This is a genomic window from Paenibacillus sp. 7523-1, from assembly GCF_002276415.1.
Taxonomy (GTDB): Bacteria; Bacillota; Bacilli; order Paenibacillales; family Paenibacillaceae; genus Paenibacillus; species Paenibacillus illinoisensis_A.
The window spans coordinates 346,028-393,882 of record NZ_NPBR01000017.1; the positions used below are offsets into that span (position 1 = coordinate 346,028).

Annotated in this window: 41 protein-coding genes and 1 pseudogene (1 of these 42 cut by a window edge); 14 read left to right on the plus strand and 28 right to left on the minus strand. The window is 49.9% G+C overall.

Annotation, left to right across the window (positions count from 1 at the left end; genetic code table 11):
* Together rpoN and pruA are read right to left on the minus strand one after the other, a co-directional pair.
* Positions 1-333, minus strand: partial view of an RNA polymerase factor sigma-54 gene (gene rpoN, locus CHH60_RS20115; RefSeq protein WP_095360798.1) — the 5' end (the start) only. Its footprint begins 972 nt before the window's first position; the window shows 333 of its 1,305 coding nt (coding positions 1-333); the start codon lies at positions 331-333; its stop codon lies off the left edge, out of view.
* Positions 334-433: 100 nt separating this feature from the next.
* Complete coding sequence (gene pruA / locus CHH60_RS20120; protein WP_095360799.1) at positions 434-1,981, minus strand: L-glutamate gamma-semialdehyde dehydrogenase; 1,548 nt, start codon at positions 1,979-1,981, stop codon at positions 434-436.
* Between the two features lie 200 nt (positions 1,982-2,181).
* Here pruA and CHH60_RS20125 point away from each other — a divergent pair, with 200 nt between their 5' ends.
* A complete protein-coding gene (locus CHH60_RS20125) occupies positions 2,182-3,105 on the plus strand; it encodes a proline dehydrogenase family protein (RefSeq protein ID WP_236146699.1) in 924 nt (307 codons plus the stop codon).
* Positions 3,106-3,522: 417 nt separating this feature from the next.
* On the plus strand, positions 3,523-5,295 hold the full coding sequence (locus CHH60_RS20130; RefSeq protein ID WP_255248012.1) for a sigma-54 interaction domain-containing protein: 1,773 nt from the start codon (positions 3,523-3,525) through the stop codon (positions 5,293-5,295).
* A gap of 34 nt (positions 5,296-5,329) precedes the next feature.
* Here the strand turns inward: CHH60_RS20130 and CHH60_RS20135 are convergent, their stop codons facing one another.
* Entirely contained in the window at positions 5,330-7,405 is a 2,076-nt protein-coding gene (locus tag CHH60_RS20135) for an nSTAND1 domain-containing NTPase (RefSeq protein WP_095360802.1), read from the minus strand.
* A gap of 372 nt (positions 7,406-7,777) precedes the next feature.
* Between CHH60_RS20135 and CHH60_RS29635 the strand changes: the two genes are divergently transcribed.
* Positions 7,778-8,059, plus strand: a complete 282-nt coding sequence (locus CHH60_RS29635; RefSeq protein WP_141236977.1) for a hypothetical protein — start codon at positions 7,778-7,780, stop codon at positions 8,057-8,059.
* Positions 8,060-8,083: 24 nt separating this feature from the next.
* On the opposite strand, the gene CHH60_RS20145 is transcribed toward CHH60_RS29635, so the two are convergent.
* Entirely contained in the window at positions 8,084-9,754 is a 1,671-nt protein-coding gene (locus CHH60_RS20145; RefSeq protein ID WP_095360804.1) for a PucR family transcriptional regulator, read from the minus strand.
* Between the two features lie 189 nt (positions 9,755-9,943).
* On the opposite strand from CHH60_RS20145, the gene ald reads away from it, so the two are divergent.
* Positions 9,944-11,077, plus strand: a complete 1,134-nt coding sequence (gene ald, locus CHH60_RS20150; protein ID WP_095360805.1) for an alanine dehydrogenase — start codon at positions 9,944-9,946, stop codon at positions 11,075-11,077.
* Between the two features lie 165 nt (positions 11,078-11,242).
* On the opposite strand, the gene CHH60_RS20155 is transcribed toward ald, so the two are convergent.
* Positions 11,243-12,160, minus strand: coding sequence for a PD-(D/E)XK nuclease family protein (locus CHH60_RS20155; protein WP_095289115.1), 918 nt, complete (start codon positions 12,158-12,160; stop codon positions 11,243-11,245).
* A gap of 258 nt (positions 12,161-12,418) precedes the next feature.
* Between CHH60_RS20155 and CHH60_RS20160 the strand changes: the two genes are divergently transcribed.
* Positions 12,419-13,102, plus strand: a complete 684-nt coding sequence (locus tag CHH60_RS20160; RefSeq protein WP_095360806.1) for a serine/threonine protein kinase — start codon at positions 12,419-12,421, stop codon at positions 13,100-13,102.
* A gap of 131 nt (positions 13,103-13,233) precedes the next feature.
* Here the strand turns inward: CHH60_RS20160 and CHH60_RS20165 are convergent, their stop codons facing one another.
* The 3 genes from CHH60_RS20165 to CHH60_RS20175 form a co-directional block, all read right to left on the minus strand.
* Positions 13,234-14,145, minus strand: coding sequence for an RNA polymerase sigma-70 factor (locus tag CHH60_RS20165; RefSeq protein WP_095360807.1), 912 nt, complete (start codon positions 14,143-14,145; stop codon positions 13,234-13,236).
* A complete protein-coding gene (locus CHH60_RS20170) occupies positions 14,135-15,454 on the minus strand; it encodes a phytoene desaturase family protein (protein WP_095360808.1) in 1,320 nt (439 codons plus the stop codon). The genes CHH60_RS20165 and CHH60_RS20170 overlap by 11 nt, the downstream gene beginning before the upstream one ends.
* A gap of 73 nt (positions 15,455-15,527) precedes the next feature.
* On the minus strand, positions 15,528-16,424 hold the full coding sequence (locus CHH60_RS20175) for a helix-turn-helix transcriptional regulator (RefSeq protein WP_095360809.1): 897 nt from the start codon (positions 16,422-16,424) through the stop codon (positions 15,528-15,530).
* Positions 16,425-16,553: 129 nt separating this feature from the next.
* Between CHH60_RS20175 and CHH60_RS20180 the strand changes: the two genes are divergently transcribed.
* Entirely contained in the window at positions 16,554-17,441 is an 888-nt protein-coding gene (locus tag CHH60_RS20180) for a sugar phosphate isomerase/epimerase family protein (protein WP_095360810.1), read from the plus strand.
* 12 nt (positions 17,442-17,453) lie between these two features.
* The gene (locus CHH60_RS20185; protein ID WP_095360811.1) at positions 17,454-18,509 is read left to right on the plus strand and encodes a Gfo/Idh/MocA family protein; all 1,056 of its coding nucleotides are present in this window, start codon (positions 17,454-17,456) and stop codon (positions 18,507-18,509) included.
* Between the two features lie 135 nt (positions 18,510-18,644).
* On the opposite strand, the gene CHH60_RS20190 is transcribed toward CHH60_RS20185, so the two are convergent.
* Positions 18,645-19,964 (minus strand): glycoside hydrolase family 125 protein, encoded by a 1,320-nt coding sequence (locus tag CHH60_RS20190; protein WP_095360812.1) that lies wholly within the window; start codon positions 19,962-19,964, stop codon positions 18,645-18,647.
* Positions 19,965-20,211: 247 nt separating this feature from the next.
* Between CHH60_RS20190 and CHH60_RS20195 the strand changes: the two genes are divergently transcribed.
* A complete protein-coding gene (locus CHH60_RS20195; RefSeq protein ID WP_095360813.1) occupies positions 20,212-21,264 on the plus strand; it encodes a LacI family DNA-binding transcriptional regulator in 1,053 nt (350 codons plus the stop codon).
* A 129-nt stretch (positions 21,265-21,393) separates the two neighbouring features.
* Here the strand turns inward: CHH60_RS20195 and CHH60_RS20200 are convergent, their stop codons facing one another.
* From CHH60_RS20200 to CHH60_RS20210, 3 genes are all read right to left on the minus strand, one after another.
* Positions 21,394-23,019, minus strand: a complete 1,626-nt coding sequence (locus tag CHH60_RS20200; RefSeq protein WP_095360814.1) for a hypothetical protein — start codon at positions 23,017-23,019, stop codon at positions 21,394-21,396.
* Positions 23,000-23,572 (minus strand): RNA polymerase sigma factor, encoded by a 573-nt coding sequence (locus tag CHH60_RS20205; RefSeq protein ID WP_095360815.1) that lies wholly within the window; start codon positions 23,570-23,572, stop codon positions 23,000-23,002. The genes CHH60_RS20200 and CHH60_RS20205 overlap by 20 nt, the downstream gene beginning before the upstream one ends.
* 144 nt (positions 23,573-23,716) lie before the next feature.
* Complete coding sequence (locus tag CHH60_RS20210; RefSeq protein ID WP_095360816.1) at positions 23,717-24,223, minus strand: mismatch-specific DNA-glycosylase; 507 nt, start codon at positions 24,221-24,223, stop codon at positions 23,717-23,719.
* A gap of 93 nt (positions 24,224-24,316) precedes the next feature.
* Here CHH60_RS20210 and CHH60_RS20215 point away from each other — a divergent pair, with 93 nt between their 5' ends.
* Positions 24,317-25,237, plus strand: a complete 921-nt coding sequence (locus CHH60_RS20215) for an AEC family transporter (protein ID WP_095360817.1) — start codon at positions 24,317-24,319, stop codon at positions 25,235-25,237.
* 112 nt (positions 25,238-25,349) lie between these two features.
* On the opposite strand, the gene CHH60_RS20220 is transcribed toward CHH60_RS20215, so the two are convergent.
* The 4 genes from CHH60_RS20220 to CHH60_RS20235 form a co-directional block, all read right to left on the minus strand.
* Positions 25,350-25,601, minus strand: coding sequence for a hypothetical protein (locus tag CHH60_RS20220; RefSeq protein WP_095360818.1), 252 nt, complete (start codon positions 25,599-25,601; stop codon positions 25,350-25,352).
* Between the two features lie 245 nt (positions 25,602-25,846).
* Positions 25,847-28,468, minus strand: coding sequence for a polynucleotide kinase-phosphatase (locus CHH60_RS20225; protein ID WP_095360865.1), 2,622 nt, complete (start codon positions 28,466-28,468; stop codon positions 25,847-25,849).
* A gap of 49 nt (positions 28,469-28,517) precedes the next feature.
* Positions 28,518-29,963: a 3' terminal RNA ribose 2'-O-methyltransferase Hen1 gene (locus CHH60_RS20230; RefSeq protein WP_095360819.1), complete on the minus strand. Its 1,446-nt coding sequence runs from the start codon at positions 29,961-29,963 to the stop codon at positions 28,518-28,520.
* 27 nt (positions 29,964-29,990) lie between these two features.
* On the minus strand, positions 29,991-30,794 hold the full coding sequence (locus CHH60_RS20235; protein WP_095360820.1) for a nucleotidyltransferase domain-containing protein: 804 nt from the start codon (positions 30,792-30,794) through the stop codon (positions 29,991-29,993).
* 227 nt (positions 30,795-31,021) lie between these two features.
* On the opposite strand from CHH60_RS20235, the gene CHH60_RS20240 reads away from it, so the two are divergent.
* Both CHH60_RS20240 and CHH60_RS20245 read left to right on the plus strand, forming a co-directional pair.
* Positions 31,022-32,377, plus strand: a complete 1,356-nt coding sequence (locus tag CHH60_RS20240) for a helix-turn-helix transcriptional regulator (RefSeq protein WP_095360821.1) — start codon at positions 31,022-31,024, stop codon at positions 32,375-32,377.
* The gene (locus CHH60_RS20245; protein WP_369680198.1) at positions 32,343-33,173 is read left to right on the plus strand and encodes a WYL domain-containing protein; all 831 of its coding nucleotides are present in this window, start codon (positions 32,343-32,345) and stop codon (positions 33,171-33,173) included. The genes CHH60_RS20240 and CHH60_RS20245 overlap by 35 nt, the downstream gene beginning before the upstream one ends.
* Before the next feature lie 45 nt (positions 33,174-33,218).
* Here CHH60_RS20245 and CHH60_RS20250 read toward each other — a convergent pair whose 3' ends face one another.
* From CHH60_RS20250 to CHH60_RS20275, 6 genes are all read right to left on the minus strand, one after another.
* Entirely contained in the window at positions 33,219-33,707 is a 489-nt protein-coding gene (locus CHH60_RS20250) for a hypothetical protein (protein WP_095360823.1), read from the minus strand.
* Between the two features lie 177 nt (positions 33,708-33,884).
* Positions 33,885-34,625, minus strand: coding sequence for a hypothetical protein (locus CHH60_RS20255; RefSeq protein WP_095360824.1), 741 nt, complete (start codon positions 34,623-34,625; stop codon positions 33,885-33,887).
* Positions 34,622-35,320, minus strand: a complete 699-nt coding sequence (locus tag CHH60_RS20260) for an ABC transporter ATP-binding protein (protein ID WP_095360825.1) — start codon at positions 35,318-35,320, stop codon at positions 34,622-34,624. The genes CHH60_RS20255 and CHH60_RS20260 overlap by 4 nt, the downstream gene beginning before the upstream one ends.
* On the minus strand, positions 35,313-35,729 hold the full coding sequence (locus tag CHH60_RS20265) for a GntR family transcriptional regulator (RefSeq protein ID WP_095288855.1): 417 nt from the start codon (positions 35,727-35,729) through the stop codon (positions 35,313-35,315). The genes CHH60_RS20260 and CHH60_RS20265 overlap by 8 nt, the downstream gene beginning before the upstream one ends.
* Before the next feature lie 213 nt (positions 35,730-35,942).
* Positions 35,943-36,812, minus strand: coding sequence for an aldo/keto reductase (locus CHH60_RS20270; protein ID WP_095360826.1), 870 nt, complete (start codon positions 36,810-36,812; stop codon positions 35,943-35,945).
* Positions 36,813-36,854: 42 nt separating this feature from the next.
* The gene (locus CHH60_RS20275; RefSeq protein WP_095360827.1) at positions 36,855-37,409 is read right to left on the minus strand and encodes an STM3941 family protein; all 555 of its coding nucleotides are present in this window, start codon (positions 37,407-37,409) and stop codon (positions 36,855-36,857) included.
* A 327-nt stretch (positions 37,410-37,736) separates the two neighbouring features.
* Between CHH60_RS20275 and CHH60_RS20280 the strand changes: the two genes are divergently transcribed.
* The gene (locus CHH60_RS20280; protein ID WP_095360828.1) at positions 37,737-39,734 is read left to right on the plus strand and encodes an alpha/beta hydrolase family protein; all 1,998 of its coding nucleotides are present in this window, start codon (positions 37,737-37,739) and stop codon (positions 39,732-39,734) included.
* Positions 39,735-40,067: 333 nt separating this feature from the next.
* On the plus strand, positions 40,068-41,258 hold the full coding sequence (locus CHH60_RS20285; protein WP_095360866.1) for a MalY/PatB family protein: 1,191 nt from the start codon (positions 40,068-40,070) through the stop codon (positions 41,256-41,258).
* A 65-nt stretch (positions 41,259-41,323) separates the two neighbouring features.
* On the opposite strand, the gene CHH60_RS20290 is transcribed toward CHH60_RS20285, so the two are convergent.
* The 6 genes from CHH60_RS20290 to CHH60_RS20315 form a co-directional block, all read right to left on the minus strand.
* The gene (locus tag CHH60_RS20290; RefSeq protein WP_095360829.1) at positions 41,324-41,926 is read right to left on the minus strand and encodes an ABC transporter ATP-binding protein; all 603 of its coding nucleotides are present in this window, start codon (positions 41,924-41,926) and stop codon (positions 41,324-41,326) included.
* Positions 41,916-42,869: an ABC transporter ATP-binding protein gene (locus tag CHH60_RS20295; RefSeq protein WP_095360830.1), complete on the minus strand. Its 954-nt coding sequence runs from the start codon at positions 42,867-42,869 to the stop codon at positions 41,916-41,918. The genes CHH60_RS20290 and CHH60_RS20295 overlap by 11 nt, the downstream gene beginning before the upstream one ends.
* Positions 42,870-42,871: 2 nt before the next feature.
* The gene (locus tag CHH60_RS20300) at positions 42,872-43,669 is read right to left on the minus strand and encodes an ABC transporter permease (RefSeq protein ID WP_095360867.1); all 798 of its coding nucleotides are present in this window, start codon (positions 43,667-43,669) and stop codon (positions 42,872-42,874) included.
* A gap of 179 nt (positions 43,670-43,848) precedes the next feature.
* Positions 43,849-44,844: an ABC transporter permease gene (locus tag CHH60_RS20305; RefSeq protein WP_095360831.1), complete on the minus strand. Its 996-nt coding sequence runs from the start codon at positions 44,842-44,844 to the stop codon at positions 43,849-43,851.
* 42 nt (positions 44,845-44,886) lie between these two features.
* Positions 44,887-46,530 (minus strand): ABC transporter substrate-binding protein, encoded by a 1,644-nt coding sequence (locus CHH60_RS20310; RefSeq protein ID WP_095360832.1) that lies wholly within the window; start codon positions 46,528-46,530, stop codon positions 44,887-44,889.
* A gap of 388 nt (positions 46,531-46,918) precedes the next feature.
* A complete protein-coding gene (locus CHH60_RS20315) occupies positions 46,919-47,149 on the minus strand; it encodes a hypothetical protein (protein WP_095360833.1) in 231 nt (76 codons plus the stop codon).
* A 346-nt stretch (positions 47,150-47,495) separates the two neighbouring features.
* Between CHH60_RS20315 and CHH60_RS20320 the strand changes: the two are divergent.
* A pseudogene (locus tag CHH60_RS20320) lies at positions 47,496-47,855 on the plus strand (hypothetical protein); the annotation flags it as partial.

Here is a 47,855-nt window from a genome sequence, read left to right on the forward strand (position 1 = left end):
CCCCGCCAAATATTCAGCTGTTACCTTCACCACAGGCGGGAGATCCAGCAAGCGGATCTGAGCAGACAGCAGCTGTTCAAGCGTTGGCTCAGCACTTTTCACCTGCAGCAGCGGGTCGTAGGAAGCGAACGTTCTCTGATTTCCTTTCCGCGGGAGGCGAACCAGCGGTGCAGCTTGCTCCTCCACTTCAAGTACCGGATTCTCTTCGGCTGCTTCCTGCAAATAACGGTTCAAGTCCTGACCGGACAACGTCAGCAAATGAATGGACTGTTTCATCTCTGGCGTCATGGACAGCCGAACACGCTGTTGCTGAACCAGCTGCATCTCCATCATGATTCTCCCTCCTTCTGCGCGGATTGGAATTTGAATTATATTTTCCGGAAAAAGAGTACAAAAGTAAATGCTTGACTACAAGCATCAGCCACTGTACGCCTCAATACTTTTCGGAGACGAGCTTCGCTTGTGTAAAGAGCAGCAGATAGTCTCTTCCGCCCGCTTTGGAGTCCGTGCCTGACATGTTGAATCCGCCAAACGGATGCGTGCCAACCAAAGCACCTGTGCATTTCCGGTTAAAATACAAATTGCCAGCAAAAAACTCCCGTCTCGCCAGTTCCAGATGAGCACGATTCCGTGAAATGACTGCACCTGTTAAGCCATAATCCGTGTTGTTAGCAATATGAAGAGCTTCCTCAAACGTATCTGCCTTGATAAACGCGAGTACAGGTCCAAAAATCTCTTCCTGCGCAATTCGGGCCAGCGGGTTAACATCCGCGATAATCGTCGGTTCGATAAAATAGCCTTGTGCATCCCCTGTACCACCGCCCAACACAAGCCTGCCTTCGCCCTTGCCCACTTCGATATATTCATTAATCTTGGCATACGCCTTGTCATCAATAACTGGTCCTACATGACTGCCTACCTCGAGCGGACTGCCCATCGTGAGCTTTTTCGTACGCTCAATGACCTTCTGCAATACCTCATCATATACATCCTTATGAATAATGGCGCGGGAACACGCGGAACATTTCTGTCCAGAAAATCCGAATGCCGAAGCGGTAATGGAGTCCGCAGCCAGTTCCAGATCACTCTCGCTGTCCACAACAATGGAATCTTTTCCACCCATTTCTGCAATCACCCGTTTGATCCACTTTTGTCCTGGAGCTGTGCGGGCAGCCCGTTCGTTAATCCGCAAACCCACATCTCTTGAACCGGTGAAGCTGATAAAGCGGGTCAGCGCATGATCTACCAAATAATCGCCCACTTCACTGCCCGGGCCTGGCAAATAGTTCACTACGCCATCCGGCAATCCTGCTTCCGTGAGCAGTTCCATGAACTTGGCTGCGATCACCGGTGTCGTACTGGCCGGCTTCAAGACAACTGTATTACCCGATACGAGCGCGGCAGAAGTCATGCCAGCCATAATGGCCAGCGGGAAGTTCCAAGGCGGAATGACAACCCCCACGCCAAGCGGGATATAGGTCAGTTCATTATCCTCGCTGGCAATCCGGGTCAGGGGCTGAGGTTCACTGAGACGCTGCATTTCTCTTGCATAGAACTCCATGAAATCGATAGCTTCCGCTGTATCTGCATCTGCCTCCGGCCATGTTTTGCCTGCTTCATACACCATCCATGCAGAGAATTCATGCTTGCGCAGGCGCATAAGCGCAGCTGCTTTGTACAGATATCGCGCGCGTTCGTTCGGATCTGTATGTTTCCAGGTACGGAACGCTTCTGCTGCTGTCTGAATTGCCTGCTCTGCCAGCTCCTGATCTGCCTGAAAAATCGTTCCGATCACCTGGTCCTTAGCCGCCGGGTTAACGGAGGTTAACGTGCGGCTGCTCGTTATTTTCTGCCCGCCGATAATCATGGAATATTCCTGTCCGAGCTCAGATTCCACCTTGCGAAGTGCGCTCTCAAAGGCTTCCTTGTTCGCTGGTACAGCAAAGGGCGTAAATGGTTCGTTAACAAAAGGGATATTCATGAATAATTCCTCCTTCAGGATGTTGGAATCGCTGGCTGCTCGCCTGATTTACCATGCTATTTCACTCTCATCCAATATATGTAGCAAGATCCGTGCCAACTCCGATTAAGAATGAATATTTTAATAAAATAAATGATCTGGCACGATTCTTGCTTCATTAAACGGCTATTAGAAGCATGATCCCTAAGGAGGAAACTGGCGTGAGTATTGGAACGGAAATGTACCGCAAAACACTGCTGACCGTTGCAGGCAATAAGGCTGTGGAGAATCTGTCCATCAAATACGGCAAAAAGCTGGCAGGTAAGTTTATCGCTGGCAGCACACTGGAGGAGGCGCTTGAGGAGATTCGGGTCCTTAACAACAAAGGCATCATGGCCACACTGGATCATCTCGGGGAAGGCATCACAAGGTTGAGCGAGGCTGCCCAGTATCGTGATGAATATATAAGACTCGTGGAAGGCATAGCTCGCCAAGGGGCAGACTCCAACGTATCCCTGAAGCCAACCCAGATGGGCCTTGCGCTCGATCCGGAGGAGGGTTACCGGAATATCCGATCCGTAGCGGCACAGGCGAAGCTGCATGAGCTGTTTGTCCGCATTGATATGGAGGACAGCCCATTTACCCAGGCTACGCTGGATATTGTTCGCCGCCTGCATGCAGAAGGACTTGATAACACGGGAACTGTACTGCAAGCCTATCTTCATCGTACCGAACAGGATACACGGGACATGATTCGTGAAGGCATTCGGCTTCGCCTCGTCAAAGGCGCTTACAAAGAGCCCGCAGCCGTAGCATATCAGAATGCTTCCGAAGTCATTGATCAATTCAAATCCATGATCCGCCAGCATCTGGATCAAGGTGTCTATACAGCGGTCGCTTCGCATGATGACCACATTATCTCGTGGACCAAACAGTATGCCAGAGACCGAGGCATCTCCCCAGATGCGTTTGAATTCCAGATGCTGTACGGGCTGCGCATGAGTGAACAGGAACGACTTGCACGGGAAGGTTATCGCATTCGCTGTTATGTACCCTATGGAACCATGTGGTATCCGTATTACACTCGCCGCCTTGCCGAGAAGCCGGCCAATCTCTGGATGGTTGTCAAAAACATGTTTAGATAATCAGACTTTCCCTTTCCTGGTTCGATTGACCGCAGTGAAGCAAATATAGGGAGCCATGTGAGCCATGTTTTCTCAGGTCGCATGGTTTTTTTATCCCCTCTGTCATGCCCCCTTCCACACTGCTAATGTCTAAAAAATAAGAAACCCCAAATTGAAATGTCCAATATTTAAGACACTGATGAATGTTCAAAAAATAGTGAACACCAGCTTGGTGTCATATAACTTCACCTCCCTGTGACTCCAAATGCTCAGACAATTTAGGAACAATAGCGTATAGAAGCAACTTATTCGTATGTAAGCGTATACTAATTTAACTACTTTATATATTATTTAATCCTCTCTATAACACCTACACCTCATGTCAAAAAATATATACACAACTTATTTGTGCCGCTATAATAGGGCTAACCATTCTTTATGGTTTATAGCTGCCCAACGATTCGCATTGCAAGTAATGGCACACAAGTGTCGTTTCTGATTATCATGCTCGAACCCGAGGTGAAACGGATGAAACATTTGCTTCCAGATGTGATGTCTCTTCTGCGGACAGACCTGAGTAGGCTAAAGGATTGTAGTCACTTGCCTGTTATTTCTTCAACCACTGCACTACCCGAAGCCATTCCCTATTTTAGCGAAAGCCCCCACCTGTTGGTTCAGGATGAAGGCTCCCCTGTTGGATATATTGAAGTAACTGATGTTTTGCAGCACATGCTGCAAGCCCATCGCCTCATTGAGGCTTATTTTGAAACCACCATTGAAACGGCAGGTACAGCACTCACCCTGATTAATGAAGAAGCCCAGGTGGCTTACTGGACAACGGATGCAGAGCGTGTTTTCTCCATTAACAAAGAGGACATCATTGGACAGCCGGCAGCAGACTTCTTCCCGCCTGACCGGCTTCAATCGCTCAAGACGTTGTACACGGGCGATACGGTCTACCGTAAACAGCACCAGCCCCGTCCGGATCTGTTCGCTCTCATCAATGCACGTCCAGTGGTTCTTGATGGACGTATCGTGGGTGCGGTAGCTGCCGAAGTGGACATAACAACTGAAATCCGCCTGCATCAGGAACTGTTACATATGACATCCAAAGTCCAGCACCTGGAGAAGGCCGTGGCGCGGCTGCGTCCGGATTCCGATCCGTTCGCCGGTATCAAAGGCAGCAGTCCGGTCATTAAACAGTGTCTCGAGACCATACGCAAGATTAGTAGTACTTCAGCCACCGTGCTCATACTGGGTGAGAGCGGAACAGGTAAGGAGTTGTTTGCCAAAGCCATTCATGACCTGCGCGAGTCACCATCCGCGCCCTTTATCGCCATCAACTGCGGTGCCATTCCCGCTTCACTGTTCGAAAGTGAATTGTTTGGTTATGAAAAAGGGGCATTTTCCGGTGCTGATCCCAAAGGGAAAAAGGGGAAAATTGAACTGGCCGAAGGCGGTACGCTCTTCCTGGATGAGATCGGCGAAATGCCGCTGGAATTGCAGGTGAAGCTGCTGCGGGTCCTTCAGGAAAAAAGCTACTTCCCCGTTGGCGGAACACGCATGAAACAGGCGAATTGCCGAATTATCGCGGCAACCAATCAGAATTTGATGAACATGATTGCCAAAAACCAGTTTCGGGAAGATCTATACTATCGCCTGAATGTCATCAATCTCATCATCCCTCCTTTGCGCATGCGCAAGGAAGATATATATGAACTGACCCAGACGTTCCTCCAAGAGTTCTCCCTGCTCTATAACCGTCACATTGAACTCCTTCCTCCCGAAGTATTCAAGCTGCTGTTCAGCTACGAATGGCCAGGCAATGTACGGGAGCTTCGCAATGTGATAGAGCGGATTACCATACTTACAACAGATGGTGAGGTCAAAGCGGAATATTTGCCGGAATCCCTTACCTCACTCATACAGCCTCGCTCCTCCACAGCGGATGAGAATGCGTTGCTGCATGTTATACCGGTACAACCGACGCTCTCATCAACCAGCGAATCTCCGGATACCATTGCAAAAGGAAACGAGAGCGGGTCCTTCGAAGTCTCCCCCTTGTCTTATCAGGAAATGCTGGATTCATATGAAGCGAATCTCCTGCATCAGTGTCTGATCTCGGCAGGTGGCAATAAACGTACACTCGCCAGGCAGCTAGGCATCTCCAGAGCCACGCTCTATAACCGAATGAAGAGGCTTGGTCTATGACCAGCCTCTTCTGTATTTCATGATCCATATCCAGTTATAACACTCGTGCAAGACGAATCAGTGCGGTTCGCAAATGGCGGTAAAACGTGGCCCGGCTCATGGAGCAGGCCTGGGCTGCGGCTGTTGGGTTACCCGCATGAGTCCAGTACGCTGTATAGAGGAGCATCTGATCCTGCTGGGAAATTCCGTGTGCGCGCCCCTCCAGAAGATCCAGCACGTGCATCTGCAGCTGTATCCCGTCTCTCAGACCACTTACCCGCGCAGCATACGTATGCAGTTCCCCCGGGGAGTGCAAATGCGCCAGCATTTTTCGCAAATCCGACTCAGACCACGTAATCCGTTCCGTTCCGTTACTCGTCGCTTCGTAAGGCAACTTGCTCCCTTGTTTCTCGGGATCCAGCAAGGACATAACCCATTCTCCAAATAATCCATTTCGCAAATCCAGGTCCATGACATCAGCCTGATCCTCATATCGGTCACAGATACGTGAATGCGTTCTTCTCATCCGAAAACCGATGCTCTGTAAAAACAGCTTCAGATTCGGATTGGTTGCCACCAGCATGACTCTTGCTCCATCACCCAGAAGGGATAGCCTGTCCAGCGACATGTAGCCCACGAGCTCTTCACGTCTGTATCCGGGTACGTTATCACGGGCAGCAGCCAGTACGGCAAAATGAGTATCTGTCTGATCCGGATCGCACGCCAGTTCCTGCGGGCTAAAACATTCTTCCATTTCCGCCGGAAAATATCTTAACAGCATCTCACTGCTCTCCCGGTGGACAAGTACCGTAATAAACATGGCAATCGGCTCCCCGTTCTGATCACGCATCAGCACAATTCCTTCAGGGTAACGCTGTGCCAGCTCATCCAGAAATGGGCGATAAGGCCCAGCCTGCCACGGCTCCACACTGTATTCGCACCATTCCTCCAATAAGCTGTGCAGCAAGGGCAGGTCTCCTGCTCGCATGACCTCCAGCGGTGAAAAAAGGGCATCGGTAGATACATCCGCATATTTCCGATGCTGAAGCATGGATTCCTGGCAGAGCAGGAGCATTCTCCGGGCAATCTGCCGCTGCTCATGTGGCCCGGCCTGTGCATGCAGGGGCAGTAACAAGCCAGCGATACGTACCCGCATGGCTTGCAGCCGCTGTGGTTCACGTTGACGAAAGTCCCGAAGCAGATGCACTCTGGCCAGGTCATGCAGCGCCAGGCCATCCGGAACGGAGCGGATGAATGACATTCGCTTCAGCGCCATATATTCACCGAGCGTCACTTCCGTTTGCAGAACCGAGGATAACAATTCCTGATTGGCGGTTTCGAGCAGCGTGAGCACCTCAATCATGGGATGCAAACTTGGAAGCGTCAATTCGAGCAGTAAGCGTGCACTGATCATATAGGATAGCTCGGCCCATTCCGCAAGAGGTACGTTTCGCCGATGATCGGCAGCTTCCACCGCGAGAGCAAGTCCAAACGGATGCCCGTCCGTCATTCGTGCAATCGTGCCTGCCATGCTGATATTCACGAGTCCTGCACCAGCAATGTACTCCGATACTTCTTCATTCGTGAAATGCTGAAGCGGCATCTGCACCAAGTGCTGCCTCAAGCGTGGATGCATTCGCCATGCCGTAGCCGGTTCGGATCGTGAGGCCAATATGATCAGCACCCCGCTGGAGGAGAGTTTATTGACGAAAACCTCTATAAACCAACTTTCCAGCAAGGCAAGCTCTTCATAGTTATCCACCGCAATGACCAGTCTCTTGTGAACCGACGTCTCACTCAGACGGCTAAGTGGCCGGAGATGGCCCTCACTCCCCATCATTTCCAGTCCCAATGTCGAGGAGAGATACTCCAGAAAGACCGAGGGGGTTGAACCACAGGATCTGCCATCCATCCATATGGACGTAGCCCCCCGATTACGGGATACCGACAACATCTCCGAGAGCAAGGAGGATTTCCCGATCCCTCCCATTCCCGTTACCGAAAAAATGGTCAAAGGTGCTTCCGGATGGTCAAACCAGCGATCCAGAATCATTAATTCCTTGACTCGTCCTACAAAACGTTTGCCACGGTCATAGTGTCTATCGCTCTGTACCTCACTACTGTTTCCCATTTGTGCCCTCCGTACTAGATACTGGTACTTTTACTCTCAGCATTATCTAAATGCTCCATATAGGCCATTCCCTTGCAAAATTGAGACTATATTGAGACGCGCACTAATCTATGAAATGATAAAATCTTAAAGAAAGCCAAATTATGGATAGGTCCCGAACAGCATCATGCAAACGTTTAACACGGGATACATGCACTTCATTTTCTATAATGTCTTACCATCGCTTAAACCTAATTCACTGTTCCGCCAATCGAGCACACCAATCTAGTTGCATTTGCCAATACCTGATGCTGAAGTACATAAGCACTTACCAATCTCAAACTTCTTGCTTCCCTTCCAAAACCATAATGATTCCAGGAAAGGCGGATTTGTGTGAGAAAAGAACTCGATATCTGTAATCTGAGCGGACAACTCGGAATCCAACATGAAAAGCTGGCTGATTGGTTGAAGGAACACGAATTTCTATCCCATGAGGCTGAGGCAGAGGACCGTTCTGATCGAACGTCGCCTCCGTACCGATTGGCAGCCCCCACATCATTATCACTTGCTCCCTCAACAGGTCAACCCAAACTCTTTCGCGGCAGGCGTTCCATGTCTGGTCGTTCGATACTGCCACAGCTGCGTCCATCCCGCCGTATCGGCAAAAACTACTAAACCACACTTCGATGCTTCCCACCATCAAGATTGATAAGTCTGTTTATCCTCCATCATCGCGTAAGCAAGCAGCGCCATCTCCAGGCATATTCTTCTCCCCTGGTCCATAAAACCAGGTCCCATCAGCTCTTCCAACTTCTCCAATCTGTTGTACAACGTCTGTCGATGTATAAACAATTGGGCAGCAGCGTCACGCTTGGAACCAAAATTCCGCAAGTAGGCTTCAAGCGTCTCCACAAGCTGGAGATGATGTGCACGGTCGTATTCGATCAGCACACCGAGATGGTCTTCCACGAAGGGCTGAAGAAAGGATTGAGGCAGTGCCTTCAACATTTGATATATACCCATACGTTCGTAAAAGTAAATATGTTCCATCCGACTCACTGAACGTGAAACTTCGATAACCTGATACGCTTCTTGAAGACTGTCCGGCATGCCGGTCAAGCGGTTGCGAATTTTGCCAAACCCGGCATATATCGCAACCTGCTTCAGGTTGCGGCTCGCAAAGCGTTTTACATCTCCAATAATGCTTTCGAGGGACCTAACCAGCTTATGGGAGGTGGATGCAGCACTCTCTTCCTTGGCACAGCACAGGTAGACCTGGTTATTTTTCAGCATGATCAAGCTCGGCAGATTGTTCTTCTTCAGCAAGGATCTTAGCAAAACCAGAATATCCTGATGATTCGCCTCCATCCGTTCACGTCCGGTCCCCCTCAGCTGATGCTCAATCTCAATTACTCCTCCTGCAAACCAGTACTGTCCCTTCACCAGCAATCGGAGTCCCATTCGGGTCTGTGCCTGCTCTTCCTGATGAATATGACCATTCATCAAGTCCTGAATTAGTTCATTTTGATTGCGTACCATCTTTTCTTCGAGAAACTGGGAACGAAGCGTCAGTGCGGCTGCCGCCTTCGCCGTGTAATCAAGCAGCAGTTTGAGATATTCCACTGGCGCAGAGGGATGCACCACCATGCCTACAGCTGAGAACACCTGACCAAAGCAGACCACTGGATGACACAGCAGCATATGCTGTTCATCGATGCGAAACCATAGTTCAGTATCCGAATCGTTCAGATCCAAATGCTCTACTTCCTGTTCATACCAGGTATAGATGGCCTGCTCCATCTCCGGTGGAAGACCCGGGACAAAGCTGCCTGGCTCCATGGACGAAATATAGACAACTGGTTTGGCCGCATATTCATGAAGCAGATGGAGTACGGCAGACATGTCAGTGCTCTGCAATGTCCGCTGCTGCAGCTGTCGGGAGTATGCCTCCAGACTCTTCAGCAGCTGATGCTGATGATTAATGAGCAGCGCATGAATATCCTGCGTAATCTCCACGAACCTTACGGGCTGTTCAAATACAATCAGCGGAAACTGATGTTGATCCGCCAGTTCAATTAATTGTTCGGGAATGCCATGAATGCTGGTGCCAAACTCCACACACAATCCTGCCGCATCACTATGAATCAGCTGGAGCAGATATTCTTCACGCCCCTCTTCCGATTGAAGCCACAGCCCTGTGGATAAAATAAGATCATGGGGACTGACATACGGAGAGACATTGGTAATCTCCAATACATGAACCCATCCAACCTGACGGGATGTTCCCCCGCTTCCTGCAACCAGACGCGCTCTGGAAAAAACAGGGCGTGCCAAAAGATCCTTTATCGTAAACACACGATCATTTCTCAATATCGATCCCTCGTAGTGTTATTTTTTCTTACATTATAATTCATGGACAAATGTCCTGAATAGCCCTTTTCGACATAATGTTGATTGAATCTCTTGAAACATAGACATTAAGTAAGGTGCAAAACCGTTACTCAGGTCATAAACTTGTAGTATAAGTTGACAACCATTAAATGGACGAGGTGCATGGGCATGAGAATCGGTATCCCAAAAGAAATCAAAAACAATGAAAACCGTGTAGCCATAACCCCTGCAGGAACGGCTGATTTTGTCAGAGCAGGGCATCAAGTCATGATTGAACAGGGTGCAGGATTGGGCAGCGGATTCACAGACAGCGAGTATGAGGCTGCCGGAGCAGTCATTCAGACTCAAGCCCAATCCGTTTGGTCGGAAGCTGACATGATTATCAAGGTTAAAGAACCGCTTGCCAGTGAGTACGCCTACTTTCGTCCCGGACTGATTCTCTTCACCTATCTGCACCTGGCGGCAGAACCGGAACTGGCGAAGGCTCTTGTTCAGAGCAGGGTAACTGCCATTGCATATGAGACTCTGGAAGTTAACGGCACCCTTCCCTTGCTGACCCCAATGAGTGAAGTGGCAGGACGGATGTCAGCTCAGATCGGGGCGCAGCTGTTGGAGAAAACCGAAGGTGGCAAAGGCATTCTGTTATCCGGCGTGCCTGGCGTCAGCCGCGGCAAGGTGGCCATCATCGGCGGTGGTACGGTCGGTACCAATGCGGCCAAAATTGCGATTGGGCTCGGAGCGGACGTGACCATCCTCGACCTGAATCTGAATCGCCTGCGCCAGCTGGATGACATATTCGGTAACCAGATCCATACGCTGGTATCCAGTGCATCCAACATCGCCGCTGCGGTCGCTGAAGCGGATCTGCTGATCTGTGCGGTGCTGATTCCCGGCGCCAAGGCGCCAAAACTTGTCAGCGAGCAGATGGTCAAAACGATGGCACCCGGTTCGGTCATTGTGGATGTCGCCATTGATCAGGGCGGAATCGTAGAGACCATTGATCATATTACGACCCACGATGAACCGACTTACGTGAAGTATGGTGTTGTACATTACGCGGTAGCGAACATGCCTGGCGCGGTGCCGCGCACATCCACAGTGGCGCTGACCAACGCCACCATGCCTTATGCACTGCAGCTGGCCAACCATGGTGCAGCCTCCGCGATTCGCGGCAGTGCATCCATTCGCAGCGCGGTTAACGTGCTGAATGGACATATCACGTATGAGGCAGTGGCCCGAGATCTCGGGCATGCCTATGTTCCTGCAGGACAGGCGCTGGAGCATCCCGCCGCTGTCCAGTAATCTGTATATGATCGTTCCCACCGGGCACCTTGTCTTTCTCGCCTGTGGAACGAACAGAAGCGCCAGTCCGGGCATATGCTGTCCGGACTGGCGCTTCTCGGTTTATTTTGCATGAAACAAGTTCTGTTAGATTATAAGTTCTGGATTCTGAGATATTCCAACGATTCAAACCGCCCGCTCGCTGCACACCTCGCGAAAATTACAATCCCTGCACGCACGACGTGAAGGCATCGGAGTAAAGTACGACATGTCCTTCGGACGATTATGATACTCATCTGCCACGCAGGAACGCATCTCCTCGATGTATCTTCCCACATTGTCCTCGACCTTCTGCAGCTCCTCTTCGGTCGGCGTAAACTCGCGATGTGTCCCGGTCAACAGGTATTCCACTCGCAGCTCAATCTGCTCCAGCGGCACCCGGTAATGGTCCCTGACATACGCTGCGTACAGCATGAGCTGGTCCGTGAAATCATCCTCCTTGCCCGTCTTCCAGTCTACAATCACAATGTTGCCGTTGCTGCGGCGATACAACAAGTCCATCTTCACGTATACTCGCGTATCATGCAGAATCATGGTGTCCCATTTCTCAATCTCCAAAATATCCGTACTCGCCCGGGACAGGTCTTCCCAGGTAAGCGTCTGATACATATGGCTTACACAAGCCGAAGCTCGCTCCTTAATCGTTGCAATTCGGTCATTCAGCGTGTCATCTCCGTAGTAAATCTCGGATAGCATCACCCGGTTCTTCGGGTCCAGACGCCACTGATCCTGATCCATCGACTCCACATAGGCTTGATTAAGCAGCTTCCGCATCGTTTGTTCCAGAAATGATTCACGCGGCTTGTCTTTGCCTTCCTCCCTGCTTCGGACTGCTGACTCACACATCCGATGTGCGAGGTCACCAAAGACGAGATATAGATTGCTGAGCTGTTTCAATCGGTACAGACGAACCTGCATCTCATCAGCGGATTCTGTCTTCCAGCCGTTATGGGCTCCGTAATAATGATAATAATATTTGCGCAGGCACTCATCGAACATGCTTGCCCGCGACTGCGAATACGACCACTGCGGGTATTGTGCCATAAGCTGTTCTGCCTTTCTGTATCCCGGATCTGTATGAGATCCCTTGATGCTCACAGTATATAGGATGGGGTGAAAATGCTGCAAGCTGTCCTGTGATTTTGTACGGAACGCAACCGTTTCCGATTCGAACCGTAACGTTTATATAGTATCATCACCAAAAGATGAAATGGCGAAGCAAAACGCATAATATACTAAATAAAGGACAGGATGTTGCAGATCAAATCATGTACAGGCATATCCTAAAAGGAGGCACCACCCATGAATCGACCGGATTGGTTCCAGGCGGAAATGGCTTTGCAACAGATCCAGGTCATTGGCAGCGACCGGAATGAGCTGGTGAATATCATCGGCCATGCAGAAGGAATCCATTGCATCGGAACAGGTACGGATGCGGCTGTTTTTACGTACGACGGCTTGCCCCAATATGCCTTCAAAGTGTATTCGGATCACGCCCTGGAGAAACTGGAGAACGAGAAGCGGGTCTATGAACAGCTGCGTGGATTACCCTATTTCCCCACCTATTACGGCAGTGGCCGAAATATTCTGGTCATCAGTTATGAGCCGGGAGATACACTGCTGGAGTGTCTGGAAAAAGGAATTCCGGTTCCCGAACAGGTGATGATCGATGTGGACGAAGCGCGGTCAGCTGTACGCAGCCGTGGCCTCAACCCACGGGATATTCACCTCAAAAATGTTCTTCTTCAGAACGGACGTGCGAAGGTTCTGGATGTATCGGAGTACATTAAGGAAGGCAATGACAACCGCTGGGAACATCTCGTCTGGGCCTATCACAACATTTATCCAAGAATCAAAGGCACACCCATTTCCCCGCGTATGCTGCAAACGATCAAATGGGGCTACAATCAGCTGGATCAGGCCAACCTCAAGATGGACGACCTATCCAAGAAAGCAAATCGTCTGTTAGCCAGGTTTATGAAATAAAAAAGGGTTACTCTCACAACAATGTACTTTCACGGAACATATCCTTCGGTATCAAATTTAAAAACCCGGTCATCCCCATAAAGGGTGAGAACCGGGTTTTATTTGTAATATACAACATTGTAATGGGATTATCATCTCAGTCTTATATGCCGCAGCTTATCCGGATTTCGGATCATATAAATTTCTTGAACGAGGCCGTTTTTTATAGCCAGGCTGACTACTGTTGGAGAAGCCTCATTGGGGACCTGTATCAGAAGACCATGTTGTCCGTTGATTCTAACCACCCGTACCGATACCAGGCTGTCTCCCTTGGCTACCAGACCTCCAATGAATGCAATGACGCGTTGACTGGATACAATCGGCTTCACAGCTGCCGTGATTTTGCCACCACCATCACTATACAGCGCAACATCATCCGAGAGAAGCTGGAGAAGTTCAGCCATATCGCCAGTCGAGGCAGCCTGAAGAAAACGCAGGGTCAACTGCTCGGACTTCGCATTGGGAACCCATTCCATTTCGAATTCGTTCTCGATTTTCTGTTTGACACGACTCAAGATTTTACGACATCCCGTTTCGGTTTTATCAAGGAAGTCTGCAATAACATCGTATTCAAATACGAATGCCTCCCGCAAAATAAATACAGCTCGCTCGACAGGGGTCAACCGTTCAAGCATAACAAGGAAAGCATAAGAGATCGTATCTTCCAGCTCAATCGTCTGAAATGGATCCCTTTCTTCTGCTCGGATTGATGCTGAGATGCTCGTATACTCTTGCAAAAGGGGCTCCGGCAACCAAGGACCGATGTACACTTCTCTTTGTGCCTTGGCTGACTTCAAATAATCAAGACAGCGGTTCGTAACGATTTTGCATAAGTAAGCCTTCAGATCTCGGATGTATCCCTCTTCCTGATGTATGGCCTTCTGCTGCAAGGTCACAAAAGTGTCCTGCACCAAATCCTCGGCATGGGTGACCGATCCCAGCATACGATAAGCGATAGAAAACAGAAGCGTTCTGTACCTGCTGTATACTTCATCAAGTTCCATCCTGTGCCCCCTCTGTATAGATGTCTGTATCTGCCAATATCATCCGAGCAGCTTCACGTGCACTGGCCAGCGAAGCATGAACCAGCATCCCCTCACTCCCAACCCAATCACCAGCAACATAGATACCCGGACGACCCTTAATCTGCGGACTCGGCCTCCCCTGGAGACCGCCCGTTGCGGCGGTCGGAACGGCATGGGTAACCAGCATTCGTGGCAGAAGCCGCTTCCGGACAACATGCTTGCTCCAGCCTGATTGAATGCAATCCAGAAATCCAGTCAGTTCGTATTCATCCCTTTTGGGATCGGAATGCCCTGTTGCTGGTAAATACTTCATGACGTGTACAACGTTACGCTCGGAGTGAATGGATAATGAAGCCGTGGCAGAATGATTAGAATAATACCACGGGGCGTCGGCACCCAGAACAAAGGTCGTTTTGGGATTCGGCATCCCTGTCACAACCAGATCCAGACACGCTGCGTAAACTGGAACTAGCTGCCTGTAAAGTGCTTCTTCGGCGGCAGTAAGTGCAGGATTCAAAAAAGCCAATGTACTCCTTGGCCCAGCAGTAGAGATGATATTCCGAGAAATTAGACGGGATTCATCCTTAAGTTTAATCTCAATCCGAGGCTTAGCGCCATGGATTTCTTTTACGGAGACACCGCTACGAACGGATACGCCAGCTTGCTGAGCCCGCGTAGTCAATTGATTGATAAGAGACTGCCATCCTCCGTTTACATACAACACCCGACTCTGTTTAAGCTGATTAATTACAGCTCCAGCACTTATCAGATCAGGGGCATCACAATACGTGCTTAACCGAACAAGCGCAAGCACAATACGCTGCGCACACAGGCTAGGCACCCTTGTATCCAAATACTCCTGCAAGCTGACCTTGTTCAGGGAAGATACATCCGCTCTGCTCAGAGACCAATAGAAGCCAAGCAGCTGATATTTTTCTCTACTATTCAGGCGCGAACCGAACAACAAACGCAACAATGAAACGTTCATACCCCAACTATTTTCTCCGTCGAAAACCAAGCTACCCGGCGGTTTGGGTGCCATTCCATCAGGAATTACACCTATGTCTCGCAAAATGGGGAGTGCGCTTCTATTCAGCGCATGAGCACCCAAGTTAACTTGGGCATCTGCCAGTTCAGTAGAAGCAGCACGGCCTCCCGGAGTTCTCCCTTTTTCCAGCAATAGTACTTTTTGCCCGGCCCGGGCCAGATATATAGAAGCAGTTAATCCAGCGATACCTGCTCCAATAATAACAGTGTCCCACACGAGATCATTGTCATTGTGTCTCACGTCATATCAATCCCTTCTATTGGATACACATATGACGATTAGAGCCGTTATTCTGTGACCAAAATCATTCCCCTCATCCTTTCCGGTTCAACCGACCTTCGGAAGGGGTCATTCCCTTATACTGTTTATACAGTTTCGTAAAATAATTGGCATTGTCGCACCCCACCCTGGCGGCAATCTCGGTAATGGTCAGATTGCTGCTTCGCAGCAGGTGTTCGGCTTCTGTCATTCGGCATCCGTTTAGGTATTCGACGAAGGTGCGGCCCGTCAATTTCTTGAACATTTTGCAAAAATGATATGTATTCAGCCCCACCTGACTGGCCGCTTCGGTCACGGATATCTTCTCCGCCGCATTGGCTTCAATCTGCTCGATCAGTTGTTTGAACCGCTCGCGGTTCGGGAAATATGAACCCGTTGTTTTTCCCGGCAGCTGCTGGGGCATAAAGGTACGGGCCAGCATGGTAAACAGGGCGTGCAGCTTGGACTTGGCCACGAGCTGGTAGGCAGGTGGCTGCATAACCATCTCCTCAATCGCCTCATGGATTAGGGAGTAGTAGTCCAGGCAGATTTTGTCCTGCTCCGCCGGCTTCACCGGAAAGCGAATCCGTCCCTCCAGATAAGGAGCCACGTACTGCAGATGCAGCGGATCATGTGTGAAATCATGGAATAACGCCGCATTAACAACAACCGAATCATACTCCACATCCCCCTCTTCCAGGGCATAACCCACATGAAGCGTTCCTCCCGGAATAACAAGCACCTCGCCCGGCCCGGCCGTGTATGGTCTACTATCGATATGAAATACAGCGTGACCCTTGCGCATGGCAATCAGCTCAAAGTGTTCATGCCAGTGCAAATACATGATACACTCCTCCGCTTTCATATCTGAGCAGCGATTCTGAAACAACTGAAATGGATGTGATTTATGGTCAATCCGGGTATTTTCGTGAAGCGCTTTCAGATCCAGCAAGACCTCTTCCCCCTCCTCACAAAATCGGACTAATATTGCACAAGATTGTATAGAGCCATGCAGCAGATGCGCGGCTATAATGAGTGTGTCACGAAGTACTATAAGCCAATATTGGAGTGAAATACAACCATGAAAAATCAATTACGCATCGGTACCCTCGTGGGTGGAGCGGATGCTGTCCGCGTGATCCCTCAGATCATGAAACACGGTTTCGAGTCATTCAATCTGACCTTCTGGCAAACCACGGGTGAACTGGATCTTGCCGAAACAGCCAAGCGCGTACGCGAGCTGGTAGACGAACATGATATTAAAATTTCTGCACTCAGTGTTTTCGGCAACCCGCTCACCGGGGCCGGAGACAACGCAGACACACTGGCAAGCTGGGAACGGGTTATTGATCATGCCCAGCTGTTCGGTGCAGACATTGTCTCGGGGTTCACGGGACGGCTAACAAATCAGCCCATTGACGAGTCCATCCCGCGGTACAAGGAGGTCTTTGGGGAACTGGCACGCCGGGCGGCGGATCGGGGAGTACGGATTGCTTTTGAAAACTGTGATATGGGTGGAACCTGGCAAACGGGCGACTGGAATATTGCACATAATCCGACGGCTTGGGAAATGATGTTCAATGCTGTTCCGGAAGAAAACATCGGCCTGGAATGGGAGCCTTGCCATCAGATGTCCAGCCTCATCGATCCGATACCCCAGCTTCGCAAATGGGCGCATAAAGTTTTTCACGTGCATGGCAAAGACGCAACCATTGCCTGGGATATCGTCAAGGAATATGGGGTTCATGGTCCGCATGAATATGTCTGGCATCGTACGCCGGGCTTCGGAGATACCAATTGGTCCGACATCATCACCATTCTGCGGCAAAACGGTTACCAGGGAACGATCGACATCGAAGGCTGGCATGATCCGGTATACAAAGATGAACTGGAAATGACAGGGCAGGTGCATGCTCTGCGCTATCTGAAACAATGCCGCGGCGGAGATTTTGTGCCCAATCCGGAATAAGGAGATGATCAAGTGAGTCAGCAACATCGAGTGCTTGTCGCCGGCTGCGGTGCCATGGCCAACACCTGGGTCGATTACGCCATGCAAAGACCGGACACGGAGATCGTAGGGCTTGTCGATCTGCAAGAACAAAATGCTATGGCCCTGGCTACACGCCATGGTCTCTCCTGTCCTACATATACGGATATCGCTGAGGCCATCCAAGCTACAGAAGCCAACATCGTATTCGATGTCACGATTCCCGCAAGTCATTATGGCATTGCCATGACAGCCTTGCAGCAGGGCTGCCATGTATTCGGCGAAAAGCCGCTCGCAGAAACCTTCGCGGAGTGCGGGGATATCGTCCAGACTGCTCGCAAAACCGGCCGCATCCAGGCCGTGATGCAGAATCGCCGCTTCGATCCTCGAATCCGTGCCTTTCGGGAGCTCATTGCCGGAGGCACCATTGGTAAGGTCGGTTATGCTGGGGCAGACTTCTTTCTCGGACCCCATTTTGGCGGATTCCGGGATATGATGGACAGTCCGCTGCTGCTGGACATGGCCATTCATACGTTTGATCAGGCCAGACTTATTCTTGGAGCCAATCCGGTATCGGTCTATTGTCACGAATTCAACCCTCCAGGCTCCTGGTACACAGGCAATGCGATGGCGCTATGTATCTTCGAAATGTCCGACGGCTCCGTATTCAATTACCGCGGGTCCTGGTGCGCAGAAGGCGCCCCAACCTCGTGGGAAGCATCATGGCGTGTAACCGGGGAAAAAGGTACGGCCATCTGGGATGGTCATGATGACATTTATGCAGATGTCGTTGCAGCAGAGCACCTGGATTCAAGCGGCAAGCCTTCCTTCTTCCAGCCTTCAGAGCGAATCGAAGGACAGCTGCCTGTCATGGAGAAAAGCGGACATCACGGCTGCCTCGAAGACATGTTTGCTGCGCTGGAATCCGGGAGATTGCCCGAAACGGATTGCAGCGACAATCAGTTTAGCATGGCGATGGTGCTCGCTTCCCTCGAGAGTGCCCGCACTGGACAGAAAGTGCTCATCGCTGATCTGATGCAAAACACGTAGAGAGCGCTTCATAAACAGCCAAGCCAGCCCAACCCGCAAATCTGAGCGAGTTGGGCTGGCTTGGTTAGTATTTTGCCGCATCTTTACAGAATGAAACTAGTTTTGAGTGTAACTGTATAACCATTTTATACCCCTCTATAAAATTCCTTTTTGCATGGCTTTGTACACGAGCTGTGAGAACAGGCTGTTGGACCAGGCAAACCAAGGTCTTGTAAATGTATCGGGATCATCTGCATGAAAGCCTTCATGCATGAACCCGGTTCCTGCATCCGTATTTTCCAACCGTTCAATCATCTCCAGCATTTCCTCGTCATTGTCCGCGGTCAGTCCCTGCATGGACAGTGCCATATGCCAGATATATCCCGGCGGGGTATGGGGGCTTCCGATCCCTTTTGCTGCTTGGCCTTCATAATAGAACGGATTCTCCTTACTCAGAATAAACCTGCGTGTATTCTGGTATACGATATCCTCCACGGGTGCATATTCCAAATAAGGAATGGACATCAGTCCAGGCGTACCCGCATCATCCATCAGGCAATGATTTCCGTATCCATCTGTTTCGTAGGCATAGATTCGTCCATAGACCGGATGATTGTATATGCCGTAGAGAGAAATTCCATGACGAATCTCTTCTTCAAGCTGTGCCATTTCGCTAACCAATTGTTCGTCCCGGAATACCCATTTGGCGATTTCCCCCATCTGGCGTAGGGTCACCGCAGCGAACATATTCGAGGGGATGTTATAGTGGAAATCACAGGCATCATCGCTCGGACGGAAACCCGACCAGATCATTCCGGTATAGTTCACAGGCATGCCCATCCCCGCATTACGCATCGTATCATGAGCGGGACAATTACGGCGCATAAACCGGTATGGAGATTGCTCGGCATGGTGCTGCTCCGTATGCCAGAGATGGACGATACTCTCCATCACTCTTTTGAAGCGTTCATCGAAAATATCCGTCAATTCCGTCTCACGCCAGTACGCATAGGCCAGCTTCATCGAGAAGCAGAGGGAATCCAGTTCGAATTTACGTTCCCATACCCATGGCGACATCTCTGTCTCATCATTGGCATCCCAGTGCCAGCCGTTGGCTGTTTCGTTGAATGCATTGGCATACACATCAATGTCAGCATAGAACATATGCCGCTTGATCAGACCGCCGATGATCCGTTGTAATGCTTCATCGTCCTTTGCAAGTGGCACATAATGCATGACTTGCTCCACGGAATCACGCAGCCACATGGCTGGGATATCACCTGTAATGACAAACGTTGTCCCGTCATCAAGCAGTTTGGTCGTCGTCTCGAGCGTACTCGGAAAGCAGTTGCGGAACTGCGCGAGCAATCTCGGTCTGTGCTGCAGCTTCTTGTCCGCCTCCGCCAGAATATCTTGCACTGCCTGCGGCAACTCCAGATGAGGCATGGGAATCTTCGGTAATCTGAACTGTTCCATGGATCTAGTCTCCTCTGACATGAAAATGTGGTTGTGGTGTTTGGATATGGCTGAATGTTCTTCTCCAAAACCGACATATCCTTTTAGGCATATTTGATTATTGTTATTTTTGTTATCATAATATATAATAACGTTATTAAATGTAGTGTACTGTGACTTGGTAAATATCGTCAATTGCTAATTGCTATAAATGCCACGAATTCAATTCTAAATTTATATTTTGTTTACATATGAAGGAGTCTTGAACATGTCCCGCAAAGTATCCATTCAGACGCTGGCTGACCAGCTTGGATTATCGAAATATGCCGTTTCCCGTGCACTCAGTGGCAAAACAGGAGTCAGCGAGTCTACCCGCGCCCGTGTGCTTGAACTCGCCAGAGCTCTGGGTTATCGCCAAAATACACCCGGAAGCACCGGTGTCTCCGCTGCCGCAGACCAATCCGAACCGCCATTCGCGCTCATCTGCATGAATCAGCTAAACCGCGGGGAGCCTCACTACTGGCAGCGGGTGCTGTCCGGCATGATCTCAGGCTGTAATGAACGGGGCTGGCATCACGCGATTGTATCTCCTTCACTTGGTACCGGGGACGAACATACGCCACCGGAACGGGCCATTGCTCCCCATCTGGACTGGGAACGATGTGCGGGTGTCATTGTCATGGGCGCCTTTCCTCATGCCGTTCTGCATCGGCTAGCTCAGACAGGTCGTCCCATCGTACTGGTGGATCATCAGGAACCGCTCCTGAGCTGTGATACGATCAGCCATGATAATCTGGAGGCAGGCATCACCGTTGTGCGATATCTACTGTCCCTGCAATCCCGCAGAATCGGGTTAATCACGGACGATGGTCGTGCGGCCAGCTTTGCACAGCGCAAGATCGGCATGGAACTGGCATTGAATCATTTTCATCCAGGCCATGGTCACGCTGCCACATTCCGGGAATGGAATGTTCCTTATGAGCAAGGAGAATGGGTGAACCAGCTCGCTGACGAAATCAAAAACATGCCGGAGCATGAACGACCCGATGCCTGGATTGGTGTGAATGATGATATTGCTCTGCAATGGATGAACAAACTGCAGGAGATCGGAATCTCCACACCTCAAGACTGTCTCGTGATTGGCATTGATAACGTACACTCTGCCGCAGCATCCTCCCCACCTTTGACAACAGTTAACCTGTGCAAGGAAGAGCTAGGACAGCGGGCCATTGAGGCGTTGCAGAGACGGATTGAACGTCCGGGGACACCGAAAGAGACCGTCATGCTCGCCACATCCCTTATTCCGCGGGAATCGGCTTAACTTGATATGCGTCCACCCCTTAACATCAGTACAATTTGTTGGATAGCAAAAAGGCTCCGCATGTTATTATGCGGGGCCTTACAACCTTTCTAATTTTCATGTTTCATTCTGAGTAATAGTTCATGTTTGTTATTTTTGCCAAGGTAGGCTTGTAAACGATGGCAGATCTACTTTCCAATTCACATCGCGATATTCTCCGTTAACTAGCGCTGTTCTTTTTAAGGTGAATTTCGTTCCGCTTCCTTTGTAATAGCCGCGGACGATCAATTTCAGATTATCCGCAACATATTCTCCGTCAGTATTCGGCTGATCTGGAAAACCAATTACTTCAACGGGATACTCTTTCCCTTCCTGATCGACTGCCACCCAATGATCTCCATTAAATGCATTTCGGAAAGACCCATACCCCTCCAATACAAGGGAGTATTCTTCCGTATCTCCGTTCGAAGCGTTATGAGAATCCAACAAAGATTTGTAATTGAAATCAGAAAATAAAATCTCATCTCCAAATTGTTCAAATTGTAGTACGTAGGTGTAAAATTCAGCATCCTCACGCATCTTCTCCAGGTCCACTTCCAAGGACTTCTCATCCCTTACCGGCATGGTGTACCCATCCAGGACAAAGCGAATCTTCTTCGCATTCACTGTCACAATAGCAGGGTCCCACGTCTCAGACAATCTCATCTGTCCACCATCCAGGCTTAACTGACTCGTATCTCTTAACCTGAATTTGGCTTGACGGGCATTCGTCCTGTTTCCGTTAAATACACGGTACTCATTAGTTTCAGGTATCTCCAGATGGTACAGCAATTCCATTTGTTTCTCCCAATCCTCTCCGATTTTGGCACGCAATTGATCACTCAGACTCACATTCATGTCAAGCCTGGTTCCGTTTGGTGTTCGCACCAACTGTGTCATATCCAACTTCAAACCTTCTGGTGTCGTATATGTGTTATTCATAGGAGCTTCGACAGCCAGTGATTTGGCTTTGGTCATATCGATATTGAACTGGAAACTCCAATCCACCGTGACATCTTTATCTTCGTACGATTGTGTCTCGAAATTATAATAGCTTCCTATATTCAAATACCCCAGCTCCCCGCGTACAACCACCTCATCGGGGATTTCATCCTGCAGCTGGTATACAAATCTCTGATATTTTGAACCATTCTGAATTGGATCCCCAAATGAAGCTAAGGATGCAATCGAGTTTCCTTGCCCATCTGTAATATGAATCCTTCCCATCGCGGGATAAACCGAATATATCGTACTCCCATCAGGTGCATTTTGCTGTACAGTAAGTACAATCTGCGAACGGTCCACAAGTACATCTTCAATTTTAAGCGTGTAACCCTGATCCTCGATATGAATATTAGGATTAACCACAAGACCGAGCGGCTTGAGACGTTTGTAATCATCAGCCAGATAGGAGTACTTGAGCTCCTCTGGTACGGGAATATTGGGAAGCGGAGGATTATTCACCGCGTTGACCGCAGGTTGTTCAGGTCCTACTTTATACTCCCAAGCAAACCAGACTCCCCCTGCAAGAATTACAACAGCCGCTGCTGCAACCCCCATACGGCGCAACCAATGGGTTTTGGAAGACTTTTTCACGAAAAAATTCACTTCTGCATCACGTTCCATGGAGACACTATCCAGTTTTTTCATCACCTGAAGCGTAAAATCGGGTTCAGGCTCCTCACGGAATACATGCTGTTCCCATAACTGGTCCTCATCATTTGGAATAGGCTTCATATGTGGCTAACCCTCCTTTGCGCTCCATCTGTTTCTTGAGCATCTTTTTCCCCCGGTACATCGCGTTTCGGACCTGCGCTGCACTCATGCCAGTGATATCGGAAATTTCTTCATAGCTCAGCTCATTGGTATATTTCAACAGCAGGACAAGCCGGTATGATTCTGGGAGTTGTTCCATCTGGCGGTATATTTCGCGCTGCATCTCCTTATGAAGCACATGCCTCTCCGGCGTTTCTTCACTGGCTGGCTCCATGACCGGTTCATCTGCCGTCATCACCGGTTTCTTTTGCCTTATAAAATCCCGCATCCCATTCACAGCGATGGTATATACCCATGAAGAAAAACTGCTTCCTACCCTTCGGGACGGGAGATAGCGATAGATCCGAATAAACGTGTCCTGTGCAAGATCCTGCGCATCCGGATGACTCGCGCCCATTCCGCGTAGAATGCCGTAGACTTTATTTTTATATCGATCCACGAGCAAGGCGAACAGTTGTTTATCCCCTGCAATAATACGCTCGATGAGCTCCTCCTCCTGCATATGTTGAGTCATGTAATCCCCCTTCTCTACAGCTTCCATGCATGGTTCTGTACTATATAGACGGAAGTACTTTCCAAAACTTCTCACTTTCTTCAAAAAAAAGAATTCGCTCAAGTCCGGTTCAAAGCCGGTTGGGCGAATCCACTATAGTCAGCCTCAACGTTTCTGCGCAATAAAATCGCTAAGCTGTGAGTAAATAGCAACAATCTCATCCATCGACATGCGCACCAGTCCGCTCGAAGAAGGTGCAACGAATTCCTGAATTTCCGGGACAACGGGATCGTCCTGAAATCCCCACTCCACTTTGGTACGCTTGCTGTACTGGGTGTATACCCCTTTCCCGACAAAACAGGCGATGTCCGGTCGGTACTGTTCGAGCTTTTGCCGAAGAATCTGACGTCCCTCCGCATATTCTTCACGTGTTATATCTTCCACGCCTCTCGTAGGCCGGGCTACTATGTTGGTAAATCCATACCCCAATTTGAGCAGATCCTGATCTTCTTCCGGATGATATAAACGAGGAGTTAAGCCGGAACGTTCAAGGATGCGCCAGAAGCGATTGCCTTTGTAGGCATAATGATGGCCGGTTTCGCCTGATGTAATGCTGGGATTGAAGCCGATAAACAGAATCGATAACCCAACATCCAGATGATCTGGAATCATATTCACATGACCTCCCTAGTGTATAAAATGATATAATGGTTGAAGTGTTTACGAAATCGGACTGAAATTTTCATGAAAAAGGAAGCTGAACCAATGATAGCAGACATCATGCTCGAAGTCGTCCTGCCCGTCTTTCTCCTGATCGGAGTCGGGTCCTGGATGCAAAGGGTGTTCAAGCTGGACTTGTACACCCTCGCCAAAATCAATTTCTATTGTATTACCCCCGCAGCTGTCTTTATGAGCATGTACCATTCCGATATGTCGGGTGAACTGCTCGGGACGGTCACTCTCTTCTACGCCATATATGTCATTATTCTGTATATCGTAGGATCCGTGTTCGCACGAACACTTCGATTGAACAAAGGCATGAAGGCCGCCTTTAATAACAGTGTCATGCTGGACAACGCAGGCAACTACGGCCTGCCGATCAATGCGCTCGTATTTCGCGGAGACCCACTCGCGTCTTCAATTCAGGCTCTGGTCATGTCCCTACAATCATTGCTGACCTTCACGTATGGCGTATTGTCTATACAGGGCGCGAAACTAAAAGGGAACTACCGTGCAGTCATCATCGGATTTCTCAAAATGCCGGTTCCCTATGCGCTCTTATTGGGGATTCTGTTCCATATGTGGAAGGTGCCTCTGCCAACGTTTCTGTCCATGCCGCTGACGTATGCGCAGCAAAGTATGGTTGCTGTGGCACTGCTGACCCTCGGAGCACAGATTGTTAAATATCCGATCCGGCTGTACCGTCATGATGTGTATATTAGCACATTTCTGCGCCTCCTGATTGGCCCGGCCATCGGGATCTCCATCGTACTGCTTCTGGGTCTGGAGGGGATCGCTGCACAGGCACTGATCATCGCTTCCGGAATGCCTACCGGGGTGAATGCGTCCATTCTGGCCGAAGAATATGATAACGAACCCGACTTTGCTGCCCAAACGGTGCTCATCTCAACACTCTTGAACATTATTACGATTACTGCACTCATTTCTTTTGCCAAAACGTTTTGATGCAACAAAAAAGCCCAAGCGCTCCGCAAGTCGGATGAGCTTGGACTTTTTTTTGATTAAGACATATGCGATCTGAGCGAGTAACCCCTACTTGCACAGCCAAAAAGAAAAACTAGGATTCAAACGTCGTCCGTTCCGGAAACTTGCCGCCTTCCCTGAACAAACATCGGACCAGCCGCTGCGCGGCCCGATTGAAGTAAAAGCTGGGATTAACCCCTTCGACCTGCACAGGTTCCAGTTCCTTCACACTTTCCTTGATCTTATTCATTTCAATCAGTCCCATCTTCCGCTCATTGGGTCCGAATCGATAAATAACCTTTTCATCATCCTCCGTCTGTTTTACCAGCAGAATCATGGATGCCATACAGGTTACCCCCTATCGTTACGTTATGAGATTCCAATGACTACTTGCTATATATAACATTATTACCCAGATAACCATGGAAGGATATAGGGCTTTGGTTCGTTTATATTGAAGTTAAGACTCCTAATTCAAATGTTCTTAAATGTAAAGTTTTTACAATAAAACGAAAAAACAGGTCTGGATCTCGTCCAAACCTGCCTTCATCTCAGTCTAATGCAAGGTGTTTTCCTCCATTTTATGGACTATCACAAGCGTGGATCGACCTTCTCAGACTCCAGAGCTAACGTTGCCAGCACACACTCATGAACCCGCTCCACTGGCTCCCTGCGTACAAAACGCTCAACTCCCTCCATGCCCAGAGCGCTTTCCATCAGAGCATGGCGTTCCTTCTTGGATGTTTTGCGTTTGCTGAGCCGGGACAAATTCTCGGGTGCCAGGTAATCCATCCCATAGATGATGTGCAAATATGCACGCCCTCGTACTTTAATCGCAGGTTGGATCATTTTGTTCCCATTCCACGTGCGGAAGGTTTCTGGCTTGATAACAATGCCCTCATGTCCAGCTGCCGTCATCTCATCCCACCATCGAATAACTTCCGCTTCATCCGCCTCACTCGTAATCACCCGAAATTCCGTCTCCATCATGAAGCTGGACATCCGGGCAAACTCGCGGTTCTGCTCCATATGCCATTCATGTGTCTGATCCCAGAACGTTCCCGTGCTGTGAGCCAAAGTATGGAACGGAGCTATACAGATATCCCCGAGTTCCTTCACATCCCAGCAGTAGTTCTGAAATACGTCACGGAATGTAGTCGCATTCGCCAGTTTAACTTCGGTTTCCTGCAACCACTCACTCACATCTCGTCCGGCGGCTTCCGCTTCCCGCAGTTTGTCCAGCACCGTTCCCCGATCCATGAGCGAAGCCTCTGCCACATGCGCATATTGCGAAGCAATCAGCTCCCGAGCCTTCAGGTTCCAGGGGACAATCTCGGCATCCAGCAATACAAACTCCGTCTGATGACGTTCAAAATATCCGTCTGCGGTCAAATCTGCATGCAATCTGGTCAGTACATTCTCTTCTGTTGTGGGGTCAAAAAAAGATCGTCCTGTCCGGGTCACGATGTTCCCCAGCATCGCTCTCCCCACTCGCTGCTTCGCAGCTTCCTGATCGCGGAAGAGGAGGAGAATGGCACGGCTGCCCATATGCTTCTTCTCTGCCACCATGCGCGTAACACCCTGCGACCGGTAATATTGGAATGCATCTCGCGGATGCTCCAGATACCCTTCTACCGAAGAGGTCACTGGCGGTGGGCTCATCGTAGGCGGAATATAGACCAATTCCTCGAGCGGGACCGTAAAGTGGGAAAAAGTATCAATAGCCGTCCGGGCTACCTCGCCCTGGATGGATACGTCCAATCTGGATCCGGTCTGCACCGTAAATCCTTCCTTGAATTTCCGCAGGTTGGGCGGTGCAAACCGACGCTGTTCCCAGCGCTTGAGCGGGCTATCCGGATCTCCTGCATAATCCTGCAATGCCGCGACGCTAACGGACTCCCGTTCCGGCATGCGCCAGGCCGTCAGCATCCCCCCGAATACAACACCCTGATCGATATTGACCGTATCATTGACGATCGTAGGATATGGACGAGGGTCATGTCCCCAGACGATACATTCGCCTGAACTGTGATCCACGTACCAGTCCTTCCGAACCGGCCGTCCATGCTCATCTGTTCCATCCACATCACCATAGCGGCAGTAATCCTGAATGCGTTTGGATTGTTTTCCGATAAAATGATCTCGAATACCTGCGTGTGCCACCACCACCTGACGTACCCCGTTCCGGGAGAATACGAGATGGGAAGGGGCATTCAGCAGAAATCCCCTTAGATCTGTGCGTACTCGCTGCGCTGTCTCTGTGCCATGTTCCCGTTCCAGTTCGTTCAGCTCCTGCTCAACAAACTCATCTCCATGACTAAGGGTAACGTCGCGACCGTCCAGATAACGGGCAATTTTCCATCCATGGTTGCTGTCAACCATGTAAGCTAACCCTGCGGCACAGTGCTGCTGCCAGAACATTAAACATGGAAGCGATGCAGGTCCACGGCTGGATACGTCCCCAACAGAGACCAGCTTTCTTCCCTCAGGGTGACGGTACAACCCGTTTTCTCCCTCTATCACATAGCCCAAACGAATGATTAACTCGATCATTTCATCATAACAGCCATGAATATCGCCAATGATATCAATCCCTACGCCCATGTCGACTATCAGTGGATTGGCCGTGCGGACAAATTCAAGTTCATCCGGCTGCTTCAGCACATAATTGGCATCGAAGCCATCTTCACGGATGGAGCGCAGCGTGCGTTTGAACTGCTGCACCTGCTGCTTCACCCGCTGACGGCCACGTGGATAATCGCGACGAGCATCTCGCTCCAGCAGTTCCTTCTCCGGAACATCGAGTACGATCGCAATGACAGGTACATGGGCTTTTCTCGCGAGATGAATAAGACGCTGACGATCTTCCGTATACAGATGGGTCGCGTCAACCCAAGTCAGCTTGTTCAACCTGCAGCGTGTGGCCAGCATCGCTTCCATGGCTTCAAAGGCCTTGGCCGATACCTGTTGGTATTCGGCATAGATCACATCCGCTTCGCTTCGTGGGCGATTTTTCCAGTCGACATATTCGTCATCTCCGACCAGCATGCGGAACTGATCCGACGAGACGGCTTCTGTCCGCTTGATGACTCCTTCAGCAACGAGACGATCCAGCAATGTGCTTTTGCCGCTATTGGATGGACCAACAAGCACGACGATGCCTGCATGAGGCAGGTGTATTTTGCGGCGTCTTTGGGTATCCCTTCCTGCCATCGGATCATGAGGCGTTCTGCCTGTGGCATTTTCTTCTCCAGATCCCGGGTTATCCCTCATGTTGATCTCTCCTTTCCTTCCTGAAAATCACGAGCTGCGTCGGCTGCCCAAAACCTTCTACATACTCCCCTATTCCCCTGATTTCAAAGGTGTACTCTGCCTGCTTCGTCCACATCTCACACTGAGCTGCCAGCTCCGCCCTGGTCCATTCAAAGCGATGGTCGTGATGGCGGAGGCTCTCTTGTTCCATTGCATATACTTGGTTGTATTCCTTGTTCGGCGTGGTCACAAGCAGTACTCCCGGCTGGTATTCGTTCATGATCGTATCCATGATACCGTTCAGTCGGTAAGCTTCAATGTGCTCAATGACCTCACACAGGATCATGACGTCCTGATTCTGCAACTGCTCATCAAAATAAAACAGTGAGCCAATGACTGGCTCTGGCATAACCGCGATCCCGCTTCGTCCTTCCAGCTTGGCGAATCGTTCCATGGCCCGCAGCCGTGACTGTCCCGAAGGCTCCACAGCCAAGATGGACTCCACGCCTGGGATATAAGCCAGTTTGGCAGATAACTTGCCTTCACCGGCACCCATATCCACAATGCGGCGCTTAAGCGGAAGACCTGCGACCACATCTGTAATTGCACGATAGCGAAGTTCATTTAACCGGACAGGCGGTTCCTCCTGCAGAGACGGAATGTCAGGTCCACCATTTTTTTCATAGGCGCTCACATTATCGTCCCCGGCATTCCCCGCCTCCACAGGCGCAGATAGAACCCCCTCCTGACGCTCATACTGCCGAATCAATTCAGCGAACCGCAGCGTACGCTTGATGATCATTTCCTTCAGCGGATGGCCGTCCAGCCAACCTTCGCCGTAACGCTTGATTTTGTCGATTTCATCCTCGCCGATGAAATAATGTTTATAGTTATCCAGCACGGGAATGAGCAAAAATAACTGGCGCAGTGCATTTTGCACGGTGACTTGACCGCGAAGAATGATGCGGCGGACAGTGCTCTTCTTTTTCAGATCAAACGTATAGGCTAGCTCGTCTCTCTCCAGGGTTACAGCGTAACCAAGCGGCGAGAACAACTCCTCAATGGCTCGATCAGGCAGATCCGATGCTACCGGTCCGAACGAGAGCTCCATGTCGAACGAATGCCCTACCCACTGCACATAGGCTTCCTTCGGTTTGCCATTAAGCGCGGTCCCGAGCGCTGAGCGTATGTAAGAGCAGAACAAGCTGCTGGTCACAAATTCACGGTCATTAATATACTGCGTAATATCATAACCATCCGGTGTTCCTCTAACCAGATCAACGGGATCAGGTTCGGCGTGCATCAACACTTCGGTTTCACGTTCTGTAGCTGTCGTATATACCATTCTTACGCGCACACCCTTGTCTGTCCGGTCATACACATTATTCGGATTCTTCGAGAGCAGATGCGATACAATGCCTGCTCCTTCTCCAGTTGCTTTCAATATCAAATGCATGGATTACTCCTCCCTCTTCCTAAACTCCTACTCTTCATCCGCCCATGCCTCATCCAGCGCAGATCGGAAAATTCGATTCAATTCTTCGTACCCTACAACTTGATCATTCCTCATGTCCGTAGCTACGTGTCCGAAATGCTCGATGTTCTCTGCCAAATAGGAATGAATGGCTGGCAGCTTCGGCTCCAGATCCAGTTCTTCTCCAGCTCTCTTCCTTCTCAAAAGATCTTGAATTTCGACATACAGCGGCGTTCCCGCAGGTATAATGTCCTTGACTAACTCATCAAAGTCCAAGGGCGGCATGGCGTCATAACGTTCAATCCAACCGCAGGCGAGCAGCGGACGGAGCACATAGAAATACTTTTTGATCTTCACCTGCTCGCCTTGCAGATAATCCCGGAAGTTCCCTTTGGCCATATTCAGATAATGGTACATGCAGGACTTGGGCGAGAACGTAAGCGGAGACCATGCACGAATGTGCTCTGCCACACTGTAACGCTCGTCGTAGCGAATGGGCGATTGCAGCCACTCCAGCAGAGGTGGATTTGATTTTCGAAATAACTTCAGCGCCTTTTGCAGATCCCAGCCGTTGATATCTAGCTGATCACTGATTGGACGTTCAATCACATCCCGTTTATCTTCAATCGACAAGTACCAATCCAGCGGCCTCACGTACAGAAAACGCACATCATAATCACTATCCTGTGAAGGAAATCCCCAAGCCCGGCTGCCCGACTCGCACGCATAGATCATGCGAATCTGTTCCTCCTGTTCAATCTGTGCAAGCTGCTGCCGGATCGTTTCTCTCATTTCGTCATGAACGTGAGTCATATCTGCCTGCCTCCTTTATCTCTTCTGCTGCTTGCCACGTACCTCTTCGTACCCTCATTATGCCTAACTCATCCACACTAGAACATGGCGAAAGTATGGCGACCTTTGTAATTTAAAAATGAAACCAGCCACGCTTCCTGTTACAATGAAGGGATACGAGAAGTGGGGAGCTGCATACGGCTTAATCCATATTTGCCTGACTCCAGGCCACCAAGGAGTGATGATTCATGGCCAAAGAAAGCTTTGACAAAGAAATTCAGTTTCTTCGCATGCTATCTCTGACAAGCGGTGCATACAATCGCAAACAATATGCCGAACGACTGGGCATCTCCGTACATACCTTTGATAAAACGACGCGCAGGTTAAAAGAAATCATGCAATCTGTGGCGGACCAGCGCCACGGTTCAGAGCCGAGCAAAGAGATAACGGACCTCGTCCGTTTCCAATACGGTGAATCTGCGGAACCCCTGCTGCTTTTCCTTTTTCGGGCCAAATCGATGAAAGAAACAGAGGTTCAGCGGCTTTCCGTCATTTTACATACGCTGCAAGGCAGCGCGCTGACCGCAATGGAACTGCTGGACGCCTGCTGTGCCGATCTGCCAGAGGAACTCGCATTGCCTGACGAAAAAACGATCCGAACCGACCTGAAGTATCTGGAAGAAGTCGGTGTAATCCGGAAGGAACCGGGAGGCAGGCCTTATCGCTATATGCTGCAGCAGGACGTCCTCACCAAACTAACGGCCGAGGAACAGCTGGAGTTATATGATTTTGTGGACATCATGGCCAATACCCAAGTTCCATCGGTACAGGGGTATCTGCTGAGAGACAGCCTGAAGAAGGCAATATCCGCAAGCTATCCCGAGCAGGAAGTAACTGAACCTTTTATATACAAGTATCATTATTATTCCCGCATTCTGGATGAGGCGCATCTCTATACTCTGCTTAGTGCCATTCGCCAATGCAAGCGAGTCCAGTTTGTCTATTTTTCACCCAAAAAACCATCCAGCTACAGCTCGCAGAATACGAATCCTCGATTCGAACGGGAAGCCGGCGGACACTCCAATCAGATCCTGCCGCTCGAAGTCGTTTACGATCACCAGTATGGCCGGTGGTATGTCATTGGATATCAGGGACGCCGAGGGTTCGTGAAGTTTCGAATGGAGGGCATCACCCAGATGGAGGAACTGGATGCGGTAAGCCCAGAGTATATGCATGATCTCAAACAGCAATGGGCAGAAGTCAGCCGGTTCAGCTGGCTGGTGGATACGGCGAAGACGGTTACAGTTCAAGCCCGTTTTTTCCATCCCGAGAGCGGTCAGCGCAACTTCATTCTGGATCGGGTACGTCTGCAGGGCCAATGGGGCACAATTACACCCGAAACCGAGCATACCTTTCTGTATGAGATCCGGGTTAACGGTACAACGGAGATTAAACCATGGCTTCGGAGCTTTGGCTCCAGCTGCGAGGTCATTGCACCTCACAGGCTTCGCCAGGAGATGATTAAGGAATGGAAGGAGATTGCGCAATATTATGAATCTGTTCGAGAAGATGTTCAACTATCAGATCATGACGAGATTGAATGAGACTGGACTGTTCACCTGGACTTCCCAGGAACGGGCCTGGCTCCGGTTGATGCTGAATCACACTGCCGCCCAGGAAGCATTAACTCCTTCCACTTACCATAAACTGCAAGATATGCTGGATGACGAGCCGGACATGAACCTGCAGGAGTACTTGACCGAGAAAGCCAAAAGCGAAGAACACAGCGTCTCCCACCCCCTGCTCAATCCACTGCGCAAAATCATAATGAACCAACAAGCTTTTCGACTAACGGGGCATGTCCGCAATGGGAGAATCATTCAGGATCAATTCGGATTCCCGTACAAGCTTGAATATTCCATGGTTAAGAAAGAGTGGTATGTGCTCTGGTACGCCCCCCGATTCGGGAAACTGATGTCAACCAAGCTGCGCAGCATTATCACTGCGGAGTCCGAGGACCTTGAACCGGAAAACATCTCTCGTTATACCGAGCAAATCCGCTATTTGAGTGAGAAACGTAAGACAACCATCACGATTGAAGTACTGCCGGAGTTCAATCCGGAATTGTCACGCATTCTATATGCCTTCTCCTGCTTCGAGAAACAGGTAAAGTATGTGGAAGCTCAACATACCTACCGGATTGAGCTGACAATCCCCCGGAGTGAAATGGATTATGTGTTGTCCAAAATGCGTTTTCTTGGCAAACGGGTGCGGATTGTAGACAACGTTGTGCTGCGCAATCGCATGTCCGAGACAGCAGCAAAGGTGCTTGCACGCTATGCAGCCCCCGAGGCTCAAGGTGAGCCAGGCCTGACTTCTGAGGCCAAGGTGTCCACATAAAAAACAACAACCCGAACCATATGGTTCGGGTTGTTCATCTGTGCGCTATGTGGCAGCGGAGTTCCGTCTTTTGTTGATGGCATGCACACCCATAACGACGGCTATCAACTCATAGGTATCCAGCTGCTCGGACTCGTTACTCAATACAAAAGCTCCTGAACTGAACCAGCCGCTCGTGCGCCTGAAGCTAGCCACCATTCTGCCGCCCATCCCCGTGACATCATATTCCTGGGAAAATGCCGGTGCAGATACTTCATAGATTCCTCGCGGTCCAGCATCGTATTCGTATCGCCTACTAAAAAAGCTCATTCTGGCTCGGAGGACCCCAAGGTGTCTTCCATCCACTGAAGTGACATCCCAGCGATTGCTTAACATCCCGAATCGACCACTGCAGATCAGCCCTTCTGGACCGAACACATCTAGTGATGAACCGAATAGACTTTTCAGATCCAAATGTCCGGCCTGCTCCTGGTTCTCGTCCATAATTTCGGTGTATCCTGCGATGAAAAAATTATCTCTAAAATAGAGTTCCATAACATCCTCCCCTTTTGCTGAAATTAAACCTGCCCGGTAAAGTTCATACTATATATGTATTTACGTATGAAAATTGGAAATGGCTTCACAACTTGTCGAATTCTTAGCATTCTAGCCATAAAAAAAAACGGACGATCGTGATCGCCCGTGTGGTTCATATCGCCCCGAAGTATGCTGCTAAACCTCTACTTTTTTATTATTCAGATATACAGCCACCCCAACCATAATTACTGCCACAATAATCTCAAATATGATGCTCCCCAGCCTTCCATCTGACCACAAAACTCCATTCGCTGTAAGTGTGATCCCTGTACTCTCTTCAGTAAACTGGAACAACTCGTTCGGGTTGAAGCGACCAGCAAGAATGACATTCTCCAGCCAACTGATTAGATTGGTCAGCACGAAGAATGAGACGATACTAATCCACGGGCCTGCTTTCCACCTAAAGCTGCCTCCAATGGATATGGAGAGAAAAATCATGATGGTCATAAAGATGGCAACCCACCAAATAAACAACAGCAGAGTAAACCAATCCGAAAGATGGATACCCGAAAGATGGATGTAGCTGAGAAAGTGCATTCTTGCATTCGTGGCAACATAGAGGAAGTAATGAATGATGGCAACTGCTGTTAGCCCCAGCCCACACAGTGTACCAAATATTAGCGGAGACAATAGGTGAGACAGCCCTGTTACGGGTACGAGACGACGATTGTACGCACGGATGTTGGACCAGTATGTCTTAATCATTCTCACATAGATGGCTACACCTGCCCCCGCATAAGCAATAATACCAATAATTAGCCCTGCTACCTCGGACACGAACAATGCCAGCCCAATCTGAACGATGATCAATACAACCAGCCCTGCCAATAAAATATTCCAGTTTCTTCTGAAATCATATTTCAACAATGTCATCATTCCGCATAGACCTCCTTGAACATCTCATCCACGCTCTTACCGTATTTCAGACGAAGCGTCTCAACCTCTTCCTGCATCACTTTCTCTCCCTCACGGATGAAAATGACTTCATCAAAGATCCGTTCTATATCGGTCACCAGATGTGTCGAAATTATCAGACTGCTGTGTTCGTCATAGAATTTTACAATGGCATCCAGAATTTTGCCGCGGGCAACGGGGTCAACACCACCGATCGGTTCATCCAGCAAATACAGACGAGCCTTGCGGGAAAGTGCCAGTGTTAGTTGAAGTCTTTCATTCATGCCTTTGGATAAATGCCTTACCTTGTCACCCTCGGCGAGCTTCATGAAATCAAGCATTTCCCTGGCCTTTTCCTCATCAAAATCCGCATAGAAATCCCGGTAGTATGCAATGGCATCACGAACCTTCATCCATTTCTCGGTCAATGGGCGATCCGGCATGAAGGAAACGAGCGACTTGGTCTCAAGCCCAACCGGTTTACCCGTGATCTGAATGGTCCCGCTTGAAGGATGCAGCAATCCGGCAGCAAGCTTCATCAGGGTACTCTTGCCGCTACCATTGCTGCCAAGCAGTCCGACAATCCTGCCTGGCGCAACCGTAAGGGTGACATCGCTTAGTGCCCGCTTGCCGCCGTACATTTTACTAATGTGATTCAATTCAAGGACGTTACTCATGCCCTGCCCCTCCCTTCCCCTGTTCATGACTGTGCTGTGATAACTGACCTCCAGCGACCGCGTCCGCAACAATGGTAACAATATCCTGCTCCTCAATCCCGAGTTCCTGCATGCCTGTCAAAAAACGCTCCAGCAGTTCTCCCGCCATTTCTTTTTTGATCGTCATTATTTTCGACTCCTCACTTGTGACATATCTGCCCAGCCCCCGTTTCGTTTCGACCACTTCTTCCCGCTCCAATTCCTGAAATGTCCGCTGTACCGTGTTGGGATTAATCTGCAGCTCAGCCGCCAATTCCCGGACCGAAGGAATCTTATCACCTGCCTTCAGTGTGCCTGTCACAATCTGCTTCTTGATGTACTGCATAATCTGCAGGTATATAGGTAAGTTGTTATCGAATTCCATAGCCACAAAGCACTCGCTCCCCTCTGTACTGGTGTGTTAGTTACATAGTACACTAGTGCTATGTTGTTGTAAAGCCTATTTCTTTTTAACCTTATGCAGAAATCCCACAAGGATGTCCTATGACTATGGGCCAAAATAAAAAAAGAGCAGATCATATACGATCTGCTCTCTCTCTTCAACCAAGCTAATCATTGAATTAGCCTGGTGCACTGCGCCAATTTATACGATATCCAGAGGAACTTTACCTGCTGGTGCCGGGAATGCTTCATTTAGCCGTTCCACTTCTTCGTTTGTTAAAACCATATCCATGGCTGCGGCATTCTCTGCCACATGAGACAACTGTACTGCTTTGGGAATCGCAAGCACATCCCCATCCCGGATAACCCAGGACAATGCGATCTGTGATGTGGTCACTCCACGTTCAGCAGCAATGCTGCGTATGACCGGATGCTCCAGCAGCTCGGTGCGCAGCCTGCCTCCCTGAGCGAGCGGGCAGTACGCCATTACGGGAACATTCCTTTCCCGGAGCCAGGGCAGGAGATCTCTTTCAATGCCGCGCGATGCCGCATGGTACAATATTTGATTCACGGAACAATGCTGACCAGCCGGAATATCCCATAGCTCCTGCATATCCTCCGTGTCCAGATTGGACACGCCCCAGCGCAGGATTTTACCCGCTTGTTGCAACTCTTCCAATGCTTGAACCGTCTCTTGCAGCGGTACGCTTCCCCGCCAATGCAGCAGATATAGATCCAATCGGTCTGTACCCAGACGCCGGAGACTGTTCTCACAGGCTGTAACCATCTGTTTGCGATCTGCATGATGCGGATAAACCTTGGAGACCAGAAAAACATCATCCCGGCAGTCCGCTATCGCTTCTCCGGTGACTTCTTCCGCCCCGCCCTCAGCATACATCTCTGCGGTATCAATCACTGTCATGCCAAGTTCAATCCCGTTACGCAACGCTCTTACCTCCTGCGCACGGGCTGAACGGTCTTCTCCCATGTACCATGTACCTTGTCCTATGGCAGGCAGGGATGTACCGTCACGAAGCAGAACTGTACGGTTCTTCTCTCCATGTGTTGCCATTTTGCATTCCTCCTATTCTTATGACGTATTTCGAAATCATAGTTAGTCGTGCTGGCCCGGCTTGTATACTTCACTGGCACGCTTCCACCGTCCCACCATCATGATATACAGCTGTTCCAGCGGCAACGACAGACTGCTCTGGGCTATACTCACCGTAGCATCTACCATCTGTGTATTCACGGTCATCAGCTTGCGCTTCACTCCGGTCAGACGATCCAGGAAGGCTTGCTCATCCTTTAGCTTAACTCCGATCATGGACTGCCCCATCAACTCATACATGAAAATGTTCTCTACATCTTTCCATGGGATGAAGCCTCCCGACGTATACGAAGAGGCGTCCACGAATCCTTGCTCATTGACGATAAATGAAGGTTCCTTCTTGATCATCTTCACCAAGCTGTATGCAAGACAGAGTCCAAAAAATAGGACGGAAACCAGGCCTACAACCGCGGAAATGACAGAATCCCCTGTATCGGAAGAATCGCTGAACATCAAAAAAAATCCGGCTGCCACAAAAAGTGCAGCTCCGGCCGCAAGCCATCCCATTCGTTTACGGCTCGGATATTCCACATGCTGTTGTTCATAGGATGTCGACAATCTTGTGCTCCTCCTTTAATTGAACGCAATAGGCAATGATTATATCTTCTATATCAGATTAGAAACGTTAACAGACAAAAAACACATAGGTTATTAACCAAAACAAACCAACTTCAAACAGGACAATCTTGGCCCTGATCCAACGCGTTCATAACAATTCAACCATTAGGATTCGCCATATATTCAGTAATTCCTCCTGGTTAAGATATAAGCAGAGCAACGATCTTTATTCGTGCAGAAGCATGTTGTCCTCCCCCCTGCTTTCCTTTAATATAAATGGAAAGGTTAGGAAATTACATTTGTGAAATCAAGGTGGGAGGATAATCAATGAACAGTCTGCGTGGCATCACATCGGAAGATCTTTATCAGATTACATGGGTGAATGATCCAGCCCCGTCTCCTGGAGGCGAACAGCTGGTATATGTAAGTCGGAAGACGAATGACAACCGGGATGGTTACTCTTCTCACCTGAGACTTCTGCATCTGAAGAGTCAGAAGGACAGAGGATTTACCTCCGGTGACAAGGATCACTCGCCCTCCTGGTCGCCGGACGGGTCACAGCTTGCCTTTTTACGGGAGCATGAGGGAAAAACACAAGTCTGGATCATTGCCGCAGATGGCGGAGAAGCACGACAAGTCAGCCAGTTGAAGCATGGAGCAAGTTCCCTCATCTGGTCTCCGGATGGCCAGGCATTACTTGTGAAGTCCCCTGTCGATATGCACAGTGAAGCAGAAGAAGAATCCAATTCAGACAACAAACTGCCGCAAGAACTTGTTGTTGATCGGATTCGCATGAAATCGGACGGCGGAGGATTATGGAATGGCAGACGCTCTCACCTCTTCCGCATCTCGGTTGACGGCGGTGAAGCCACTCCCGTTACCTCCGGTCATTTCGACGTCGGTGATTATGCATGGTCACCTGACGGAGCGTCCATTGCCTGGATTGCCCAGCTGCCGGAAGCAGGCGAGGAGCATAACGACTATGCACTAACCAATCATGTGTACCGCGCAAAACCAGATGGGTCTGACATACAGCAGCTGACTCCGGAAGGGTTCACCTTCAGCCGACTGGCTTATGCACCGGATGGACAATCCCTTGCTCTGCTTGCCAGTGATCGCTCTTACGGAAATGCCACTCTCGTGAAGCTCTACACGCTCCCGATCTCGGGTGGTCAACCTCTGTGCCTGACCCGTGACTGGGACGTACAGATGAATCATAGTCTCGTTGGAGATATGCGTGCCCACCTAACGACAACGGGGCCATTATTCACTCGTGATGGCTCTTCCATTCTCTGTCTGGCTACCGTTCATGGCAGCGTCCGAATCGCACGTGTTGCGCTGGATGGCAGTCAAGCGGAGTATGTATTGCCTGCGGAGAAAGAGTTTTATCAGTTTGCAGAACTGGAGAATGGTGACATTGTTGCCGCCGCTGCCGACACGCTAAACCCGGGAGATCTCTTTTGGTACCCCAATCCGGATGATCACGGAGCCGAGTCCATCCAGCTGACTCGCAGCAATCCCCAGCTGGAAGGAGAGATCCGGCTCAGTGTACCGGAAACATTCTGGTTTGATACCTCGGATGGGCTAGGGCTGCAGGGATGGATCATGAAACCAATCGGCATGGTAAACGGCGTCAAAATCCCAACCATTCTTGAGATTCATGGCGGTCCTCACATGATGTATGGCTTTACCTTTATGCATGAATTCCAGATGCTTGCTGCGCAGGGCTACGCCGTGGTATATACCAATCCGCGTGGTGGATTGGGTTATGGACAACAATTTGTGAATGCCTGTCGTGGTGACTACGGCGGTGGCGATTACCGCGACCTTATGGAGACCGTTGATTATGCCTTATCCACCTATGAGTTCATTGATGAAACCCGCTTGGGCGTTACCGGAGGCAGCTATGGGGGCTTCATGACCAACTGGATTGTTGGACATACAAACCGGTTCAAGGCAGCCGTCACGCAGCGGTCCATCTCCAACTGGCTCTCTTTTTACGGTGTCAGCGACATCGGATATTTTTTCACCGAAGATCAGATTGGCGGCAATGCGTGGGAGGATACGGAACTGTTATGGAAGCACTCCCCTCTGGCTTATGTAGGGAATGTAAAAACGCCCCTGCTGATTCTGCATGGTGAACAGGACCTTCGTTGTCCGATTGAACAAGCTGAGCAATTGTATATTGCCCTGAAGCGCCGCAGACAGACGACCCGCCTCGTTCGTTTCCCTGGGGCTAATCATGAACTTTCCAGAGGCGGTCACCCGCATCTGAGAGTGAGACGTCTTGAGCACATTGCCGGATGGTTCAACGAGCACTTATAATTAATTTTCCATGGGACAAGCCGAGTAGAGATACAACCATCGCAGGAAGGAAGTCATCGGGAAGATGGCGCTGCGATGGTTTTTTCGTTTGTGTGTGAACTAAGCCTTTTAGCCAAACAGCAGCTTTGTACAACGGTAAGAGTTGAAAGAGATCAAAAGACAGACTACATAGGTCCGCATTGAAGTACATGCTCAGGTGAATAAACCCAAGGAATTTGGACCATACCGTAGGGAGTTTAGAAGCAGGTCAAAAAGTTGCGAAAATAACGAATTTATTAGATAATTATCTGTCGATTGTGGTCGAATGAACGGATTAGAAGGGGGAACCTAATGATGAAAAATTACACATTTGATGAGCCGATTAATCGTCTCTCTACCGGTTCGGAAAAATGGGACGCACTTGAGGAAATCTTTGGCGTGGCGGATGTGCTCCCTATGTGGGTGGCTGATATGGATTTTGCCGCACCACCATCCGTTATCGAGGCATTGCAGGCAAGGATGGAACATGGCATTTTCGGTTACACCATGCGTACGGATGCATATCACGAAGCACTAAGAGGATGGATGGAACGACGCCACAACTGGAAAATCAACGATGATTGGGTTGTGTTTACACCTGGAATCGTTCCAGCCCTAAGCATTGCCGTTCAACGTTTTACGGCACCGGGTGATGCTGTTGTGATTCAAACTCCGGTCTACGCCCCCTTCTACGAAGTGGTACGTGGCCAGGACAGAGAATTGATGGCCAATCCTCTCCGTTTCGAAGACGGCCGCTATTCCATGGATCTGGATCATCTGGAATCCTGCATGCAGACAGGCCGGGTAAAGATGCTCATCCTCTGCAGCCCTCATAATCCTGTTGGACGTGTATGGTCTCGTGAGGAGCTTGAAGGCCTTGCTGCCCTGTGCGTGCAATATAATGTACTTGTGGTGTCGGATGAAATCCATGCCGATCTTGTGCACCAACGCGGCACGCATACTCCGCTGTCCGAGGTCTCTGAAGCCATCGCTGACCTGAGCATCATCTGCACGGCACCAAGCAAAACATTCAATATTCCTGGCCTATGCACCTCCAATATCATCATTCCGAACGCCTCCTTGCGTGCATCCTTTGCCCAGGGCGTCAAAACGTTGGGCCTCGCCAGCATCAGCACACTGGGCGCCATTGCTGCAGAGGCTGCCTACAATGGAGCCGAACAATGGCTGGACGACTGCCTTGCCTATATTCGGGGAAACATGGAATACGTTCAGGAGTATGCCGCGAAGCACATGCCTGATGTTGGCATTGATTTGCCAGAAGCGACCTATCTGCTCTGGATGGACTTCAGCAAGCTGGGTGTTCCCCAGGAAGAACTTGTTCGGCTGCTCCTGAACGAAGCAGGCCTTGCCTTTAACGACGGCACCGCCTTCGGATCGGAAGGCACGGGATACATGCGGATGAACGTCGCCTGTCCACGGTCCACCGTTGAAGAAGCCATGCGCAGATTATCCTCGATGGTCAATCAATTGAACAAACAAAACTAGTGTCTATAAAATAAGCCATCTTCCTCGATCAAGTCGAAGGAAGATGGCTTTACTTATCATTACAGCTAGGTTACAGGCATGGGAATGATTCGGTCACTGAGTCTATTCAGCAGGTCCAGGTCATGACTGATCACAAGCAGCCCCAAATTACGCTGTCGCGCTGTTGTCATTACGGTATGCCAGATCTGGGCTTGCGTGATGGCATCCAGCATCGTTGTCATCTCATCCGCAATCAGGTAACGCGTTTCCTTGCCCAGTGCGCGGGCCACGCAGAAGCGCTGCAGCTCTCCACCAGACAATTCATCCGGTCTGCGATCCAGCCATTCAGGCTGAATACCCAGAGCATTCAGAATGGGATGCTCCGCCATCTCGGCTTCATCTAACACACGTCGCATTCGCCAGCGTGGGTTGACTGCTTTTTCCGGGTGCTGAAATACAAGTTGAACCGGACAGACTCCAGCTCGGGGAAGCGGCTTCCCGTCCATCAGCACTTCTCCTGCCATAGGTTCTGCATACCCTGCCAGGATGCGTCCCAGGCTCGTTTTGCCAGATCCACTGGGTCCCCACAATCCCACAACTTCTCCCTGCTCCAGCTTCAGGTTCAACTCCCGGAAAATCCAATGGTTCTTGTCGTATCCATAGCCGGCATTCCGTGCTTCAAGTGGCATGAATGCACCTCACTTCTCCGCCTCGCAGCTTCCTCAATTCAGGATATTGATCTGTACACGCAGGGGTCGCAGCAGTACAGCGGGGTGCAAACGGACAACCGCTTCCCCTCCGCTGATTCGCCAGCGGCTGAGAGCCCGGGATGGGCTGGAAACCATTTTGCGGCAAAGCATTCCACAGTGCACGTGTATAAGGATGTCTCAATCCATCTCCTGTGTCCGTAAAATCCATGACCTGCGCGATCTCCACACAGGAACCGGCATAGAATACAGCGATACGATCTGCTGCGGTCAGTGCCGAAGCAATGTCATGGGTAATCCACAGGATGCCTACCCCCCGGTCAGCCATTTCCCGGAATTGCTTCAGCGTGTCTGCCAGCACCTCGGGATGGATTCCCGGTGTCGGCTCATCGGCAATAATCAGCTTGGGCTCACCAGAAGTCGCCGTTGCCATGAGTACCCGCCGAGCCATGCCACCGGAGAGTTCATATGGATACTTCTTGCTGGTTCCCTTGGGCAATTGATAACGATCCGTAAGTTCCCTCTCTGCCTTATGCATCTGTAACCTGGAGGATACCCAGCGCTCACCCGGCTTCCGGTGAACTGGCTGGACCTGCTTACCTACCTTGAGCAGCGGGTCCAGGTGAGTAACGGATTGGGGGATGAACACCAGTTCATCACCGCGCAGACGAAGCTGCCGCTCTCTCGTCAGCGGCTCTTCAGCATAACTGATCTGTCCCTCAAGTCTAGCACTGGCAGGAAGGATGCCCATGATTGCTTGTGCCAGCACGCTTTTGCCCGATCCGCTTGAACCTACGACAGCTACAATCTCACCTTCGTTCACGGTCAGATCCAGATCCTGAATGACCTCGCTCTCCTCATGTGCAAACCAGCCACGAGCTCGTCTGAATGAAACGGAGACCCCTTTTACTTCAAGAAGAGCCATGGTTATCCTCCCTCCCTTGAACTACCTGTACTTGTCAACACTTTCAAACTGTTCCCGAGCACATCAAAGGCACGAACGACCAATAACAGCGCCAGCCCCGGGAAAAAGGCAAGCCACCACATGCCTGCGGACAGATATCTCATCGATTCTGACAAAATAATCCCAATGGCCGGCTGCTGCGGCGACAGCCCGAGCCCCAGAAACGTGATTGCAGCTTCATGCAGAATGGCATGAGGAAAGATCAGCAATGTACCCACGAACAACTGTGGAACCAAGTGAGGAAGCATGTGCTGTACAGCAATCCGAAACCGGGATTGGCCCAACCTGCGGGAAATATGAATATAATCTGCCGATTTCAGCTGAATCATCTCCGCACGAACAATCCGGGCCAGATTCGGCCAGTGAGTCAGGGCGATGGCAGTCGCCACACCAGGCAGACCCCCACCGAAGACAAAGGCCAGCATCACGAGCGACACCAGATGAGGTACACTCAGGAACAGATCGATTAGCCATGAAACCACCCTGTCGGCAAGCTTGCCTGAAGCAGCGATCAATCCCAGCACTAGCGCCACGATCCCTCCTCCGCACGCGGCAAGCAAACCAACCTGAATGCTGGTCGTCAATCCCTTCAGCGTACGCATGAACATGTCCCGTCCCAACCAGTCCGTGCCGAAGGGATGTGCCCATATCGGGGCCAAATTCCGGTCTTTCAACGAAGTTAGCGTGGATTCTGCGGGGAGCACGAAACCTGCCAGCCATACGATAACAATCCAGCCGAGCGCCAAACTCCCCCAGATCATGGCTCGTTTGCGCGGGTTGGCATAGCGCGGCTGCTTCTCGAAGCCAGACACTCCTGGAGACAATCCAGCTTGACGCCTCCACGGTTTACCGTGATTCTGCTTCTCCTCTTCATCAGATCCCCCTGTCCGCAGCCGCGGCACAGCACGAATGGGTCTGGAGGACTGCTCCATTTCCTGCTTCATGTTAACAGTTCCTCCTTCATCCGCGGATCAATGAACCGATAGAGAATGTCTGCCAGCAGATTGCCGGTAAAAACAAAGATCGTACTGCACAGTACAAGTCCGAGCAGCAGCGGCACATCCCCTCGCAGTCCAGCCTGAACGGTGGCCTGTCCCAGGCCCGGATAAGAAAATACCTGTTCTGCAAGAACAGCTCCTCCAAACAATTCACTGAATGAAGCAAACTGCAGCGTTAACGCGGGCAGCACGACATGTCTGAACCCATGCCTGCGAAACAGCTGCACGCCTCGTTCGCCCCTAGCTCTGGCGAAGAGTATATAGTCCGAATCCAGCACATCAAGCAGCTTCTGGCGGGTATGCAGAGCAATGGCTGCGACACCAGTCAGACTCAGGGTTAATGCAGGAAGAACCATATGAATAGCTCGATCTATCCATGTGACCTGATCGGCCGCCAGCCCTGCGGGAACACCCAGGCCAACCGGAAGCCAGCCCAGCCACACGCCGAACACCATAAGCAGCAGCAAGGCCATCCAGAATACCGGAGTGGAAGCCAGCGTATAGCAATACCAACTGATCATGCGATCCAGCACGGATTCCCGTTTCATCGCTGCGACTACACCCAAGCTGAATCCAATCAGACCGGATAAAACCCATGCCACCGCCATAAGCGCAACAGAATTCAGGAATCGTTCCTGAATAATATCCGCAACCGGCTGTCTGTAGATCATCGACGTTCCCAGATCACCCTGGAGCAATGCCTGTCCCCAGGTGAATAAACGCTGGGCAGGCGGGTCATTCAATCCCCACCGCTCTTCAATAAGACTTCGCTGCTCAGCGCTCACTCTGATCATGTCTCCCCCGATGTAGGCCTCGATCGGGTCCACAGGCGAGAACTGCATCAATATAAAGGCCACCACGCTGACTCCTGCCAGCAGCGAAAGGAGTCGCAGCAGCTTCACCCCAACAAACCTTCCCCATTCAAGAATGCCTGTCATACCATCTCTCCTCAATTTCGGTCAAAACTCGCACTACATTGCCTACTTCGAGCTACCATCCCAGGACCATTCCTCCAGATTGGATGTCACCGGCCAGCCATGTCCATGCGGGTGAATCTGTTGTTCACCAATGTTCAGGCCATCCTTGACTAGATACAGGTGATCAATATTGACCAGCCATGCCCAAGGGGCGTCGCCCTGATAACTGAATCCCGTCGTCCCGTCCCACTCTGCCTTCTGCCAGAACGGAAGGGCTTCCTCTTCACTCGTAGCTTGGAGAGCCTGCTGCATCCAGCTATCCACCGCCGGGTTGGAATACAGCCCCACATTGTAGTATCCCTCCCCCTTGTGCGTGCTGCTGTACAGATTGTAGGTTTCCAGCGGGTCATGACTTCCCCATCCGAACAACACGGCATTGGCGTAAGCCTGCTTTTTCGTCTCTTCACGGCTCTTGCCTTCCACATTGATTTTAATGCCAGCCTGGGCGGCCATATCCGCTGCAGCAAGGGCAATGGATTGTCTGGTCAGATCTCCTGCAAAATAGAGCAGGTTGAACTCGGCGTCCATACCGTTTTTCTCCACCACGCCATCACCGTCTGTATCTGTCCAGCCGCCAGCCGTCAGTATCCGCTGCGCTTCTTGAACATCCGCATCTGCGAATACAGCGTCCGGATTGCCCCATGGCAGATCATCACTGACTGAGTATGCAGGACGACCATGGCCCTCCAGCACGCCTTCAACCAATGCATTACGGTCAATGGCTACGTTCACCGCTTGGCGGATAGCAAGGTCGGACGTCACATCGTTCCCCGCAGGGAAACCATCAGCGGAAGTACCGCCCGCAGGCTGCATTGGGAACATGATTCCCCGGTTATCCACGGTTTTGACCGATTCCAGCGTCATGCCGCCCACCTTCTGCTTGCTGAATGCGGCGGGAATGGCTGCGATGTCGACTGAACCCGCTTGGGCTGCCGCAAAGGCTGCATCCTCGTCCAGATAGAGAAATGTCAGTTTGCGGAATGTAGACGTTTGACCGTAGTATTGCTCGTTTGCTTCCACAATGGCCTGTTGCCCCTTATCCCACTGCACCAGCTTGTACGGACCGGAGCTAACAGGATGCTCAGCATAATCGGAGCCATAGGCATGTTCAGGCACAATTCCAAGTGTAGTCAGGATACTGATAAACGTGGACTGCGGAGACTTCAATGTAAACACGACCGTTGTTGAATCGGGAGCCTGCACTCCGGCCATATTTGTCAAATCAATCACCGATCCGCTGCTGGCCGCTGTTTCAAATGTGAACTTCACATCTTCCGCCGTCAGCGGTTCACCGTCCGAGAACTTCACGTCATCCCGCAGCAAAATGGTCCATGTGAGCCCGTCTTCACTAACGGAATGATCTGTTGCCAGGTCATTGACCAGATGCAGCTTGGCATCTCTTTTCAGCAGAGTACTCTGGAAAAGTGGCGAACCGTACTGCCCCCAGCCTGTTGTCGGATCAAACCCGCCTTCCGGCTCTGTCCCCACCGCAAGAACCAGCTCATCCCTCGGGTGAGAAGCTGCAAGTGCCTGGCTCTCTTGAATCGATGAGGCACCTTGCGTACATCCTGCGAGTCCAACTGCACACAATAGTAAAAGACTAAGCCCTGCCTGACTTGAACGTTTTTTCCATGAAATTCCGTGCATGCTTCCCTTTTCCCCCTTTTGAAATTGACCACTTGCTCTCCTCTAGAAGGTGCGGCAATTCTCCCCACCCAGATTCGTTCTAGTTCATATTCGTGTTACTATTTTTAGCAATTGTAGCACAATAACAAAAACACGTGTCAATAAAGTTAACTTCAGAATCCATATATTTTCATTTATAAAGATGTTCAGAAGAATTGGTCTGGAATTATGGAGTTTATCAAATTAATAAGTGAGAATAGGTGACAACAAAAAAAGACTGTTGGTGAGGAACCAACAGTCTAATTGCATAAGGATATGAAGTTACAGGATGAAGAGCCATATATAGAGGGTTTCACTCAGAAGTTTACCAAATGGCATACTCCCAAAGCGTGGGCAATGAATTGAATAACTACTTTGCCAACTTCTCTGCGGATACACTTAATGCACTAATTGAGCCAAATACCCAAACAAAGGCTAGTAGATAAATCAGTTTTACTTGATAATCCTCGTGAAAAATCAGAATACAGAAGAATAGAATAACTCCTGCAATCATTTGAATAGACATCATTGATCTTCTGAAGTAGATTGGAGCGAAAAAACATAGAATACCTGCTAGAAAGATAAACGGTTCTTCAGCCATGTGCCTGCACTCCCTTGCTTTTTTATGGGGAATACCTCTATTACCATATCATGGAGTTGGAGAATGGAAATATGAGATATATGGAAACAAGTTACCACGCTCAACTGCTTGTTAGTTCAACCGGCAGCCACTCAAATTGAAACATCTTACAAAAAATATCTGCAAACTCCCTTATGCTTTTACAATGGGTTCTAGCTACTATTATGATATTATAACTAGGTAATATGTTCCAGATCATGATATATTTTAATTATTAAATCATATAAGGAGAGCGCCATGAATCATACATAGTTGAGATCACCGAAATCAGAGAATGAATCCAGATACTAATTTTAAGGAGTTTACTATGCCTAATCAATTCGTAAAAAGTTTAATTGTTTTGTGTTTGATGATTTTAGTAATACCGACCACAACCATTTTGGCAGCTTCAGTCGTTAAGGATCCCGTTTTGGCACAAGTCATTCGAGCAGATTTGAAGTTATCGGGTAAAAAAGAACTGAAAGCAAGCCATTTAAAAAAATTAAAATCCTTGTATTCAATGGATGCAAAAAGTAAGATTTCAAGTCTGCAAGGACTTGAGTATGCAGTTAACGTAGTGGAATTAGTCCTACCCGGCCATAAAATCAAAAATATAAAACCAATTTCCAAGCTGACAAAAATAAATCTATTGGCTTTAGACGGAAATCAAATTACAGATATATCTCCA

Bases quoted from the DNA above. Each gene is read 5' to 3' on its own strand.
- pruA (WP_095360799.1), bottom strand. From the start codon at position 1,981: ATGAATATCCCTTTTGTTAACGAACCATTTACGCCCTTTGCTGTACCA.
- CHH60_RS20130 (WP_255248012.1), top strand. From the start codon at position 3,523: ATGGTTTATAGCTGCCCAACGATTCGCATTGCAAGTAATGGCACACAA.
- CHH60_RS20135 (WP_095360802.1), bottom strand. From the start codon at position 7,405: ATGGGAAACAGTAGTGAGGTACAGAGCGATAGACACTATGACCGTGGC.
- ald (WP_095360805.1), top strand. From the start codon at position 9,944: ATGAGAATCGGTATCCCAAAAGAAATCAAAAACAATGAAAACCGTGTA.
- CHH60_RS20155 (WP_095289115.1), bottom strand. From the start codon at position 12,160: ATGGCACAATACCCGCAGTGGTCGTATTCGCAGTCGCGGGCAAGCATG.
- CHH60_RS20160 (WP_095360806.1), top strand. From the start codon at position 12,419: ATGAATCGACCGGATTGGTTCCAGGCGGAAATGGCTTTGCAACAGATC.
- CHH60_RS20165 (WP_095360807.1), bottom strand. From the start codon at position 14,145: ATGGAACTTGATGAAGTATACAGCAGGTACAGAACGCTTCTGTTTTCT.
- CHH60_RS20180 (WP_095360810.1), top strand. From the start codon at position 16,554: ATGAAAAATCAATTACGCATCGGTACCCTCGTGGGTGGAGCGGATGCT.
- CHH60_RS20190 (WP_095360812.1), bottom strand. From the start codon at position 19,964: ATGGAACAGTTCAGATTACCGAAGATTCCCATGCCTCATCTGGAGTTG.
- CHH60_RS20195 (WP_095360813.1), top strand. From the start codon at position 20,212: ATGTCCCGCAAAGTATCCATTCAGACGCTGGCTGACCAGCTTGGATTA.
- CHH60_RS20200 (WP_095360814.1), bottom strand. From the start codon at position 23,019: ATGAAGCCTATTCCAAATGATGAGGACCAGTTATGGGAACAGCATGTA.
- CHH60_RS20205 (WP_095360815.1), bottom strand. From the start codon at position 23,572: ATGACTCAACATATGCAGGAGGAGGAGCTCATCGAGCGTATTATTGCA.
- CHH60_RS20210 (WP_095360816.1), bottom strand. From the start codon at position 24,223: ATGATTCCAGATCATCTGGATGTTGGGTTATCGATTCTGTTTATCGGC.
- CHH60_RS20215 (WP_095360817.1), top strand. From the start codon at position 24,317: ATGATAGCAGACATCATGCTCGAAGTCGTCCTGCCCGTCTTTCTCCTG.
- CHH60_RS20220 (WP_095360818.1), bottom strand. From the start codon at position 25,601: ATGGCATCCATGATTCTGCTGGTAAAACAGACGGAGGATGATGAAAAG.
- CHH60_RS20225 (WP_095360865.1), bottom strand. From the start codon at position 28,468: ATGGCAGGAAGGGATACCCAAAGACGCCGCAAAATACACCTGCCTCAT.
- CHH60_RS20230 (WP_095360819.1), bottom strand. From the start codon at position 29,963: ATGCATTTGATATTGAAAGCAACTGGAGAAGGAGCAGGCATTGTATCG.
- CHH60_RS20235 (WP_095360820.1), bottom strand. From the start codon at position 30,794: ATGACTCACGTTCATGACGAAATGAGAGAAACGATCCGGCAGCAGCTT.
- CHH60_RS20240 (WP_095360821.1), top strand. From the start codon at position 31,022: ATGGCCAAAGAAAGCTTTGACAAAGAAATTCAGTTTCTTCGCATGCTA.
- CHH60_RS20245 (WP_369680198.1), top strand. From the start codon at position 32,343: ATGTTCAACTATCAGATCATGACGAGATTGAATGAGACTGGACTGTTC.
- CHH60_RS20250 (WP_095360823.1), bottom strand. From the start codon at position 33,707: ATGGAACTCTATTTTAGAGATAATTTTTTCATCGCAGGATACACCGAA.
- CHH60_RS20255 (WP_095360824.1), bottom strand. From the start codon at position 34,625: ATGATGACATTGTTGAAATATGATTTCAGAAGAAACTGGAATATTTTA.
- CHH60_RS20260 (WP_095360825.1), bottom strand. From the start codon at position 35,320: ATGAGTAACGTCCTTGAATTGAATCACATTAGTAAAATGTACGGCGGC.
- CHH60_RS20270 (WP_095360826.1), bottom strand. From the start codon at position 36,812: ATGGCAACACATGGAGAGAAGAACCGTACAGTTCTGCTTCGTGACGGT.
- CHH60_RS20280 (WP_095360828.1), top strand. From the start codon at position 37,737: ATGAACAGTCTGCGTGGCATCACATCGGAAGATCTTTATCAGATTACA.
- CHH60_RS20285 (WP_095360866.1), top strand. From the start codon at position 40,068: ATGAAAAATTACACATTTGATGAGCCGATTAATCGTCTCTCTACCGGT.
- CHH60_RS20290 (WP_095360829.1), bottom strand. From the start codon at position 41,926: ATGCCACTTGAAGCACGGAATGCCGGCTATGGATACGACAAGAACCAT.
- CHH60_RS20295 (WP_095360830.1), bottom strand. From the start codon at position 42,869: ATGGCTCTTCTTGAAGTAAAAGGGGTCTCCGTTTCATTCAGACGAGCT.
- CHH60_RS20300 (WP_095360867.1), bottom strand. From the start codon at position 43,669: ATGATCTGGGGGAGTTTGGCGCTCGGCTGGATTGTTATCGTATGGCTG.
- CHH60_RS20305 (WP_095360831.1), bottom strand. From the start codon at position 44,844: ATGACAGGCATTCTTGAATGGGGAAGGTTTGTTGGGGTGAAGCTGCTG.
- CHH60_RS20310 (WP_095360832.1), bottom strand. From the start codon at position 46,530: ATGCACGGAATTTCATGGAAAAAACGTTCAAGTCAGGCAGGGCTTAGT.
- CHH60_RS20315 (WP_095360833.1), bottom strand. From the start codon at position 47,149: ATGGCTGAAGAACCGTTTATCTTTCTAGCAGGTATTCTATGTTTTTTC.